At 64.5% G+C, this 54,969-nt stretch carries 58 protein-coding genes and 1 pseudogene (1 of these 59 running past the window's edge); 26 read left to right on the top strand and 33 right to left on the bottom strand.

The features are described 5' to 3' along the window. Positions 1-267, top strand: partial view of a tRNA (N(6)-L-threonylcarbamoyladenosine(37)-C(2))-methylthiotransferase gene (locus FYC77_RS04015; RefSeq protein ID WP_149080221.1) — the 3' end only. It extends 987 nt beyond the left edge of the window; the window shows 267 of its 1,254 coding nt (coding positions 988-1,254); its start codon lies beyond the left edge, outside the window; it ends in the stop codon at positions 265-267. Positions 268-447: 180 nt separating this feature from the next. Here FYC77_RS04015 and FYC77_RS04010 read toward each other — a convergent pair whose 3' ends face one another. Together FYC77_RS04010 and FYC77_RS04005 are read right to left on the bottom strand one after the other, a co-directional pair. After that, on the bottom strand, positions 448-678 hold the full coding sequence (locus tag FYC77_RS04010) for a hypothetical protein (RefSeq protein ID WP_149080220.1): 231 nt from the start codon (positions 676-678) through the stop codon (positions 448-450). Positions 679-780: 102 nt separating this feature from the next. After that, positions 781-1,323 carry an HIT family protein gene (locus FYC77_RS04005; protein WP_149080219.1) on the bottom strand — a complete coding sequence of 181 codons (543 nt, stop codon included), beginning with the start codon at positions 1,321-1,323 and terminating at the stop codon, positions 781-783. A 262-nt stretch (positions 1,324-1,585) separates the two neighbouring features. On the opposite strand from FYC77_RS04005, the gene FYC77_RS04000 reads away from it, so the two are divergent. Further along, entirely contained in the window at positions 1,586-1,786 is a 201-nt protein-coding gene (locus FYC77_RS04000) for a DUF7835 family putative zinc beta-ribbon protein (protein WP_149080218.1), read from the top strand. A 136-nt stretch (positions 1,787-1,922) separates the two neighbouring features. Here the strand turns inward: FYC77_RS04000 and map are convergent, their stop codons facing one another. Next, a complete protein-coding gene (gene map, locus FYC77_RS03995; RefSeq protein WP_149080217.1) occupies positions 1,923-2,819 on the bottom strand; it encodes a type II methionyl aminopeptidase in 897 nt (298 codons plus the stop codon). A gap of 399 nt (positions 2,820-3,218) precedes the next feature. Beyond that, complete coding sequence (locus FYC77_RS03985) at positions 3,219-4,130, bottom strand: isoaspartyl peptidase/L-asparaginase (protein WP_149080352.1); 912 nt, start codon at positions 4,128-4,130, stop codon at positions 3,219-3,221. Positions 4,131-4,256: 126 nt separating this feature from the next. On the opposite strand from FYC77_RS03985, the gene FYC77_RS20335 reads away from it, so the two are divergent. Further along, entirely contained in the window at positions 4,257-4,715 is a 459-nt protein-coding gene (locus FYC77_RS20335) for a hypothetical protein (RefSeq protein ID WP_202911768.1), read from the top strand. A gap of 152 nt (positions 4,716-4,867) precedes the next feature. Then, the gene (locus FYC77_RS03975; RefSeq protein ID WP_149080216.1) at positions 4,868-6,841 is read left to right on the top strand and encodes a DUF460 domain-containing protein; all 1,974 of its coding nucleotides are present in this window, start codon (positions 4,868-4,870) and stop codon (positions 6,839-6,841) included. An 81-nt stretch (positions 6,842-6,922) separates the two neighbouring features. Here FYC77_RS03975 and FYC77_RS03970 read toward each other — a convergent pair whose 3' ends face one another. Both FYC77_RS03970 and FYC77_RS03965 read right to left on the bottom strand, forming a co-directional pair. Further along, the gene (locus tag FYC77_RS03970; protein WP_338016483.1) at positions 6,923-7,114 is read right to left on the bottom strand and encodes a hypothetical protein; all 192 of its coding nucleotides are present in this window, start codon (positions 7,112-7,114) and stop codon (positions 6,923-6,925) included. A gap of 84 nt (positions 7,115-7,198) precedes the next feature. Then, positions 7,199-7,378, bottom strand: coding sequence for a DUF7470 family protein (locus FYC77_RS03965; protein WP_149080215.1), 180 nt, complete (start codon positions 7,376-7,378; stop codon positions 7,199-7,201). Positions 7,379-7,582: 204 nt separating this feature from the next. On the opposite strand from FYC77_RS03965, the pseudogene eif1A reads away from it, so the two are divergent. Beyond that, a pseudogene (gene eif1A, locus FYC77_RS03960) lies at positions 7,583-7,876 on the top strand (translation initiation factor eIF-1A); the annotation flags it as partial. A 109-nt stretch (positions 7,877-7,985) separates the two neighbouring features. On the opposite strand, the gene FYC77_RS03955 reads toward eif1A, so the two are convergent. The 3 genes from FYC77_RS03955 to FYC77_RS03945 are packed head-to-tail and all read right to left on the bottom strand — an operon-like array spanning position 7,986 to position 9,899. Then, positions 7,986-9,248 (bottom strand): DUF6498-containing protein, encoded by a 1,263-nt coding sequence (locus FYC77_RS03955; protein ID WP_149080213.1) that lies wholly within the window; start codon positions 9,246-9,248, stop codon positions 7,986-7,988. A gap of 38 nt (positions 9,249-9,286) precedes the next feature. Then, complete coding sequence (locus FYC77_RS03950; protein ID WP_149080212.1) at positions 9,287-9,685, bottom strand: type II toxin-antitoxin system VapC family toxin; 399 nt, start codon at positions 9,683-9,685, stop codon at positions 9,287-9,289. Further along, positions 9,672-9,899, bottom strand: coding sequence for an antitoxin VapB family protein (locus tag FYC77_RS03945; RefSeq protein WP_149080211.1), 228 nt, complete (start codon positions 9,897-9,899; stop codon positions 9,672-9,674). The genes FYC77_RS03950 and FYC77_RS03945 overlap by 14 nt, the downstream gene beginning before the upstream one ends. 515 nt (positions 9,900-10,414) lie before the next feature. Between FYC77_RS03945 and FYC77_RS03940 the strand changes: the two genes are divergently transcribed. The 4 genes from FYC77_RS03940 to FYC77_RS03925 all read left to right on the top strand — a co-directional run bounded on the left by FYC77_RS03940 (position 10,415) and on the right by FYC77_RS03925 (position 14,571). Continuing rightward, on the top strand, positions 10,415-10,768 hold the full coding sequence (locus FYC77_RS03940; RefSeq protein ID WP_149080210.1) for a hypothetical protein: 354 nt from the start codon (positions 10,415-10,417) through the stop codon (positions 10,766-10,768). Next, on the top strand, positions 10,765-11,967 hold the full coding sequence (locus FYC77_RS03935) for a PQQ-dependent sugar dehydrogenase (protein ID WP_149080209.1): 1,203 nt from the start codon (positions 10,765-10,767) through the stop codon (positions 11,965-11,967). The genes FYC77_RS03940 and FYC77_RS03935 overlap by 4 nt, the downstream gene beginning before the upstream one ends. 123 nt (positions 11,968-12,090) lie before the next feature. Beyond that, positions 12,091-13,497 (top strand): geranylgeranyl reductase family protein, encoded by a 1,407-nt coding sequence (locus tag FYC77_RS03930; protein WP_149080208.1) that lies wholly within the window; start codon positions 12,091-12,093, stop codon positions 13,495-13,497. A 54-nt stretch (positions 13,498-13,551) separates the two neighbouring features. Continuing rightward, positions 13,552-14,571, top strand: coding sequence for a hypothetical protein (locus FYC77_RS03925; RefSeq protein ID WP_162354469.1), 1,020 nt, complete (start codon positions 13,552-13,554; stop codon positions 14,569-14,571). A 70-nt stretch (positions 14,572-14,641) separates the two neighbouring features. Here FYC77_RS03925 and FYC77_RS03920 read toward each other — a convergent pair whose 3' ends face one another. The 5 genes from FYC77_RS03920 to FYC77_RS03900 all read right to left on the bottom strand — a co-directional run bounded on the left by FYC77_RS03920 (position 14,642) and on the right by FYC77_RS03900 (position 19,930). Then, the gene (locus tag FYC77_RS03920; RefSeq protein ID WP_149080206.1) at positions 14,642-15,418 is read right to left on the bottom strand and encodes a hypothetical protein; all 777 of its coding nucleotides are present in this window, start codon (positions 15,416-15,418) and stop codon (positions 14,642-14,644) included. A gap of 9 nt (positions 15,419-15,427) precedes the next feature. Continuing rightward, on the bottom strand, positions 15,428-16,189 hold the full coding sequence (locus FYC77_RS03915) for a LemA family protein (protein WP_149080205.1): 762 nt from the start codon (positions 16,187-16,189) through the stop codon (positions 15,428-15,430). Between the two features lie 119 nt (positions 16,190-16,308). Further along, positions 16,309-18,042 carry a M48 family metallopeptidase gene (locus tag FYC77_RS03910; RefSeq protein ID WP_149080204.1) on the bottom strand — a complete coding sequence of 578 codons (1,734 nt, stop codon included), beginning with the start codon at positions 18,040-18,042 and terminating at the stop codon, positions 16,309-16,311. Between the two features lie 187 nt (positions 18,043-18,229). Next, the gene (locus tag FYC77_RS03905) at positions 18,230-19,504 is read right to left on the bottom strand and encodes an amidohydrolase (RefSeq protein ID WP_149080203.1); all 1,275 of its coding nucleotides are present in this window, start codon (positions 19,502-19,504) and stop codon (positions 18,230-18,232) included. A 90-nt stretch (positions 19,505-19,594) separates the two neighbouring features. Then, positions 19,595-19,930, bottom strand: coding sequence for an uS10/mL48 family ribosomal protein (locus tag FYC77_RS03900; protein ID WP_149080202.1), 336 nt, complete (start codon positions 19,928-19,930; stop codon positions 19,595-19,597). A gap of 140 nt (positions 19,931-20,070) precedes the next feature. Here FYC77_RS03900 and FYC77_RS03895 point away from each other — a divergent pair, with 140 nt between their 5' ends. Continuing rightward, positions 20,071-20,505: a bis(5'-nucleosyl)-tetraphosphatase gene (locus FYC77_RS03895; RefSeq protein WP_149080201.1), complete on the top strand. Its 435-nt coding sequence runs from the start codon at positions 20,071-20,073 to the stop codon at positions 20,503-20,505. A gap of 51 nt (positions 20,506-20,556) precedes the next feature. On the opposite strand, the gene FYC77_RS03890 is transcribed toward FYC77_RS03895, so the two are convergent. The 5 genes from FYC77_RS03890 to FYC77_RS03870 all read right to left on the bottom strand — a co-directional run bounded on the left by FYC77_RS03890 (position 20,557) and on the right by FYC77_RS03870 (position 25,090). Next, positions 20,557-20,985 (bottom strand): RDD family protein, encoded by a 429-nt coding sequence (locus tag FYC77_RS03890; RefSeq protein WP_149080200.1) that lies wholly within the window; start codon positions 20,983-20,985, stop codon positions 20,557-20,559. 295 nt (positions 20,986-21,280) lie between these two features. Beyond that, a complete protein-coding gene (locus FYC77_RS03885) occupies positions 21,281-21,880 on the bottom strand; it encodes an alpha/beta hydrolase (protein WP_149080199.1) in 600 nt (199 codons plus the stop codon). A 203-nt stretch (positions 21,881-22,083) separates the two neighbouring features. Continuing rightward, on the bottom strand, positions 22,084-22,284 hold the full coding sequence (locus tag FYC77_RS03880; RefSeq protein ID WP_149080198.1) for a YgaP family membrane protein: 201 nt from the start codon (positions 22,282-22,284) through the stop codon (positions 22,084-22,086). A gap of 85 nt (positions 22,285-22,369) precedes the next feature. Then, positions 22,370-24,598: a S9 family peptidase gene (locus FYC77_RS03875; protein ID WP_149080197.1), complete on the bottom strand. Its 2,229-nt coding sequence runs from the start codon at positions 24,596-24,598 to the stop codon at positions 22,370-22,372. Between the two features lie 87 nt (positions 24,599-24,685). Continuing rightward, positions 24,686-25,090, bottom strand: coding sequence for a hypothetical protein (locus FYC77_RS03870; RefSeq protein WP_149080196.1), 405 nt, complete (start codon positions 25,088-25,090; stop codon positions 24,686-24,688). A gap of 249 nt (positions 25,091-25,339) precedes the next feature. On the opposite strand from FYC77_RS03870, the gene FYC77_RS03865 reads away from it, so the two are divergent. Continuing rightward, positions 25,340-25,711, top strand: coding sequence for a DUF7857 domain-containing protein (locus FYC77_RS03865; protein WP_149080195.1), 372 nt, complete (start codon positions 25,340-25,342; stop codon positions 25,709-25,711). Further along, the gene (locus tag FYC77_RS03860) at positions 25,708-26,400 is read left to right on the top strand and encodes a MinD/ParA family ATP-binding protein (RefSeq protein ID WP_149080194.1); all 693 of its coding nucleotides are present in this window, start codon (positions 25,708-25,710) and stop codon (positions 26,398-26,400) included. Before FYC77_RS03865 ends, FYC77_RS03860 begins: the two co-directional genes overlap by 4 nt. Positions 26,401-26,433: 33 nt before the next feature. On the opposite strand, the gene FYC77_RS03855 is transcribed toward FYC77_RS03860, so the two are convergent. Further along, positions 26,434-27,723 (bottom strand): MinD/ParA family ATP-binding protein, encoded by a 1,290-nt coding sequence (locus tag FYC77_RS03855; RefSeq protein ID WP_149080193.1) that lies wholly within the window; start codon positions 27,721-27,723, stop codon positions 26,434-26,436. 139 nt (positions 27,724-27,862) lie between these two features. Here FYC77_RS03855 and FYC77_RS03850 point away from each other — a divergent pair, with 139 nt between their 5' ends. Continuing rightward, positions 27,863-28,129: a DUF7553 family protein gene (locus FYC77_RS03850; protein WP_149080192.1), complete on the top strand. Its 267-nt coding sequence runs from the start codon at positions 27,863-27,865 to the stop codon at positions 28,127-28,129. Between the two features lie 9 nt (positions 28,130-28,138). On the opposite strand, the gene FYC77_RS03845 is transcribed toward FYC77_RS03850, so the two are convergent. Both FYC77_RS03845 and FYC77_RS03840 read right to left on the bottom strand, forming a co-directional pair. Beyond that, entirely contained in the window at positions 28,139-29,269 is a 1,131-nt protein-coding gene (locus FYC77_RS03845; RefSeq protein ID WP_149080191.1) for an ORC1-type DNA replication protein, read from the bottom strand. Positions 29,270-29,455: 186 nt separating this feature from the next. Continuing rightward, positions 29,456-31,510, bottom strand: coding sequence for a MutS-related protein (locus FYC77_RS03840; protein WP_149080190.1), 2,055 nt, complete (start codon positions 31,508-31,510; stop codon positions 29,456-29,458). A gap of 78 nt (positions 31,511-31,588) precedes the next feature. Between FYC77_RS03840 and FYC77_RS03835 the strand changes: the two genes are divergently transcribed. The 5 genes from FYC77_RS03835 to FYC77_RS03810 all read left to right on the top strand — a co-directional run bounded on the left by FYC77_RS03835 (position 31,589) and on the right by FYC77_RS03810 (position 35,608). Beyond that, a complete protein-coding gene (locus FYC77_RS03835) occupies positions 31,589-33,208 on the top strand; it encodes a SagB/ThcOx family dehydrogenase (protein ID WP_149080189.1) in 1,620 nt (539 codons plus the stop codon). Positions 33,209-33,284: 76 nt separating this feature from the next. Then, complete coding sequence (locus tag FYC77_RS03830) at positions 33,285-33,734, top strand: hypothetical protein (RefSeq protein WP_149080188.1); 450 nt, start codon at positions 33,285-33,287, stop codon at positions 33,732-33,734. A 226-nt stretch (positions 33,735-33,960) separates the two neighbouring features. Continuing rightward, entirely contained in the window at positions 33,961-34,458 is a 498-nt protein-coding gene (locus tag FYC77_RS03820) for a hypothetical protein (protein ID WP_149080187.1), read from the top strand. A gap of 183 nt (positions 34,459-34,641) precedes the next feature. Next, complete coding sequence (locus FYC77_RS03815; protein WP_149080186.1) at positions 34,642-34,866, top strand: hypothetical protein; 225 nt, start codon at positions 34,642-34,644, stop codon at positions 34,864-34,866. 76 nt (positions 34,867-34,942) lie between these two features. Further along, positions 34,943-35,608, top strand: a complete 666-nt coding sequence (locus FYC77_RS03810; protein ID WP_149080185.1) for a type 1 glutamine amidotransferase — start codon at positions 34,943-34,945, stop codon at positions 35,606-35,608. A 10-nt stretch (positions 35,609-35,618) separates the two neighbouring features. Here the strand turns inward: FYC77_RS03810 and cmk are convergent, their stop codons facing one another. From cmk to FYC77_RS03790, 4 genes are all read right to left on the bottom strand, one after another. Continuing rightward, positions 35,619-36,197, bottom strand: a complete 579-nt coding sequence (gene cmk / locus FYC77_RS03805; protein WP_149080184.1) for a (d)CMP kinase — start codon at positions 36,195-36,197, stop codon at positions 35,619-35,621. A gap of 107 nt (positions 36,198-36,304) precedes the next feature. Next, positions 36,305-37,084 (bottom strand): MOSC domain-containing protein, encoded by a 780-nt coding sequence (locus FYC77_RS03800; protein ID WP_149080183.1) that lies wholly within the window; start codon positions 37,082-37,084, stop codon positions 36,305-36,307. A gap of 137 nt (positions 37,085-37,221) precedes the next feature. Continuing rightward, the gene (locus FYC77_RS03795) at positions 37,222-38,709 is read right to left on the bottom strand and encodes an NAD(P)/FAD-dependent oxidoreductase (protein ID WP_149080182.1); all 1,488 of its coding nucleotides are present in this window, start codon (positions 38,707-38,709) and stop codon (positions 37,222-37,224) included. Between the two features lie 170 nt (positions 38,710-38,879). After that, the gene (locus tag FYC77_RS03790) at positions 38,880-39,869 is read right to left on the bottom strand and encodes an aldo/keto reductase (protein ID WP_149080181.1); all 990 of its coding nucleotides are present in this window, start codon (positions 39,867-39,869) and stop codon (positions 38,880-38,882) included. A gap of 248 nt (positions 39,870-40,117) precedes the next feature. Here FYC77_RS03790 and FYC77_RS03785 point away from each other — a divergent pair, with 248 nt between their 5' ends. Continuing rightward, entirely contained in the window at positions 40,118-40,444 is a 327-nt protein-coding gene (locus tag FYC77_RS03785) for a DUF5789 family protein (protein ID WP_149080180.1), read from the top strand. Positions 40,445-40,597: 153 nt separating this feature from the next. Here FYC77_RS03785 and FYC77_RS03780 read toward each other — a convergent pair whose 3' ends face one another. Both FYC77_RS03780 and FYC77_RS03775 read right to left on the bottom strand, forming a co-directional pair. Further along, entirely contained in the window at positions 40,598-41,419 is an 822-nt protein-coding gene (locus FYC77_RS03780; RefSeq protein WP_149080179.1) for an ABC transporter permease, read from the bottom strand. A 321-nt stretch (positions 41,420-41,740) separates the two neighbouring features. Further along, entirely contained in the window at positions 41,741-42,310 is a 570-nt protein-coding gene (locus FYC77_RS03775; RefSeq protein ID WP_149080178.1) for a DUF6789 family protein, read from the bottom strand. A gap of 195 nt (positions 42,311-42,505) precedes the next feature. On the opposite strand from FYC77_RS03775, the gene FYC77_RS03770 reads away from it, so the two are divergent. Both FYC77_RS03770 and FYC77_RS03765 read left to right on the top strand, forming a co-directional pair. Continuing rightward, positions 42,506-43,474: a Gfo/Idh/MocA family protein gene (locus FYC77_RS03770; protein WP_149080177.1), complete on the top strand. Its 969-nt coding sequence runs from the start codon at positions 42,506-42,508 to the stop codon at positions 43,472-43,474. Between the two features lie 278 nt (positions 43,475-43,752). Beyond that, positions 43,753-44,109, top strand: a complete 357-nt coding sequence (locus FYC77_RS03765; protein WP_149080176.1) for a hypothetical protein — start codon at positions 43,753-43,755, stop codon at positions 44,107-44,109. A gap of 56 nt (positions 44,110-44,165) precedes the next feature. Here FYC77_RS03765 and tatC read toward each other — a convergent pair whose 3' ends face one another. Then, positions 44,166-45,215 (bottom strand): twin-arginine translocase subunit TatC, encoded by a 1,050-nt coding sequence (gene tatC / locus FYC77_RS03760; protein ID WP_149080175.1) that lies wholly within the window; start codon positions 45,213-45,215, stop codon positions 44,166-44,168. Between the two features lie 150 nt (positions 45,216-45,365). Between tatC and FYC77_RS03755 the strand changes: the two genes are divergently transcribed. After that, positions 45,366-47,705, top strand: a complete 2,340-nt coding sequence (locus tag FYC77_RS03755) for a twin-arginine translocase subunit TatC (protein ID WP_149080174.1) — start codon at positions 45,366-45,368, stop codon at positions 47,703-47,705. Positions 47,706-47,778: 73 nt separating this feature from the next. After that, positions 47,779-47,955 (top strand): ribbon-helix-helix protein, CopG family, encoded by a 177-nt coding sequence (locus FYC77_RS03750; protein ID WP_149080173.1) that lies wholly within the window; start codon positions 47,779-47,781, stop codon positions 47,953-47,955. 26 nt (positions 47,956-47,981) lie between these two features. On the opposite strand, the gene FYC77_RS03745 is transcribed toward FYC77_RS03750, so the two are convergent. After that, positions 47,982-48,815: a 23S rRNA (uridine(2552)-2'-O)-methyltransferase gene (locus tag FYC77_RS03745; protein ID WP_149080172.1), complete on the bottom strand. Its 834-nt coding sequence runs from the start codon at positions 48,813-48,815 to the stop codon at positions 47,982-47,984. A gap of 224 nt (positions 48,816-49,039) precedes the next feature. Between FYC77_RS03745 and FYC77_RS03740 the strand changes: the two genes are divergently transcribed. Both FYC77_RS03740 and fer read left to right on the top strand, forming a co-directional pair. After that, on the top strand, positions 49,040-49,915 hold the full coding sequence (locus FYC77_RS03740; protein WP_149080171.1) for a transcription initiation factor IIB: 876 nt from the start codon (positions 49,040-49,042) through the stop codon (positions 49,913-49,915). A 278-nt stretch (positions 49,916-50,193) separates the two neighbouring features. Next, on the top strand, positions 50,194-50,583 hold the full coding sequence (gene fer, locus FYC77_RS03735; RefSeq protein ID WP_149080170.1) for a ferredoxin Fer: 390 nt from the start codon (positions 50,194-50,196) through the stop codon (positions 50,581-50,583). Between the two features lie 117 nt (positions 50,584-50,700). Here the strand turns inward: fer and FYC77_RS03730 are convergent, their stop codons facing one another. After that, positions 50,701-51,945, bottom strand: coding sequence for an inorganic phosphate transporter (locus tag FYC77_RS03730; protein ID WP_149080169.1), 1,245 nt, complete (start codon positions 51,943-51,945; stop codon positions 50,701-50,703). Positions 51,946-52,573: 628 nt separating this feature from the next. On the opposite strand from FYC77_RS03730, the gene FYC77_RS03725 reads away from it, so the two are divergent. Then, on the top strand, positions 52,574-53,269 hold the full coding sequence (locus tag FYC77_RS03725; RefSeq protein WP_149080168.1) for a hypothetical protein: 696 nt from the start codon (positions 52,574-52,576) through the stop codon (positions 53,267-53,269). A 21-nt stretch (positions 53,270-53,290) separates the two neighbouring features. Here the strand turns inward: FYC77_RS03725 and FYC77_RS03720 are convergent, their stop codons facing one another. Then, positions 53,291-53,719 carry a universal stress protein gene (locus FYC77_RS03720; protein ID WP_149080167.1) on the bottom strand — a complete coding sequence of 143 codons (429 nt, stop codon included), beginning with the start codon at positions 53,717-53,719 and terminating at the stop codon, positions 53,291-53,293. A gap of 41 nt (positions 53,720-53,760) precedes the next feature. Beyond that, positions 53,761-54,942 (bottom strand): inorganic phosphate transporter, encoded by a 1,182-nt coding sequence (locus tag FYC77_RS03715; RefSeq protein WP_149080166.1) that lies wholly within the window; start codon positions 54,940-54,942, stop codon positions 53,761-53,763. Between the last annotated feature and the right edge of the window lie 27 nt (positions 54,943-54,969).

Genomic DNA, 54,969 nt, shown 5'->3' with positions numbered 1-54,969 from the left:
GGGACGATCAAGAAGGAGCGTTCGACGGAGATGAGCGCCGCGAAACGCGAGATCGTCGGCGAGGCCTACGAGGCGATGGTCGGCGAGCGTCGCGAGGACTGTCTGGTCGTCGAGGAGGGCACCGCCGACTCGGTGAAGTGTCGCGACTCCGCCTACCGACAGATCATCGTCCAGAACGCGAGCGAACACGGACTCGAGCCAGGTGAGTTCGTCGACCTCGAGGTGACGGCTCACGAGACGATGTACGCCTTCGGCGAGCCGATCTGAGGAATTCGAATCTGGGCCGAGAGCACCCGTATGCTACTCGAGCGGCCATATGTGGACACTATAGTAGCCACTGAACGTCATTGCACACCTGATCGCCAGACATGTCGGCGATCAGTGTGTGAACCGTTTCAGTTGTTACTATAGCTGCCGAGGTGTCCGGCCGTCGCCGATCGGGACCAATTACGAGTTCTCTGCGATTTCCTCGAGAGCGAGGACCATCCGACGGAAGAGCCGGGCGAACTCGACGAGCCACTGGATCAGGAGGTAGCCGAGCAGGATGATCGCCACCGTGAGGGCACCCAGCAACAGGTTCGCCGTGACGATGGCGTAGGCGCTGATCGCGACGACGAGAACCCCGAGAACGATTTGCGCCAGTCCGGCGGGACTCGACCGCGTCGGTTCGAGACTCATACTGACGTGATCCGTCGGTACAGCTATATATTTTCGGTCCCGTCTCGTGGCAGACACGATGGGGCGACGTCGATAGTGTGCACCGATTAGTACCGAGAGAGATCACTCGAGGACGACGGCGGAGTTCTCGCCCGGAACCGTCGCACCCTCCTGGGCGGCGAACGCCTCGTGGAGCCTGTCGTAGGTGTCCTCGAGTGCCTCGACGATCACCGACGTCTCGCCGATGACGGGCATGAAGTTGGTGTCGCCGTGCCAGCGCGGGACGACGTGGGTGTGGAGGTGGTCGCCGATCGACCCGCCGGCCGCGCCCGAACCCAGGTTCAGCCCCGCGTTGAAACCGTCGGGCTCGAGGGCAGCCTCGAGGGCCTCGAACGTTCGCTGTTTGAGGCGGGCGTGATCGAGCAGTTGCTCGCCGCTCAACTCGGCGTAGTCGCCGGTGTGTTCGCGGGGGATGACCATCACGTGACCGGGGTTGTACGGGTAGTTGTTCAGAAGGACGAACGAGTGCTCGCTCCGGGCCACGAGCAGGTTCTCCCGGTCCTCGTCGCGTTCGGGCAATTCACAAAAGACACAGCCCTCGACGTCGGCGTTTTTCTCCTCGCGTCTGATCCACTCGATGCGCCACGGGGCGAACACCTGGTCCATACCCGATACCACTCGAGCGTCGCCAAAAGACGTTCGGCGCACACCGACCCAGAGCCGCCGCCAGTGTGGCTATCAAACATGTCGAGTGGTAACGCATCCGCGCCTCGTTACCAGAATTGAAAATGGGGCGTTAGCGGACAGGATAAACGGTGTCGAACCGCTTTGGGAAGCGATAGCCAACGAAATCAGCCGTCTCGCGTTCCGACTCACGATTCGATATGAAGCGTGGGTTTAAGACAATACTATCGGAACTAACCCGTCAATGGCAACGACAGACGACTCATTCAACGGAATGACCGAACACTGTGACCACTGCGACCTCGAGACGCTCCACGAAGTCTCGGTGCAGATTCGGACCGAGAGTATGAAAGAGGAAAACTCACAGTTCTCCCGCGAACCCTACCGCGTGAGCGAGTGCCAGCAGTGTGGCCACCGGACGAGCCAGCGGATGAACAACGCCTGATCGGAAGACGAGCCCCCAAGACTACGCGAGGTCACAGCGGTCACCCGTTTTCTGCGGCCGACGCTCTCCTTCGGCGTTCGACGGCGATACCGTCGAGTCAGCGGCTGGCGAGCACCCAGCGAAGTCTCGAGTCGAATTAACGAGTGGTCACTTCACAGCCGTTCTCGGTGACGATGAGCGTGTGCTCTTTCTGGCTGACGAGATAGCCGTCGTCCTCCTTGAGAACGGGGTAGCCGTGGACATTGTCGTTTCGCTTCAGCCGCCGAAGCGCCATCTCCGCGCGATCCGTCTCGAGCCACCGGGTCGCAAACGGGAGCGTTCGGAACTCGTCGGTGATCTGTGACAGTGCCTCGCGAGCCTGGCGATTCCGGACGTTGCCCTCCCGCTCGAGCGAGAAGATCTCCTCGCTTGCACCCTCCGAGACTTTGCCGCCGCCGTCGGTCGCGAACGGTTCGATCGCGACGACGTCGCCGACCTCGAGGGTCGTCCCCTGGGAGACTGCCCGGTTGGGAATGTTGGGGCTGGTGTGTTGTTCCCAGTGGCCAAGGCCGTGACCAGTGAGGTTGACGACGGGGTTGAAGCCGTAGCCGTCGATGACGTCCTCTATCTCCGCACCGATCTCGCCGGTCTCGATGCCCGGCTCGATTACGTCGATCGCGGCCTCGAGTGCTTGTTCGGATGCTTCCGCCAGTTCCGGATTCCCGGAGAGGTCGACCGTAATCGCCGTGTCGGCGAGCCAGCCGTCGATGTGAACCCCGATGTCCAGGTTGATCATCTCCTCGCCGAACGTCGACTCGTCGTCGATCGAAGGCGTCGCGTGGGCGGCCTCCTCGTCGATCGAGATATTGACCGGGAATGCGGGTTTCCCGCCGAGTTCGCGGATGCGGTCCTCGGCGTATTCGGCGACCTCGAGGTGGCTTGCACCGACCTCGACGCGCTCGGCTGTCTCTTCGCGCACCTGGGCGAGGATCTCGCCCGCCTCGCGGTGTTTCTCGTATTGCACGGACTCTAAGTCCACCTCGGATTCGGCCATGCACCGGGGTTAGATCGGTCGACAAAAAGAGGTTCCGCTCCCGCATGTCGAACGACTGGCGTGTGAAACCGAACTTACAGGACCGAGGTCATCCGTCACCGAACTCGAGGAGAATCGAACGATCGGTCGATCGTCGTCGGTCTCATACGGTTTACTGTAAGTCATTTCCGGCGCAACCGCGACCCGTCCGGCGGTTGCGCCGGTAAATCGTTACAGTAATCCGTATCAGTCGGCGTCGGTCCACTCGCAGTCGAGACAGGTGTCGACCCCCTGTACGTTCGATACGATCGCCTCACAGCGAGGACACCGCGTGGCGGCGTGATACCGTGGTTTCAGCATACTCGCAACCACGAAGTCGACAATTATAAAGATAGGGTAACGACGATCGTCGAATCTCACTCAGGTCGACCGGGTTGCTCGAGCGGTCTGCATCGCCTGGCTGTTGAACGCCAATCCCGCGTTCCCACGGGCGTCGAGGACGATCACGCCGGCGGTCGAGCCGGTTAGCTCCGCGAACTCCTCGATCGCGAGGTCGGCCGCTGCCTGTGCCTCGAGACCGCCTTCGGCGTGGCTGGCGACGCGACGAGAGAGGGTGACGCGGGCGATGTCCTCGCCGGCGCCGGTCGCGCTGACGGCAGCGGCCGGCGAACAGTAGAAGCCACAGCCGACCTGCGGGACGTCGCCGACGCGTCCGGCGAGTGCAAGCCAGCGCCCGCCGGTCGACGTCGCCGCGGCCAGTCCGTCGCCATCGAGGGCGACTGCGCCGACCGTGTCGTGATCGAGGTCGCCCGCTCGACCGTCGTTTCGACGACCGTCGGGATCGGCGCGTCCGTACCGGTCGCGAATCCACTCGAGTTCGTCTCCGGGTGCGCCGTCGTTCGCCGGACACTCGAGGTCCTCCCACCGATCGCGCGTCCGGTCCGACCAGAGGTCGACGCCGGTCTCGATCCCGTATCGATCGGCGAGCGCGACCGCGTGCTCGCCCGAGACGAACCCGTGGGGCGTCTCTTCCATGACCACCCGCGCGACGGCGAGTGCGTGCTCGACGTTCGGCATCGAACACACCGCACCGACGGCCCGGTCGTCGGTCATGATCCCCGCGTCGGTGCGGATCCCTCCATCGCTCTGGACCGCGCTCCCGACGCCGGCATTGAATCGCGGCGACGACTCGAGGATCGACACGGCCGCCTCGACCGCGTCGACCGGATCCGAGCGCTCGGAACCGGCGTCGGCCGCTCGCTCGAGCACCGCCTGTCTCGGTTCGGGTTCGTTCGGCACGCCGCCGGCACCGCCGTGAACCAGCACCTGCATGAACGCCCCTCCGCTCGAGAGTCCCATAACGATTGTCGTGTCGGAAGCGGTTCGAGAAACGGTCGTCGCGAGACCGACGACGAAACCTGTACACTTACGACGACGGGTTGTGAATCGTTGTCGACGATGGCACCAGTCGCGATGCTCGTCGGCTTCTGTGCCGTGATGGCGATGATCGCAATCGTCCGGCTGGTGATCGACGACGATCGGGACCTCGTCGACGTCGGAACGACGTCGATCGTCGTTGCGATCACGGCGCTCGCGTCCTGGTGGGTCGCCCTCGAGGAAGGGTGGCTAATGCCCATCGAACGAACGGCGTTGCTCGCGGCCGCAATCGCTTTCGGCGGGATCGGTGTCGTGCTCGTCGTCCGATACTGGAACCGGACGGACGTCACGGCGAACACCGACAGAATTCCAGCGCGGGACACGGCGAGTGCGGCTGAAAACGGATCGAACGGGGCGACCGAAACCGACCGGCCGGACTCGCCGTACCAGCCATCCACCGATCGTCCGTCGGCCGATCGCCCCGCCTCGGACCGAAGCGCCACGGACCGTAGCAACGACGACCGCTCGAGCGAACGGTGAGTGAGATCAGCGGACTGGGCGATCGGTCGTGACGATCTTCGTCGTGGGTCGTACGAACTCTCGGTTCCGTCGTCGATCCGAACCCTGTTTCCGTCGTCAGCCACACGAACTCCCGCGTCGGATTTATACCCGACTCGTCCCTACACTCTCCCGTGAGCACGCGAACGAGTGCGCTCGATGCAGTCGTCTTCGGAGTCGACGTCCAGAGCGGCGACGTGCGCGGCGACGCCCCCTCCTACGCGCTGGTCGAGTACGACGGCGAGGAGATCGACCGCGACGTCGTCTCCCACCGGAAACTCCGGCGGCTGATCGACGACGAGGAGCCGGCGATCGTCGCGACGGATAACATGTACGAACTGGCCGCGGACAAAGACCAGCTCGTCCACTTTCTGGGCTCGCTTCCGACGGGAACGAAGCTGGTCCAGGTGACCGGCGACGAACAGCCGGAACCGCTCTCCCGCGTCGCGAAACGCCATGGAATCCCCTACGGCAAGGAGCCGATGAAAGAAGCCGAAGCCGCCGCCAGACTCGCCGCCCACAACGTCGGCTACGAGGTATCGGCGTTCACCGACACCACCGAGGTCAAAGTCTCGAGGGGGCGTTCGACCGGAAGCGGCGGCTGGAGCGAGGACCGCTACACCCGCCGGATCCACGGCTCGGTCAAACGCCGATCCCGCGAGGTCGAGTCCGACCTCTCGGAGGAAAATCTCGAGTACGAAAAGGAGGTTCGGGAGTCCTACGGCGGCTACGCGAACGCGGTGTTTACCGTCGAGGGGAAGCCAAGCGAGATTCCCGTCTCGCGGAACCGATCGGGCGACGTTCGCGTCGAGATCGAACGGAAGCGACGGGACGGCATCGAGTTCCGCCCGCTCGTCAAACGGCGAGATCACGTCATCGTTGGCATCGATCCCGGGACGACGACCGCCGTCGCCATCGTCGGTCTCGAGGGCGAGGTGCTCGACGTCTGGAGTTCGCGAACGACCGACACCGCTGCGGTGATCGAGTGGATCGTCGAGCGCGGCCGACCGATCGTCGTCGCGGCGGACGTGACGCCGATGCCCGAAACCGTCGAGAAGTTCCGCCGGAGCTTCGACGCCGCGGGCTGGACGCCCGAGACGGACCTCCCGATCGACGAGAAACAACACCGGACCCGCGAGCATCCCTACGACGACGACCACCAGCGCGACGCGATGGCCGCCGCGCTGTACGCCTTCGACGATCACGAGGATCAGTTCGAGCGCATCGCCCGAAAGCTCCCGCCAGGGATCGACCGCGACGAAGTCACTGCCCGCGTCGTCGCCGGCGAAGAGAGCGTCGAGGCAGTTCTCACGGATCTCGAGGAAGACGACGAAACCGACGAGGAGTCCACCGAACACGAGCCCCGAGAGCTCACCGAGGAAGAAAAACGGATCAAGGACCTAGAGCGACAGGTCGACCGCCTCCAGTCCCACGTCGGCACGCTCGAGGACCGCCTCGAGGAACGCGACGACCGGATCGAGGACCTCGAGGCCGAACTCACCGTCTCCAAACGCGAGGAGCGAAAGAAGGTCAGAAAGGACCGCGAAGTGAGCCGCCTCGAGCGCAAGGCGAACCGACTCGAGCGCGAACGCGACGAGGCCCGCGAAGAGATCGAAGCGCTCGAGGATAAAGTCGAACGGATGAAAGCGCTCTGGAAGCTCGATCACTCGAACTTCAGCGACGTCTCCGCGGAAAAAGAGGGGCTCGTCCCGGTGAAAGTTGTCGAGAAGTTTACGAAAGGTGCGATTCGCGAGGCCGACGACCAGTACGGCATCGCGGCCGGCGACGTCGTCTACCTGCGCGATGCCAGCGGGGCAGGTCGATCGACCGCCGACCTGCTCGCGGAGTTCGACCCTCGCGTCGTTCTGAAAGAGGGCGGACTCTCGGAGGTCGCCGACGAAATTCTGTTCGAAGCCGAGATTCCGGTCGGGCCGGCGGGCGACGTCGCCATGCAGGAAGTCGACGAACTCGCGGTCGCCCGCGAAGAAGACGTCGAGGCGGTTATCGACGACTGGCACGAGCTGGCTCGAGAGCGCGAACTCGACCGGAAAGCAGCGATGGTCGATCAGCTCATCAGTGAGCATCGAGCGGGCGACAACGAAGTCTAGCGTATCGCGGTCGGCCGCGTTACCCTGCCGACTGTACCGGCGACAGCACCTGCGACACCCCCTCGAGTCTGACTTCCTCGGTCAGGTCCCCGGGTTCGTCGACGGGACCGTTGACGAACAGCGCGTGGCCAGCGAAGGCGAGTGCGACCCCCCAAAGACGACGACCGCGAACTCGAGCGCGATCGTAGTCATGGTTCCGACGACGCCGGCGGTGGCGATGCTCACAGCGATACAGATCAACACGATATCGTAGTAGTGAAGCGTATACGCCATACGAATCGTGGATGACGAGGCGACGAAACGAGTGGGCCTCGGATCGTTGGCTCCGGACCCGATGAGGGGTTAATCTCGTCGCCGTCAGAACATTCCGAAACTCTGGAGCATCCGCGTGATCAACGATTTGACGATCAGACCCATGCCGGCGAGGATCAACGCGAGTCCCGCGGCGATGTAGATGTTGACGTACGCGACGAGTCCGATTCCGGCCAGCAGAATCACGATCCCCACGATTCCGACCGGGCCGAGTTTGTCGAGCATAGCCGGACGACTCGAGGCGAGGGACGTAAAACGCGTGGTTTCTACGTACTGCTGTCCGTCAGTTCCGGGACGACCGCGGGCCGTCCAACGGTCGCCCCGATACATCGTTCCAGCAGTCCGTATCGTCGATTCGAATCGCCAGGGGAGACGATACTCTCGTCGGGAAATCGATAAAGCGTTAAACGGCTCCGACGTAAATCTCGAGCCATGAGCGACGACGGCGAGGGTGGTCGGAAGAACCTCCGGATGCCGGAAGACGACGAGGTCTTCGCGACCGTCACCAACATGCTCGGAGCGAATCGGGTGAAAGTACGGTGTGCCGACGGAGAGGAGCGAACCGCACGCATTCCCGGCAAGATGCAAAAGCGCATCTGGATCCGCGAGGACGACGTCGTCCTCGTCGAGCCCTGGGACTGGCAAGACGAGAAGGCAGACATCACCTGGCGCTACGAGAAAGCCGACGCCGACCAGTTGCGCCGCGAAGGCCACATTCAGTAACGCGAGATTGTACTCCATAGTCCGTTGTGTCGTCCGGGAGCGTCGCTGCCGCCAGCGCGTGCCGGGTATTTCGATCGAAAGCACACCTCGTGGCCCGACTCGAGGTGTATCAGTCGACGTCGGCTCCGTCGGGCTGGCGATCGAACACCTCGAGCACCGGTTCGACTTCGTACAATCCGGAAAGCCGCCGATCGTGTTCTGAGTCGGGAAGCTCGACGATCACGGTCGACGTCTCGAGGAACTCGTCGAGTCGGTCGCGTTCGACGCGGACACCGCTTTCGTCCCACGCCTCGACGCGCCACAGCGGCGTCCGGAACAACCGGTCGTAGGCGACGATGGCGTCGTCGCCGACGCGATACTCGACGCCCGCGTAGCGAAGCCAGTAGTCGACGTGGACCAGCGTGAGCGGGACGACGACGGCGACGATCACGAGTCCGATCGCACCCGACCAGACGCCGCCGAGCGCGAAGACGGCGGGAAACACTCCGACAAACAAGGTGACGGGGGGGCGTTTCGCGTGGGACGTCGTCGCGAGCAGTCGGCCGCCGACGGTCGGGCGCACTCGTCGATAATCGTCCGCCAGGGACGCCTCCACCGCTTCGTGCGCCGGCGGTTCGACCGTCAACTCGAGGTCGACGCAGTAGGATTCGCCATACGCCGTCAGTTGGTCGCGGTAGACGCCCACGAGGTCGAATCCGAACTTCGTGAGAACGATGCCGACCAGGAGGACGCCGCCGGCGATCGTCGGATTGGCGTCGCCGATCGGCTCGTCGCTGGCGAGCGAGGGATCGGCCACTGCGGCGACGAACGAACAGAACAGTCCGACGAAAAACAACACCGCGCCGCGCCAGAACACGCCGTGGATCGCCGTCTGGGCGCTGTGTTCGCGATAGCCCCGCCGGTAGAAGTACTCGAGAGCCGTCCGGCCGCCCTCGCCGAGGAAGATCGCGAAGACGGCGAGAGTGACGGTGTCGATGGCATCCCCCTCGAGCGCCCCGGAACCGACGACGCCGACGGTCAGGGTTCCCACGACGAACCAGACGACCGCGAGCATCGGGGCCAGGACAGCGATCACCGGGAGCGTCGAGAGCTGTATTCCGACTCCAGTGAACGGAATCGGAATCGCGGTGGGTCGATCCGCGAGCGCGCCGACGATCAGCATCTCCGGCACGAACTCCGAGGGGCGGCCGGCGAAGACGGCCCGGACGACGGCCCAGAAACTCATGACGGCGAGTTCGAACCAGTAGATGGCCACGAGCGTCGCCGCGTTCCAGCCGAAGACGAGGACGCCGACCAGCGGAACGAGGTTCACGACGAGGACGGCGGACGCCTCCGCCGTGATTCCGCCGCGCACACGATCGATGACACTCATTTACGGATCGTCGTAATGGTCAGCGTGTGGCGGAGGTGCTACGACTCATCGTCACCGATCAGCGTCACGTCCAGGCCGTCGACGCGCTCGAAGTGGTCGTCGCGTGTGACGACGGTTCCACCGGCATCACGAACGACGCCCGCAATGAGGGTATCGAGCGGCCCGATCGGTTCCCCGGCGCTGTGGAGTTCCCCGTCGATTCTCGCGGCTTCCGCGGCTCCGTCGATCGTCAGCTCTACCGGTTCGACCCAATCGAGGTCGGAGCGGGCTTTCTCGAGGCCGTCGGCGCCACGGGTTCGAACCGCGCCGACGAACGTCTCGTGTAACGCCGGGGTCGGCGCGAAGAGTGGCGTGTGTTCGCTCGACGCGAGAAACTCGCCGACGTACGCCTTGCCCTCCAGGTAATCGATCAGGACGTTCGTGTCAAGACAGTTCATTCGCGCGCTCCTCGAGGTCCCGGGTGTACTCTTTGCGGTACGATTCGACCTCGTCGCGAAGACCGGTGTTTTCCCACGAACCGAACCCTTTCATCACGTTTCGGTTCTCCCCTGTGATTCGGAGAATCGTCTCCGTGAAACTCTCACCCTCTCGTTTGTGCTCTTTGAGGCGATCGTAGGCCTCTTCCGTGACGGTGATCGTCTTCGTCCCCATACACGTACTTGTACACGTAGAAAGTTATAGCTGGCGTCGACCGAGTGGATGGGCGTACACTCGCCGTCTCGAGCGGACGGTCGACCTTCTTCGACTATCACCAGTAATTATATTATCCTACAGGGCGGCTGTCACGATGGAAGCCACGCGCTCCAAAACCGGACGCGGGGGCATGCGTACGAAATGCCCCGGGTGCTAAGGACACCCGAGACGTGTGGCTTCCAAGCGTCCGCTTGGTTGCCATGTTTCCATTACTGGTACCGAGACAAAAAGGTCTCGCACGACGGTCCAGTATCGTCTTCGAACAGCTTGCGGTTCGCGACAGCGTCCACGGTACCGACACACACACACACACACACACACACACACACTCGGCTCGAGAACGCTGTCTGTGGCGATTCCATGGACGACGGCGGAGGTTCCACGGGAGGCGGTTCCACAGTCGATACCGTTGGTTTCGCGGACGACGGCGACGTCCGTGGCCCTCGAGTCGACGCCCCCGGGGGGCGGCGCCGATGAGTTCGAAACGCGACGCGGCCGACGCGGATCGCGTCGACCGCTCCGACGAGAGCGTCTGCGACCGGTGTGACGAACCGGTCCGTGACGATCGGGTGAGTCGTCTCTCCGCGGATCCCTGTCCCGAACTCACCGATCGGTACGAATCCGTGAGGCGGGTGTACTGTCCCGACTGCGTCGCCGCGGTCGGCATGCTCGAGTTTGCGGCTGGAGCGCGGGCGGTATCGTCGACGAAGCCGAGCAAAGTCGCTCGAGTAACGCCCTCGAACTCGAGAGCAATCAGCCCCTCTGAACGTACCCCAACCGTCAAACGGCGCACTCGAGAAGACGCGACACGGGTGAACCACCGGTGACCGGTTCCGACCGCGGTCCGACGCGTCGAACGCTTCTGCGAAGTGGCGTCGCGGTCGGCGCACTCGCGACCGCCGGCTGCGTCGGCTCTCTTCGCGGCCCGTCGGATCCCGACGAGTTCGACATCGAGACCGTTACCGAGGGGCTGAACCAGCCCTGGGGTCTCGAGTTCCTTCCGGACGACTCCCGACTGCTCGTCACCGAACTCGAGGGGCGGCTCTCGCTCGTGGACCGCGAGGACGGCGCGCGCGAGGAAATCGACGGGACGCCAGCGGTCCACGACGCCGGACAGGGCGGTCTGCTCGACGTCGTCCTCCACCCCGAGTTCCCGGACGAACGGTGGCTCTACCTGACCTACGCCGCGACGACCGACGCCAACGGCGACGAGTCGACCACCCACCTCGGCCGGGGACGACTCGAGCCAGAGGCAGCCACGCTCGAGGAGTTCGAGGTGCTGTACGCGGCCGAGCCGTTCGTCGGGTCGAACGCCCACTACGGCTCCCGGGTCGTCTTCGGCCCGGAAGACAGGCTCTACGTCACCGTCGGCGACCGCCAGTTCGACGAGTTCGGCCCGGATCACGTCTCCCAGGACCCGACGAATGACCTCGGAACCACGCTTCGGCTCGAGGCCGACGGCTCGATCCCCGAAGAGAACCCGTTCGTCGACGACGAGGGGGGAGACGCGGTCTTCAGCTACGGCCACCGGAACGCCCAGGGGATGACGGTCCACCCCGAGGCGGGCGAGATCTGGCAGAGCGAACACGGCGAGGAGGACGGCGACGAGATCAACGTCCTCGAGGCGGGCGGCAACTACGGCTGGCCCGTCGCGGGCTACGACTGCGAGTACGGGACGGACGAACCGGTCGGCGACGATCCCCGCGAGCGCGAGGACGTGGTCGACCCGGTCTACTACTGGGAGTGCAACACGGGCGGCTTTCCGCCCGCCGGCGCGACGTTCTACGACGGCGAGGCGTTCCCCGACTGGCAGGGCGACCTCTTCGTGGGCAACCTCGCCGGGGAGTATCTCGGTCGCTTCGCCGTCGACGGCCGGGACGTCGAGGAACTCGAGGCGCTGCTTGCCGACCGCGGGTGGCGGATCCGTGACGTCGCGGTCGCCCCCGATACAGAGTCTCTCTACGTCGCGGTCGACGACAGCGACGCGCCGATCGTTCGGCTCGTTCCACCGGAAACCGACGAGTGATACTCGAGCCCGAGTCGCGACGTCGCTCGAGGGGAAGGCGGCCGCGTAGTCGACGGATCCGCTCGCTCGAGCGACAAGAACGACCATAAAACGTTTTCTTACCGGGGTGTCGACAGTGTGGGTATGAGTACACAGGAGCAGTCGGGCGCAGCCGCCTCGAGTGGAACGCGATCGCCCGACGCGGTCGTCGTCGGTGCCGGAACCGCCGGCTGTTACGCCGCGGCGACCGTCGCACGGGAAGGGTACGACGTCGTCGTCCTCGAGCGGAAATCCGAGGAGGAAGCGGGCCACATCGCCTGCGGGGACGCCCTGAAGGGTGCGGACGCGTTTCCGGAGTCGATTCCGAAGTCGCAGATCGAACCCGCGTTTACGAACACGGACGTCGACCACGGCCGCTTCGAGATCCCACAGGAGGATACGGTCCTCGAGATTCCCGTGCCGGGCGAACTGGCGGTCATCGATCGCTGGGAGTACGGCAAGCGGATCATCGAGGGTGCGGCGGATGTCGGTGCCGAATTCCACTACGACACCGTCGTCACGGCCGTCCGCCAGGCCGAAAGCGGCCGCGTCACCGGCGTCGACGCGATCCGACAGGGCGAACCCGTAACCTACGAAGCCGACGTCGTCGTCGACGCCGCGGGCTCGCTTTCAGTTCTGCAAGACGAGGTCGACTTCGGCGACTCGACGTTCGACACCAACGTCAACTACTCACACTTCTGTTCTGCTTATCGCGAGATCGTCCACGTCGAGGAGCCGGTCGAGTGGTCCGATGCCCTCGTCTTCAAACCGACCGACCGGGCGGCGGGCTATCTCTGGTATTTCCCGCGCACGGAGACGGAGATCAACGCCGGGCTGGGCTTCCAGATGACCGAGGAACCCATGAAACTCGTCGACGACCTCAAACGCGACCTCGAGAATCGCACGGAGTTCAGGAACGCGGACGTCGAGGACAAACTCGGTGCCGCCCTCCCCACCCGCCGGCCGTACGACTCCGCGGTCCACCCCGGCTACGTCGCCGTCGGCGACGCGGCGGGACACGTCAACCCGACGACCGGCGGCGGCATCGCCGGCGCGGCCTACGCCGGCAAGTACGCCGCCGATCGGATCGTCGAAGCCCTCGAGACCGGCGATCCGAGCGAGGAGGTCCTCTGGGCGTACAACGAGCGCGTGATGGACCACTTCGGGGCACGGTACGCCGCGCTCGACGTCTACAACATCCTTTCGACGGCGATCGACGTCGACGATCTGATGGGGCTGCTCGCCGCGATGCCCGGCGAAAAGCTTGCAGAAGCGCTCTACTCGGGGAGTACGGACATCGGAACGAAGCTCAAACTCGAGGCGCTGCTCAAGAGCCGCGGCCACTGGGGAACAGTCTGGAACCTCTACCAGACGAAACGCTGTGCCGACGACCTCCTCGCACACTACGAGAACTATCCCTCGAGTCCGGACGGCCTCGCCGCCTGGCAGGACCGACGCGACGAGTTGATGGACGCCGTCTACGAGACGACCGGTGCGGACCCGAAGTACTGACCTCGTGTCCGCGAGCTAGCGATGCCGATCTTTCCACCCGAACGCCGACCGACCGTGGACATCGTTACTCTCGGCGACGTCTCCGGAACGACGATCTCGACCGCCCGCCAGACGCTCGAGGGGACGTTCGGAATCGTCGCCAGACGCCGCCGTGGTCCGGATCCGGACCGCGTGTGCGACCCCGAGCCGTCGCCGTACACCGACGAGGAACTCTTCGAGAGCGCACCCCTCCTCGATGCGATCGCGGACGCTAACGAGGCCGATCTCGCGATCGGACTGACGGCCGCCGGCATTCGCCACGACGGGCAAGACCGGCTGTTCGGACTGGGGGAGGTCGGCGGCACGAGCGCGGTCGTCTCGACTTACTGCTTCGATGAGGCGGAGGAATCGTTCACCGAGCGCATCGAAAAACAGGTGCACAAACAGATGGGGCGGCTACTCGGCCTCGATACCACCCACGGAGGCTGCGTGCTCGAGCGTGCGTCGTTTCTGGGCGCGCTCGACGAGACGGACTCGGGGTTCTGTACGGAGTGTCGGGCGCGCCTGACCGACCCGGAGACCGCACCCGCCCCGCCGCTGTGGGTCGTCAGCGACTCGCCGGTGCTCGCGGAGAATTTCGACGCGGATGTCGAAGAATCGAACGACGCGAGCGCCGCAGGCTCGCGAACCGACGACTCGGGCCTCGAGCTTTCGCTTCGGACGCTCCCGCTCGTTCCGATCGGATTCGTCGCCATGGCGCTGTCACCGTTCGCACGCGGCGTGTCCCGATTCGCGGCGTGGGAGTCGACGCTCCCGCCGGAGACGCGACGGGTACTCCACGGCGGCTACCGGATCGGCCGGTTCTGGACGTTCGCCGCCCTGTTCGTCGCACTCGCAGTTCTGACCCTGTACGCGGAACTCAGCCTCTACGCGCGAGTGCTGGGGACCAGCCCGGGGGCGGCGATCGTCTGGGGGATGATCGTCGTCGCCATCGGGCTGGGATTCTACGGCCAGTTGCTCGTTCGCTCGATGGTTGCCGGGGCGTACGAGGGACTCCTTCGCGGCTCGCAGTCGCCCGAAACGCGGAGACGCTGACCAGTCTGATGTGATACGCGGATTAATTGCGATGTGAGACGTTGATTAGTTTCGACTCGAGTCACCGCCACTACAACAAAAATAGCGGCGCGATCCCGGAGAGCCAGAGGAAGACGACGAGTGAGACGGTCGCGACTACGAGACCCTTACAGACCGACCACACGAGTCCGAATCGCCGTTCTCGCAGGAGTTCCTCGGGCGGTTTATCGGAGAAAAACGGCGTGACGTCGCCGTCGCGGAGGATCGTTCCCTTCGAACCGGCCGTCCCGCCGTCCGTCTCGAGACCGGTGTTTGCGTCGACGCGGCCGAACGCGTAGAGTTCGTCTCCCGGTTCGATCCACGCGAGGTCGAACGTTCGGTCGTACTGCATCCCTCGTTCCGGGAGGTTCCGCGTTCGCTCGAACGAGACGACCTGCTCCGGCGGGTTCTCGTAGCTCTCGACGGTTCGCTCCGCTCGTCGTTCCTCGGAGAGGTCGAACTCGGCGGCCTCGACCGCCTCCGGCGAGACCTCGATCCGTCCCGATTCCGTCTCGAGGGAAAACGACGCGACTCGCCGCTCGGAAAGCGGCCGGCGGCTCGAGCCGTAGCCCGAGTCTCGAACGGACAGGTCGTAGGCGACGCAATCGCCGCCGATGACCGGCACCGCAAGCGGCGAGCCGGTCGAAACCGTTCCGGAGACGGCCGCCGGCCCGACGGCGACGGCGTCGGGCGAAGACAGCGGCGTGTCGGTGATCGTCACCGCCTGGCGGTAGCGGGCGAACCCCTTCGCGACGGTCACCACGCCGACCACGGTCCCGGAAGCAGACGCGATGAGGAGGGCCGCGTAGAGAAAGACGGCGAGGATCACGCGTCGACCTCACTCCGGGGCGGCCCCGAAGCCAGCGGTTCCGTTTCGTTCGTCGCCTCCATCATCGCTCGAGCCCGTTCCCGGCGGATCGTCGTCCCCGTCATCACCCGGCGGATCGTCGGCTCCGTCCTCGCTCGAGTCGCCGACATTCGAACTCCCGTCGGAGCCGCTGGCATCCGAACTCTCGCCAGCCCCGCCGAACCGATCGCTGACGTCGATTCCCTCGTGGGCGGTTGCCGAGGCGCGAAACGGCTCGCGGCGCTCGAGTCCGTGTCTGGCCGCGACGAGTCGTTCGGGAAACCGTCGAATACGGACGTTGTAGGCCGCGACGGCCTCGTTGTAGTACTCGCGACGGGTCTCGAGGCGTTGTTCGATATTCGTGAGGCTGTCCCGGACGTCGTCGAAGCGGTCGGCCGACTGGAGCGCCGGTACCTCGTCGGCGACCGCGTAGAGGTCGTCGATCGCCTCCCGGATCTCGACGCTCGCAGCCGCGGCTTCGGCCGGCTGCTGGACCTCGATCGCGCGTTCGCGGGCGTCGAGTAGCTCCTGGAGGACGTCCCGTTCGTGTTCGACGTGCTCGACCGCGAGGTCGATCAGCGCCCCGACCTCGTCGTGGCGTCGCTCGAGCAGAACATCGACGTTCGCCCAGGCGCGGTCACAGCGCTCGCTGGCCTCGAGAACCGTCGTCTCCACCCGGCCAACGTACCTGAGGCCGCTGTAGCCGGCGATCGCGGCAGCGAATCCGAGGACGATCGTCACGAACCAGGCCATTTCGATAGTAATTCGATAGCTAGTACTTGAATTTTCTCGAAGTGTTCGGGAGGGTATCGGTCGGCGTCGTCGACGGCTCGGTGTTCGCTCTGAAAGAGGCACATCGAGCGAACGGGTCGTCAGAGTCGAGCCCGAAGTCGGTCGATCCGTTTCTCCGTCGACGGGTGGGTGCCGAAGATCGTTCGCGTGACGAACCGTCGCGTCCGGTCGAAAAAGCGGTGTTCGTCCCACGGCGGCGGGACGATGGCGAAGGCGACGGCCGTATCCCGCTCGCGGAGATCCTCATGCGGCCGGCGCTCGAGATCACGATCGAGCGCCTCGAGCGCGCTCGCGAGGCCTGCTGGATCGCCGGTGATCGCGACCGCGCCGTCGTCGGCGGCGTACTCGCGTCCGCGAGAGACGAAGGCGACGTACCAGCAACTCGCGATCCGAACGACCGCCGCGAGCGGTTCGACGACGGGATTGTAGCCGTACCGGCTGCGAGAGAGCCGCGCGACGGCACCGGGGGCCGACAGCGCGGTGAGCACCGCGGCGTCCCGGTTTTTGAGGTGGGCGAGTTCGTGGGCGACGACGGCCTCGAGTTCGCGTTCCTCGAGCGTCTCGATCAATCCGCGCGAGAGGACCAGCGTCGACGCGGCCGGCCGGTAGCCAACCGTCAGCGCGATCGGCGTGTCGCGCTCGGGCACCCGAATTTCGGGAGTCGGAAGGTCGGCCTGCCCGGCGAGTCGGGTCACGAGCGACTCCAGTTGCGTTCGAGACCGTTGGCCGTCCACCGCTGCGCTCGAACCCGATTCCGTCCCACCGGCGACCTGACCCGCCGGCTCGCCCGCGGCGAGCGTCTCGAGGTCGAATCGATCCTCGAGATCCCGGAGGACGGCGGTGTCACCGGCGAACTCCGCGCGGATCGCGCCGCCTGCGTAGACCCCGACGAGTACGAGTGCGCTCGCGGCCGCCAGCGAGACGGCGAGGGTCTCCGTCGGGATGCGGGTCGCCGCCCAGTAGCTCCCGCCCGCCGCGGCGAGCGCACCGATCGCCGCGAGGGCCGCGGCCCGCGGGCCCGCAGTTCGCTCCAGGCGGACGCGAATCCGTTCGACTTCGTCCGTAAAACCGTAGACGTTGGCGGGATCGACGGGCTCCTCCTCGGCACTCTCGGCGGCGCGGCGCTCCACGGCGTCTCGAACCCGGTCGACGTGGTCGGGTGCGAGAATCGAACCGAAGACGAGCCAGCCGAGGGCGGCGACGACGAGCAGGGCGAATCCTGGCCAGACGGCTGCGCTGAGGTAGCCGACGGCGAAGACGACGAGGACGAGCCAGTTGCCGCCGGTCGTGCGCTCGTCGTCCACACCGTCCCTCGAGCGAAGCCACTCGTGGGCGGCCCAGACGTAGCTGACCGTCACCAGGTAGAAAAAGCCGAGCAGAATCAGAAGCGCGAACGCGGGATCGGGGAGTGTCGAACGCAGGAACGGCAGGGCAGCCAGGGCGATCAGCAGCGACGAGAGCAACAGCACGTACGAGGCGAGTTCGACAGTTCCCTGTGCGAGCGCGCCCGCCGGCGACCCGCGCTCGCGGGCGGTGCGGACGGTTCGCAGCGACAGTTCGACGGCGACGAGACAGGTGATCGCGACCGCGATCACGAGCGCCGCGGCCACCGGTTCGACGAGGAGACTGGAGTCAGTACCGGGAACGAACGTCGGTGATGAAAACGCTTCGACGCCGTAGCGAACCCCCGCGTAGACGGGGACGGCGACGAGCAGGAGGGCCGCGCCGACGACGGCACTCGAGAGCGCGAGACAGCAGCCGGCGGCGACGACCGTACGGACGAGGAGGCTCGCTCGGGTGCGGATCGCCGTCACGGCGAGTTCACCTCAAGTCGCGGCGGCTCGGACCGGGCGGAGGGTGACTGCGGGGATGGCATATCGTTCGAATGATCCGTCTCGAGGGACAAATATCGTGGTCGTTCTCGACGGGTCCCGGAGTGCAGCCGAGAGCCGTATGTTCCTCACGGGGTGGTAGTCACGGGTTCTCGGGTTTTGGCGGCCCTCAGCGGTTCTCGAGCCCGACCCGCTCTATCGAGCCGGCCAGGACGTCGACTCCGTAGCCGATGCTCGGCTCGTCCACGTCGAACGTCGACGTGTGGTGGCCGCCGGGGTGGTCGGTTCCGACGCCGACGTAGCATGCCGTGCCGCCGTTTTCCTGGACCGCCTCCATCAGGAACGTGGCGTCCTCGCTCCCGCCGAGGTCGTCGCGCTCGAGGACGCTATCTACGCCGTCCGTCCTCGCAGCCACGTCGGCGACGATCGAGACGAGTTCGTCGTCGCTCGTCGCGCTCGGGGCCTCCGCGCCCGGTTCGATCTCGACGTCGCAGCCGTGCATCTCCGCGGCGCTCCGGAGGACCTGGCGGGCGTTCGATCGCACGTACTCCATCAGCTCGGTCGTCTCGCCACGGACTTCGGCGACGATCCGGGCCTCCTCTGGGACGATGTTCGCCGCGCTCCCACCCTCGACGACGCCGGCGTTGATCCGGGTCGCACCGTCGCTGTGTCTGGGGATGCCGTACAGGTTCTGGACGGCCGTCGCCATCGCCTGGACGGCGTTTCGCCCCCGCTCGGGGTGGCCGCCGGCGTGTGCCGGTTCGCCGGTGAACGTCGCTTCGAGGTGTGAGACGGCGAGAAAGCCGTCGACACCCGCGACGACCTCGCCGGTTGGATGGTCGAGTCCGATGTGGACCGCGAGCAGGGCGTCGACGTCCTCGACGTGCTCACTTTTGGCCATCGATTTGCCGCCGCCGATGACTTCCTCAGCGGGCTGGAAGAACACCTTCAGCGTGCCCGAAAACTCACTTTCGGCGATCCGCTCTATCACGCCGATACCGATCGTCGCGTGAGCGTCGTGGCCACAGGCGTGCATCGCACCGTCGTTCTCCGAGCGGAACCCCTCGGCGGCCGGCAGGTGGTCGGCGTCGTCGGACTCCTCGCGCGGGAGGCCGTCGATGTCGACGCGCAGTCCGACGGTCGGCCCATCCCCCTTCTCGAGGACGGCGACGGCACCTGTATAGCCGCCCTCGAGGCGCTCGAGGATTGCCTCGTCCGTGCCGGCCCCCCGGGCCCGTTCGTACCATGCGGCGAGTTCGGCGTCGTCCGGAACGGCGAGTCGGTGATCGCCCGCGATGGCGTCTGGACCGACGTGGAGTTCGTCGAGGTCGACTCTGGACTCGAGTTCCTCGACGATCCGCGCCGTCGTGTAGAACTCCCGCCAGGCGGGTTCGGGCTTCCGGTGGAGGTCTCGCCGAAGCGAGACGAGGTCGTCTGCGGTCATAGCGGACCCAACGAATGCTCGGGGCATAAATGCCGTCGTCTCGAGAAACCATGGCGGCGGCCCTCGAAGTGTCGCGTCTGCGAGCGTCGCTCAGTTTCCGCGACCCGCGCCGTGGATCTGTTCGACTTCGGCCTCGATGTGAACCGAATCCGGAAAGTTCTGTGAGGCGATGTTCCGCGCGAGGTTGTCGTGGCCGTGGATCTCGAGTTCGCGGGTGAAGATCGTATACTCCCAGGCGGAAAAGCGCCGGTCGTCGTCGGCGTGAAGACGGCTGTGCTGGGGAACCGACCGCGTCTCGGGGGGGTGTGAGTGGGGTCCTTTCAGCGCTGCACCCTTCCGTTCCGCGGTCGATTTGATGTCGTTGACGATGCCGTCGAGTGCCGCGCGATCGCCGCTTTGAAGCGTGAGACGGGTGACGAAGGTCATGGTTCCGGTGTCGAATCGTCCACGGCCGGCGCGTAAAAATCTGCTGTGATCGGGTCCGTCGTGTCAATCTTCGACCACTGGTGTGTCCGAACGACGAACGGTCCGATATTCTCTTAACGTCGTATCTATTAGTCTTGTCAATGGCAGTCGAAGCTACGAGCGCAGGCGCGATCCTCTTCCGCGACACGCGGGGCCGGCGCGAGTATCTTCTACTCAAGAGCCGCCCGGGCGACTGGGAGTTTCCGAAGGGCGGTGTCGAAGGAGGCGAAGAGCTACAACAGACGGCTATCCGCGAGGTAAAGGAAGAGGCAGGCATCGAGGAGTTCCGGCTCCTCGACGGCTTTCGCGAGGACTACGACTACGTGTTCGAGGCGAACGGCACGACGATTCACAAGACCGTTCACCTCTTCATCGCGAAGTCGTTCGAGGCGAGTGCGGAGCTCTCGAACGAACACCGCGACCTGCAGTGGCGCGATTACGAACAGGCAGTGAACACCGTTACCCAGGACGGCCCCCGCGAGATCTTAGAACAGGCAGACGAGTTCCTCGACGAACACGAGGCTGACGAAGAGTAAGAACCGACTCGAAGCGCGGTCGACGCGCGTCGGAAGACGCGTCTCCGGACGTTACCGCTGTTTGACGACGACCGTATCCGCAACCAGGTCGCCGACGCGCTGGTTCTCGTCAGTGACGAAGATCAGCACGATGCCGGCGATGTACATAAACGGCAGGTTGTCGACGATCAGCGCCAGGTTTCGCAGGACTGACGCACCGATCGTACAGTCTGAGCCGTCCGATTTGACGACGACGAGCCCCATCAGATACTTTCCGGGTGTATACCCGTACAACCCCTCGAGCAACAACCCGTAGACGATCACGGCGATCACCGCGACGAGCGCCAGCACCAGTCCGACCACGTCGTGGATCGCGAATCCGATGACCGGGAGAGCTACCGCCAGGAGCGTCATGATGATGCTATCGATGATGAACGCGAGCATTCTGGGCCCGATTACGTCTCCGTTGGTTCCCATCCGCGGTGTTGGATGTTTTTCCATGCCTCAGCTATTTTATTCAAATAGTATATAATTTTATATCCCGTAGTGTTTGTTGTGTCCTCAGAGGACGGACGGATTGCCACGACAGGTTACTGGAGGAGATCACGATGCGAGAGCAGTCACGCCGGTATGGCCTCCACAGAACCTCTCATACGGTTTACTGTACGTCATTTCCGGCGCAGCCGCGACCCGGGCGGCGGTTGCAACGGTGGACTCGCTACACTCCTCCACCGAGACTCGTCTCACACGGTTCGACTCACCGCCGGTAGATCGGTACAGGAATCCGTACCAGACATCACTCGAGCAGTGTGCGCTCGAAGAACGCGCGTACGTCGGCGGCGATCGGTTGGCGCTGACCGACGAAGAAGTGATCGGCCGGGATCGCCGTCACCTCGTCGGTCCGGTCCGTCGCCCGCTCGACGACGGGTTCCCACTCCACCGTCGTATCCCGCTCGCCGTAGAGGATCTGGACCGGGATCGAAAGCGACTCGAGTGCGGGAACCGCCTCGAGGTCGTCCGCGAGCCGGGCAGCCGGTGCGAGCGCCGAAACCGCGTCCACGGCGTCGACGTCGGCGGACGCGAGCAGGGCTTGCGTCGCGCCGAAGCTGTAGCCGAAGACGCCGACCTGGTCGTACCGGTCGGCGACCCACCGGACGGCGTTTCGGACGTCCTCGCGCTCGCCGTAGCCGTCGTCCCAGGCCCCGTAGTCGAATCGGAGACAGGCGATCCCCGACTCACGAAGGGCGTCGCCGACTGCGACGAGTCGGCCGTCGCTTCGCGACCCGCCGTGTTCGGGATGTGGTGGACAAGCGACGACGATCGCCTCGGTGTCGGTCGCCGGTTCCTCGAGCGTGGCGCGGACGTCTCGGCCGCCAGGGATCAGTACGTCCGTCATCGTCCGGCGTTGGACGTGGGCGATAATCAAAGCCCGCAAATCGGAACCGGTCGGAAGATCGTCAGAAGCGGAGCCAGTCGAGACATCACCTGCCACCGGTGCTCGAGGGACGACCGTACGGTCTGTGTCCCGATTTCCCGGTGCAACCGCGAGCAGTCGAGCAGTCCTGTGATTGAACCGCCACTGACGGACAGTCGTCCGTATCAGTCAGTTCCGCAGGTGTCGATTCCGAACACCGCGTTGACCGGGCACCGCTGGATGACCGCCGTCGCGAAGAGATCACTCCCGCAGAGAAACGCGATGGTTCCGATCGTCCGGTCCCGGTTTCGGTATCCGAACGTGAGCAACGTTGCACCGATGACGAACCGAAGCAGCCGAGCGGGTCCGCCAACGTTCTTGTCCATGATCTCAGTTCGGCTTCGAGAGCCGTAGTGGTTGTCCCGTCGTTCACGAACTGCAACTGGTCAACGTGACAGCCTCGAGCGCGTTTCAGGACAGATCGCCGCTCGACGACCGCCCATCAGAGAGGTTCGAGAGACCGTCGTCTCGGTCGCACTCGAGTGCGGGCGGCGCGTCGTGGTGCTCGGAGTAGCCGTCGAACCAGCGGACGATCCGCTCGATCCGGTCGACGACGTGGGTCGGTTCGCCCGACCGGGAGAGTTCGTGGCCCTCCCGCGGATAGCGGACGAGTCGGGTATCGACGCCGTGTTTCTGCAAGCCGAGGTAGAACAGTTCCGCGGTGTTCGCGGGCGTCCGGTAGTCCCGATCCGAGTGCAACACGAGCGTCGGCGTCTCCACGTCGGGGATGTTCGACACCGGCGATTGCTCCCAGAGGAATTCGGGTTCCTCCCAGGGGGTCGTGTCGAAATCACCCTCGAGGAGGTGGAACGCGTCCGTCGAGCCGTAAAAGCCCGTGAGATCGTAGACGCCACGCTGGGCGGCCGCGGCTCGGAAGCGGTCGGTGTGGCTGACCGCCCACGCGGTCATGAACCCGCCGAAGCTACCGCCGGTGACGAACACCTCGGAGTCGTCGACGTACTCCCACTCGCAGACGGTCTCGACGCCGGCGAGGACGTCCGCCAGGGTGACCCGACCCCAGTCGCGGTCGATCGCGGTCGCGTGGGCCTCGCCGTAGCCGGTCGACCCTCGCGGGTTACACCAGAAGACGACGTACCCGCGTGCGGCGAGCGTCTGGAACTCGTGCCACATCGTCCCCGCCGTCGTCCACTGCGCGTGAGGCCCGCCGTGGATCTCGACGATCAACGGGTACGTCTCACCGGGCGAGGCGTCGGCGTCGAATTCCGGCGGCGTGAGGATCCACCCCTGAACCCGATTGTCGTCCTCCTCGCGTCGGGTCCCGTCGCCGTCTCGTTCGCTACTCTCGAGAGCAGTCGACTCCTCGCCGCCCCCGTCGTCGACGGCGAACCACACCTCCTCGGGTCGACGAACCGCCCGGCCGTCGAGATACTCACCGTTCACTCGAGTCAGTCGGTGGGTCTCAGCGCCGCGGCGGGTCGTGACGAAGACGTCGCCGGGGTGGTCCCACTCGCTCTGGACGACCGCGACGGCGTCGCGGCCGACCGAAAAGTCCTCGACGGGGACGTCCTCGCCGTAGATCCGGGTCGGTTTCTCGGTCGCGTCACCCGGCACCGACCACAACACCCGCGAACCCGTATCGGGCGTCGTGAAGTAGAGGGTTTCCCCGTCGGGAGCCCACTCGAACCGACAGCGGTGGCCGACCGTCCGGTCCAGCGGTTCGGTCGGCGTGGTCTCCGTCCCACTCTCGCGGTCGTGAACGCGGATCTCCGTCTGGCGCATCGACGCCCGCTCTTCGGGGGTGTACTCGAAGGCAACCGGGCCGTCGGTCGTCGTCTCGAGCCCCGAGAGCCAGCCGGTCGTCCGGGTAAACGCCTCCGTCTCGTCGCGCTCGACGTCGTGTTCGACGAGTTCGTACGTCAGCGAGTCGTCCGGCCGTTCGCCGACCTTGCTCGCGTAGTAGACCGTCCGGTCGTCCCCCCAGGTAGGGAGGACGTAATCGGCGTCGCCGTCGGTCAGACGGGTGATCGCGCCGTCACCGTTACTGTCGTCCCCGTCGCTATCGGCGTCCTCGCCGGTTCCGTCTCCGTCGTCACGGACCGTTCCCACGCCGGTCGAACTGCGCTCGGCCTCGAGCGCCCGCTCGACGTCGAGGACGTAGACGTGGCGGCGTCGGCCGTCGGCGTACTCGGTGTCGGCGCGGTAGATCATTCGGTCGATCACGCGGGGGTCTGGCGGCTCGAACTCGTAGTCGGGAGAAACGGCGTGGTCCCTGCCGGTCTCACGGTCGTCCGCCGTCACGCGCTGGGAGAACAGCAGACGAGAGCCGTCCGGACTCCACTCGAGGTCGTCCACGCCGCCGACGACCGACGTCACTCGTCGCGCTTCGCCGCCGTCGGTCGGGAGAAGCCAGATCTGCTGGCGGTCGTTCTCGCCGCGTGTACTGACAAACGCTAGCCGGTCGCCGTCTGGACTCCACCGCGGCTGACTGTCAACCCCGTCCGTGGCGGTAAACTGGGTCGCCTCGTCGCCGCCGACCGGGACGACGTGGACCGTCGCGGTCGTCGTCGAATCGTCCTCGGCCGTTCGCTCGACGAACGCGACCCGTTCGCCGTTCGGGGAGAGCTGGGGGTCACTGGGGTGTACGATCTTGAGGGCGTCGACCGCCCGAATTCCGTTCATACCGACACACACCGAGGGTCGTCCGAAAGCGTTTTGGACAGCCGAGGATAGTGCTATCGTTCGCCGAAGACGGTGGCCCCGTGGCTATCACTGCCGGTTGACGATACCGACGTTGAGCGCCGCGTTCGAACACGAGAAGTGCCGGAGGGTCCCGGTATACCACAGCGTCCGCGACTCCCCACCCGGAACGTAGACGTCTGCACTCGAGGGTAGTCCGATCGTACTCGAGACGTACCGCTGGTCGGAGACCTGTCCGCTGACGTCGACGGTCACGCGCCCGCCCGATCCCGGACACGCCCGCACCGTCACCGCGCCGGTCGACCAGTCCTCGAGGGTCAGTTCCTCGTCGCGACAGCCCCGCGTCTGGACAGCTCCGTCGTCCTGTGCCGAGGCCGTTCCCGCGAGTCCGACTGCACCCGCGAGCGCGCCGAGCAACGCGCGACGGGGCGTGTTCGGTCCACCAGCCGCTCGGAAGCGATCTAGCGCGTTCATTGCTAGCACCGCTCGACTCTCCGTCACCGAGGACCAAGTATTCCGGTTCCGATTTCTCGAACCGGTCTCACGACGAACGAATGTCGGTCGGGACCGGACCTCGAGGAGGGTTTTTACGCGACCGTCTGAGGAGGGGATACGAACGCACGAGTCGAGACCGAGCTGTGGTCGCTCGCGTTCGGTCGAAGAACCCCTCTCGAGCGTGCCGTGAGCCGCGGGTTTAAGTCGGATCGAGCGGCCAGGCCGGCTATGGTCGAACTGGAGACGGAGACGGATCGCCGCGACGGCGTCACGCTCGTCAGGGGCCTCGTCACGAACACGCGAACGACGAGACAGCTGATTCGGCTCTCGAGCCGCCTCGACGGACCGACGTGGCCGCCACGGCGAGACGGAGCCAGGCCGGCGGAGTGGACCGACGGATGCTGGGAAGGCGTCGTCGAGCCGGGCCGGCGTCGCGGGTTCGGGTTCGCGACGCCGACCGAGCCGACTGCGGAACCGGTCAAACTCGTCACTGCGAGACGACCGGACGACGGTGAGCGCCAAGTTCCGGAAGCGGTGCTTGCCGGACTCGAGGATCACGCGCCGTCTCGGCGGACCGTCGGCACCCCTACCGACGGATGATCGTCGCGGTCGCCGGCGGCAAAGGCGGCGTCGGCAAGTCGACGGTCGCACTCAATCTCGCCCGCGAACTCGAGGGGGTCGCCGTCGACGCCGACCTCTCGACGGCCGACCTCCCGCAGGGCGACGGACCGGGACTCCACGAGGTGCTCGCCGGGCGGGTCGATCCGATCGACGCGGTCGAACCGGTCGGGTCGACACGAGTTCTCTCGTGCGGACGAACGCTCGCCGGCGCGCGGGCCGCCGACGTCTCCGAACTGATACCGGCGGTCCGTCGACTCGAACGTGAGTCCGACCACGTCGTCGTCGACTGTCCGGCCGGCCTCGCACGGGACGTCGGCACCGTCCTCCACTGTGCCGACCTCACAGTCCTCGTGACGACTCCGGACCGATCGGCGCTGACCGACGCGTTCCGGACCCGAGAGCTCGCACTCGACCTCGAGACGCCGGTCGCCGCCGTCGTCCTCAATCGCTCGAGCGCCGAGAGCGAACGGATCACGGACCGCGTCGAGGCGACGTTCCAAGCGCCCGTTACGGTGCTGGCGGAGCGGTCGTCGATCGAAGACGCTCGGCGAGTCGGAAAACCCGTTCGGGACGTTCGCCCGAAGGCGACGGTACTCGAGGCGTTCGAGCGCGTCGCACGAACGATCGAGCGGTGTGACCGATCGGGGATCGGGGTCGGTCGGCGCTGACGTCGTTAGCGCATTCGATCGCATCTGTCGTCGCTACCGGATCTCGCCCGGCTCGATCCGAACGTCCGTCGCGGACCGCCCGAGATCGAGGTCGACCGTCTCGGTAAAGCGCCGTTCTCGCAGTTTCGGAAGCGAGAGCGCGTGTTCGACGCCGCCAGTGGTGGCACCGGTGAACGTTCGAAGCGTCGCGACCGCGTCGACCAGCTGCATCGTCGTCGACCGATGGTCGGGCACGGGATCGTCCGACAGACAGTGGAGCACGGCGAGGCCGCCGGAGTCAGCGATTTCGTCGACGAGCGTGTTCAGAAACCCGAGGTAGGCCTCGTGGTCGGTCCGTTCGAGCGGATCCATCGAGTCGACGACGAGGTTCGCACCGTCGGGGAGCGTCGCGATCAGCTCCGTGGCGTCCTCGAGTCGGTTCGATCCGGTGACGCGCCGAATCGTCGGCGTGGCACCGTCGGCCGCCGACGCGAACCCGCGCTCGACGTTCCGTTTCGACCGGTTCGTCGTCAGATAGAGCGTTCCTCGCGTCTTCGCGACGTCCGCGAGGAGGTGTTCGGACTGGCTCGCCGGATCGGCGGTCAGCGCGACGACCGAACCGGCAGAGACGCCGCCGCCGAGTGCCGTATCGACCGGCCGGATTCCGGTCGGAAGCCGATCACCGTCGGATTCGACGTCGTGGCGGGAAACTTTCGTGGGTTCGTCCCCGCGCAGTGTGCCGGCGACGGCGTCGAACGCCTCACGAACTCCATCGGCCGCGAGGGGATCGTCGCGCTCGGGGACCGTTCCGAGGACGGGAACGCCGAGGCTGGATTCGACCGCACCAGTCACGCCGTCGCTTCTCGTCACGACGGCGCCAGCGACGGGGACCTCGAGTCGACGAGCCATCTCGATCGTTCGCCGCGATGCCCGTCGGCTGCGCTCGGTGTTCGTCGTTACGACGACGACCCGGTCGGCCGCACAGAGCGGATCGGTGACGTCCGGTCCCGCGCCGGATGGACAGTCGAGGAGGACGCGTGCGTCCACGCGAGCGAGGCGACCGAACGCTGCCTCGAGGTCGACCCGATCCGACGACTTCGGGGCGGTGAGGACGCTGGCGTCGACTCCGCCGGGAAGGGGCTGGATCGACGAATCGATGCCTTCGTCGACGGTGTCCGCGAGCGTCGGCGTTCGGTCGACGTCGGCGACGACGTGGAGGTTCGGGAGCTGGCGATCCGCGTCGACGGCGATCGTCTGTTCCCCCGCGCGGGCGAACGCCTCGGCGAGGCCGGCCGTCACCGTCGTCTTTCCACATCCACCTTTCGCACCGGCGATGGCGATCATGCCGCCACTGGCCGCCCCTTCCCATTTGAATGTGCGGGCGTGGCTCGGTGCCGGTTCGGCTGTGCTCGTCGCCCGCCACGATGCCGACGTGGCTCCTGTCCGCCCAACCGTTATCAACGAGGTCGTGGTCGGTCGGGGTATGTCCCAGGAACTCAGGCAGGCCCGGACCGAACTCGAGAACGCGGTCGAACGGGCGGACGACGACGTGCGCGAGGATCTGCGCGAGACGGCCGCCGCGTTCGCCGAGTACGCGTCCGACGACGCCGATCCGGATCACGCCGTGTTCGACGAACACCTCAACACGCTTCGACAAGCCCGCAGACGAGCCACCGGTGACGTAGAAACCCAACTAGACCGGGCGCTCGAGCGAGCCGAGGAGTACCGAACGGGACTCGAGCAGGCCTGACCTGACACGCTACTCGAGGCGATCCAGAACGGCGTCGCGTTCGTAAGACAGCGACAGCGATCGCGAGCGGCCGCGCCCGTCGACCTCCGTGTACTCGGCGTCGATCAGCCCGAGCTGGTCGAGTTTGTTGACGATTTCGGAGTAGCGCGTGTAGCCGAGGTCGGTCCGCTCGTGGAACGTCTCGTAGACGTCGCCGGCCTGGTCGCCGTCACGGTGGGCGATCACCTCGAGCAGCGTGCGTTCGGTGTCGGCGAGTCCCGACAGCGACCGCGAGAGGTTGATGTACTTCGACTTCTCGTAGGCGTCCTCGACGTCCTGGCGTTCGACGGTGCGACTCGCGCGCATCTCGGCGTTCAGCCCGGCTCGTCGGAGCAGGTCGATCCCGACTCGGAGGTCGCCGCTGTCGGCGGTGAGGTCGGCGACGTACTCGAGGGTCTCTCGTGAGATGACGCCGTCGTTGAACCCGCGTCGGACCCGCTCGTCGAGGATGTCGACGATCTCGGGGCTGTCGTAGACGGGAAAGTAGACGTCCTCGGGGCGGAAGACGCTCTGGACCCGCGAGTCGAGTTCGTCGATCACGTCGAGTGAGGGATCGGAGGAGACGACGATGACGCCGATCTTCGCGCCGGGGTACTCCTCGTGGGCGCGCAACAGCGAGTACAGCGTGTCGGAGGCCTCGTTCTCGTAAAAGAGGTAGTTGACGTCGTCGAGTGCGACGACTAACACCCTGTCCTCCTCGACCAGTTTTTCGGCGATCTGGCCGAACAGCTTCTTGAACGAGATCCCCGACGAGGGCGGTTCGTAGTCGAAGGTACCCTCGAACAGCCGCGAGAACACCGAGTACCGTGTGGCGTTGACCTGACAGTTAACGCGAATGGTTCGGATCTCGCTGGTCTGGGCACCGATTTCGTCGAACAGTTTCTGAATCGAGGTGGTCTTTCCGGTCCCCGGCGGCCCCCGAACCATCACGTTCAACGGCCGCGAGCCCCGAACGGCCGGACGAAGCGCGTACGTCAGGCTCTCAGTCTGGCTCTCGCGGTGTTTGAACGTCTCGGGAACGTAGTCGATCTCGAAGACGTGTTCGTTTCTGAACACGGACTCGTCCCACGACAACATCCCCCCTTCGGGGTCGTCTGCCATCACTTTCACCACGCTGTCGAAGCTACTTAGTTGTTCGCAGGGTACACGTCTTCGGCGAGTTCGACCCGGCGGTTCCGCGCTCGAGTCGGCCGGGTCGAACCGTCCGACGTGAACCGCCGTCGTAAACGGTCCGGTACGTGCACGGCGAACTATCTCACAACCACTTCCGTTCGAGTCGACGGCAACTCACTCGAACTTCTCGAGCAACCGATCGTAAAACTGCGGCGGGCCGTCGCCCGGAACCGTGCCGCCGTTGGCCGCCACCCCCTCGCCGGCTTCGGTCGCCAGCTTCTCGACGATCAACTCCGGGGTCGAGCGAGCGAGGTGATCTTTGACCGGCGAGCGGTTTACCTCGAGGTCGCCGTCGACCAGCCCGACCGCTTCGATACCGTCGACGGCCACGTCGAAGCCGGCTGTCTCCCTGATCTCGCCCGCGAGGTGGGAGACGAACACCGCCGTCGCGCCGTTCTCGTCGAGTGCCTCGAGGATGCCGGCGATGATCTTCGCCGACGCGCCGGGTTCGGTGATGCTCTCGAGTTCGTCGACGAGGACGAGCGAGCCCGCACCGCGTTCGGCGAGCGTGGCGAACTCCCGGACGGTCGACTCGAACGCGCCGGCATCGAGCGTCCCCTGGGTCTTCGCGTGGTAGTGCAACGCGTCGAACCGGCGCAACCGCACCCGGTCGGCCGGAACGGGGAGGCCCATGTGTGCGAGGACGACGACGCTCGCGACCAGATCGAGCGTTGAGGTCTTCCCGCCGCTGTTGACCCCCGAGAGCAGGGTGACGCCCGAGACGTCGTAATCGACGGGATCGATCGCCGACCGCGGCTCGTCGAGCAACGGGGATCGACCGCCCTCGATCTCGAATCCAGCGTGGGGAGGGGCCGTATCCGATTCGTCGTCTCGGTCCCAGCCGAACGCCGGCATCGTACAGCCGAAGTCGTCGGCGAAGCGCGCGACCGCGAGTTCGACGTCGAGTTCGAGTGCGTCCCGGACGAGCTGGCGGACGGCCCCGCGCTGGTCGGCGAGGTCGGCCGCGAGGTCGCGTTTGAGTCGGCCCGCCCGGCGTTCTTTCGCGGCGGTCAGCTCCTCGCGCAGCCGGGAGAGCGGCTCGTCCTCGCGCTCGACCGGAAACGTCGGCTCATCGCCGAAGATCCGGCGGGCGACCTCGGCTTCGCCCTGATCGAGCGAGAGCGCCTCGATCAGGTGCTCGCGAGCCGCCTCGACGGCCGCCGCGTACTCGTCGGCCAGCTCCCGCGAGAGCAGCGAGTCGATGCCCGCGCCACGTTCGACCAGCGAGAGCAGGTCCGACCCTTCGATCGTGACGTCTTCCTCGCGGATCGCCTCACGCAGGTGGTCGTTCGCGACGCTCTCGGCCGTGCCGACCGCCGCGTCGAGGTCGTCGACCGCAATCGCAAGCCGATCGAGTTCGTCGTCCCCCGCAACCGTACCGTCCGCCTCGAGCCGAGAGAGGGCGTCCTCGAGTGCGTCGAGGTCACAGTCAGTTTCCATCCCGGCCGTCCGGTGGACGGCGACGGCTGCAGCGATCGGATCGCGGTTTCGCGCGAAAAAGGCCAGCGGACGCTCTGGGACGATCTCGGCGGGCTCCTCGAGTGCATCGGCTCTCACCCGGACGTCGCCCTCGACGGTGACGCCGGCGAACGACTCGTCGATGGCGATCACCGTCGAGTACCCCCGGGCGAGTTCGGCCAGTCCCTGGGCGTCCTCGACGACCTCCACAGAGAGCTCCGGTATCGCCTCACGAGCCTCGCTGTACCGTTCGGCGTCGGTCGTCGCCAGACACCGCTCGCGGACGCGGACGTCGCCCGGGCTCTCGAGCGGTTCGACGCCACGGAGCGCCTCGAGGATCTCGTCGTCGGGGTTGCGCTCGAGCGCCTCGCGGGCGAACTCGCGGACCTCCTCGATTCGCGACCGGCGCGGACTCGGGTAGAACGTCTCGAGGCGCTGGGCGGCGTAGTCGGTGACCGTGCGATCGGCGAACAACCCGAGCAGATCACGGTAGATCTCGCGGGCGCGGTCGGTCGCGAGAAACCCGCCTGGATCGTCGTGTTCCCGACGAATCGCGCCGCGGGCGATCCTGGCCGCTCGTCCCTGGGGGATTCCCGGCGCGCTCGCGATCGTCGCCACGTCGCCGGTCCGCAGCGCCCGCTCGGGGTCGTCGAGTTCGGCCAGCGCACGGGCCGTCTTCTCGCCGACGCCCGGAATCGACTCGAGGTCCATCTTCTCAGGCAGCGTATCAAACCGAGACGAGAAAAAGCTCCCGCCCCGCTTTTGCCGCTCGAGGTAGTACCGCCGAACGTGTCAACCGACGCACTCGAGTACCACGAACGGACGAAACACTCGCCGAAGAGCGTCCGGTCGGGTGGTCACGGACTGAACTTCGAGAACAAGCCCACGCCCTACAAGGAGTACGTCGATCGGCCGTCGGTCGCGATGGCCGACCGAATTCGTCCGCCCCAACAGCCGGCACTCTCGGCGATCGCGGAGCCGATCTCCGACGGCCGCCTCGAGAGTGCCGGGGCGAGCCGAGGCGGAACCGAACCCACGAAACCCGACTTCGAGGCACTCACGACCCTCTGTTACTACGCGGCGGGTATCACGAAGACGATCGAGCGCGGCGGCCGCCCGATCCCGTTTCGGGCCGCGGCGACGACGGGAGCGCTCTACCACGTCGACCTCTATGCGGTCTGTACCGACCTCGAGGGGCTCGCGGCCGGCGTCTACCACTTCGATCCTCGGACGCTGTCACTCGACGTGGTACGCGAGGGCGAGTACCGGGACGTCCTCGCGAGGGCGACGAATTACGAGGCCGTCGCGGACGCCCCGCTGTCGATCGTCACAACCTCGACCTGGTGGCGAAACGCCTGGAAGTACGGGGATCGAACCTTTCGCCACGCGTTCTGGGACTCGGGAACGACGCTCGCAAATCTGCTTTCGGTCGCCCACGGCCTCGAGTACCGCGCCGAGATCGTCACCGGCTTCGCCGACGAGCCGGTCGCCGACCTGATCGGCGTCGATCCGGCCCGCGAAGCGCCCCTCGAGATCGTTCCGATCGGTGCCGGCGAGGACATCCCCTCGAGCGACGGCGCTTACGGCGTCGATCCGATCGACCCTGAGACCGCCCCGCTCTCGCCGAACGAACGGGAGTTCCCACTGATCTACGACGCCTGGACGGCCGGTACGCTCGCGGACGGTGACGACGCCGAATCGTGGCGATCCGGACGATTCGCAGGCGAAACCGCACCCGTCGGCACGCGAGAACCCGGTGACGGGGAACGGATTCCGCTCGAGCCGGTCGACCACGAGACGGCCTCGAGTCGCCCGCTCCACCGGACGATCCGACGTCGCGGTTCGTGCCGGGAGTACGACCGCGAGCCGATCAGCTTCCGGAAACTGTCGACCGTGCTCGATCGCGCCGTCCGCGGCGTTCCGATGGACGTTCCGCGCGGTGGGCCACTCGAGGACAGCGCCGACGGCACCGGTACGGACGGCGGCAACCCGCCGCTCTCGTTCGTAGACCCCTATCTGATCGTCAACGGCGTCTCCGGGCTCGAGCCAGGTACCTACCACTACCATCCCACCGCGGGCGAACTCGAGCGACTTCGAGAGGGCGAGTTCCGCCGCGAGGCGAGCCACCTCGCGCTGGATCAACGCCTCGGCGGCGACGCGGCCGCCTGTCTCTACTTCCTCGCGGATCTCGAGGCGATCGTCGACGCCTACGGCGACCGAGGGTACCGGATCGCACAGCTCGAGGCGGCAGTCACGGCGGGTCGGCTCTACCTCGGAACGTACGCCCACCGCGATCTCGGCGGCACCGGCTTGACGTTCTACGACGACGTCGTCTCCGATTTCTTCGCGCCACGAAGCGACGGACAGACGCCGATGTTCCTCTATACGATCGGGCGGCCAGCCCCATAGTCCAGTTACTGAACTGTACTTATGTTACTGAACGGTACTTATATTCGATCAGGCGATAGCGGGTTGTATACGACTAATGGCGAGTAAAACCAATAGCAGTTCCTCGTTGGTCAGGGAATTCGTGCTCGTGGCTATCGAGATTCTAAGCGTCCTTCCAATCGTGCTTTCTGCTGGAGTTGTCGTATTTCTGTCGCTGGATGGGGGGATGGCTGTATTAGACAGGGTGTTTTTCGTATACGTCAGTCTCGTTTGGACAGCAATCGGTGCGATCACTATTCTCGTCGTGGCTGGTGTGTCGACGATTCGGTACGTCCTCGACGGCGTTACCGTGAATCGGCTCGTCGTCGGGTTCCTGCTCGTATTTATTGGAGGGTTCCTGCTCATCGCACTCGCTGTACAGGGGTACTTCGACCAGAGTACGGTACGGGGTCTGATTTACGCTGGGGGGGTTCTGGTTATCGGTTCGTCGGTGGGCGTCACTATCCACGTGCTGGTCCAGGCTGTGAGGATGCTAGCAGAGTTGTGATCGTCGCACCGTCGTTCGACGGAGCACCTGCTCATACGGTTTACTGTAAGTCATTTCCGGCGCAACCGCGACCCGGGCGGTGGTTGCGCCGGTAAATCGTTACAGTAATCCGTATCAGATACCCGTTCGGAGACCGACTCCGATGATTCACCTGTCCCACAGTGCGTAGGGATCCCTGTCTCTGACGATCGTTTCGTGTATCGTATCTCTTATCGATACTACTATTATGTCTGATGAAAAGACCTCGATACGAATTTTCGTGGCTGTAAGTACCAGCTTCCGTTCGGTGGTGTCGGAACCGTTGCTCCGGGCCGTTGAAACTGTGAGCGTGCTCCCGATCGTGGTTCTCGCTGGCGTTGCCGTATTCCAAGTTGTCTACAGTGATCCGGATCCACAAGCCGGTCTGGTATTTGCAGCCGTCATTATCGTCTGGCCGTTTCTCAGTTCGGTCATCGTTTTGCTACTGGGTTGTGTTTCGCTGATCCGGTACGTCCACGATTTCACCGTGAGTAAACTCCTCGTGGCCTTACTGTGCTTCCACACGATTCTGGCGCTGTACGTAATTTTCATGTTCTCCGCTGGTTTTGCCATCGGAGAGAGCGAGTCCGGTGTACTCGTTCCGCTCGGACTCGTCATCGGCTCGTCGATCGCTTTCACTGTGTGCGTGTTGCTCCAGGCTGCCAGAACGATCGTCAGTGGATGTGCCTCGTTCATCCGCTCGTGAACGGGTATCCATGGTACGGTTGCTCGAGGACTCCAAGCGTACCCAGTCCAGCCGTGTTCACCGTGTACACGGTAGCAATCGAAACGGAGTACACACCGATCGGAGTCTCAGCCGAGACGATCGTCCGCGAGTCCTTGCGGGATACGGCGGTGGCGTTATCCCGTCGGCGAGGCAAGGACAGGTATGGTACTCAAACGACTACTCGGCTCGAAAGCGACGCGATCACTCACCGTCGTCTCGGTGCTCACGGAGGCGAAACGGGCGTTCGCCCGCGGACGTCGAACACGCGGGCTCCTGTTGCTCGGCGTCGCCGCAATGGCCTGGAAGTGGACGGTCATCGGCCTGCTCGCACAGGGGCTCGTCGGCGTGCTTCGACGCGGCGGCTCGAGCGCCTCGAGTTCCGTATAGCGCCGACGTCACGCTCGCCGTGAGATCGGCGACCGGCCCGGTAGCGTTTTTCCGCCGGAGACCGTACGGTGAAGCGATGACAGCGCCGGCGCTGACCGTCGTCCGCAACGAGGTCGATTCCGACTGTGCGTACCACTGCGACGCCCTCGCGAGCAACGTCTCGGGCCCTCTCGAGGTCGATTACCCCGCGGGCGAGCGGCCGGATCTCGAGGCCGCCGACGGTATCGTCCTCACCGGCAGCACGGCCGGCGTCTACGAGCGCGACGACCGCCCCTGGATCGACGAACAGGAGGAACTCGTCCGAGAACTCGTCGAACGAGAGATTCCGACGCTGGGCGTCTGTTTCGGCCACCAGATCGTCAATACGGCACTCGGCGGGACCGTCGAACACGTCGGGACGACCTGCCGGCCCGTCGCGGTCGAGTTCGCCGACGACCCGCTGTTCGAGGGCGTCGACCCGGTCGTTCCCGTCGCCCACGGCGACGTCGTGACCGAGCCCGCCGAGGAGATGGACGTGATCGCCGCCGCCGACTACTACCCGGCGTTTGCCACACGTCACCACGAGGCACCGCTGTGGACCGTCCAGTTCCACCCCGAGTTCACGGCCGACCACCGCGAGCGCCTCGCGTCCGAGTACGATTGGACCGAAGACGAGTACGGGTTCGAGGCGATGAATGCGACGCGCGTCTTCGAGAATTTCGAGCGGATCGTCGCCGAGCGGTCGGCGACCGCGGAGCTGTAGCGATCGTCGGCTACAGCTCCCGGTACGTGTGCTCGACGCCGCGGACGTCGTCGATCGCCGTTTTCACCGCCTGGAACGTCGCCCCCTCCGACAGCGTCCCCGTATCGATCACGAGGTCGTAGATCGAGAGATCGGTAATGTCGATTCCGTAGTACTCTCGATACCGCTCGGCGTCGCTTCGCTCGCGTTCGCGAAGTTCCGCCGGCGTCTCCTCCCGGTCGTCGAGCCTGTCCGCACGAACCTCGAGCGGTGCGTCGAGCCATACCGACAGCGTCGCGCGGCCGTCGGCGTGCCAGCCCGCGAGCCGGGATTCGACGACCAGTCCCTCACCGGCCGGCTCCCGCGTTCCGTCGAGGTGGGCGTCGATGGCGTCCTCGAGTCGGCGATCCAGTTCGCGGTCGATCGAGGGGTCCGACTCGGCGACGGCGGTGAACTCCGCGGCGGACGTATCGCGCTCGGCGGCGAGTTCTCTGAAGATATCGCCGCCGTTCAAAATTTCGTAGCCGTACGCCATCGAGAGCAGTTCGGAACACGTCGTCGTCCCGGCGGCGGGCGGCCCGGACAGCGTGATCAGTGGCGAGCGACCCATGCGATCAGTACGCGATCGATCAGGGTATTGTTTTGGTCCTCTCCACGCGATTCCACCGGTGAGATGCGACGTCGAGTCGGAACTGACGTGACCAGTCCAACCTGCGTTCACTCGTCTACGACCGTTACGGGATCGCCGACGCGGAGCCGCTTCCCACGGTCGTCCGCCGGAATCCGCGCGATGATCATCAACGTGTAGTAGTGGTCGAACGCGTCGCCGTCGGCCCACGCCGGAAACGTCTCCCGGCGCTGCTCGACGAACCGTTCTTGAAACTCCTCTATCGGGTCGCCCGTCTCCGGATCGCGGGCGGGAACGACGCAGCGACCGCAGGGCGTCACACCCTCGAGTCGGATCCCATCGATATCGAGCGCCGGTGCGTCGTCGCCGACGATCCGATCCTCCCAGAACGCCGGCACGTCCGAAATCTCGACGTTCGCGCGGAGCCGTCGCCGCGCGCCGTCGACGGACATCCCGTCGAACCACGAGGCGACCTCGCGGAGGGAGGCGGTGCTGATTACGGACGGCCCCATCTCCCGGCGGTCGACGAAGCCCAGCGAGCGGTCGCGCTCGAGGGTTAGCTCCTCGTCGACGTAGTCGCCGAACCAGAGTTCAGCCCGCTCGCGGTCGGCGTCCGACTCGAGGTCGAACCGCCGAGTGTCGGCGCCGGGTGCCTCGACGACGAGTTCGCGAGTGTCGGGGTCGAAATCGGTCGAGAGCTCGTGGACCCGTGGCGTTCGCTTGCCGTTGATCACTTCGCCGTCGGCGTCGAACAGGGCGAACTCGCGGTCGTACGCGAGCGTCCCGCCCTCGAGGACGGTCGCCGCCTCGAGGTCGATACCGTCGAGTCCCTTGACCGGATAGACGGTGAGCCGGTCGATTCGTGCCATCGGCTCTGTCTTTCCCATCAACTCACGTATAGCTACTCGTTCGGATGCAGTTCGTCTCGTACGGACTACGATGCGTCGGTCTCGACCGACCGCGCACCGACGGGCGATCGACCGGTAATCAGTCGCCCCAGACCGTATCAGTACTTGTGTTCGCTAGGAGCGAGCTCGAGGGCGTCGTAGAACTCCCGGTCGATTCGGTCGCGATCCGACCGCCACGCGTCGAACGCGGCGCGGTCCGCCGGGTAGGCGTCGTACTGTCGTTCGTACTCGGAGACGTAGCGGCGGGTCGTTCTGACCCCGCGGACGGCGTCGTACAGCTCTCCCGTACTTACGCCGAGTCGGTCGAACGTTCCCCTGCGATACTCCGAGACGAAGTTCTTCAGCACGCCGGTGGCGACGAGCGCCTTGCTCGAGAGGCTATCGACCTCCCTGGCGGTGCCGACGATCTCCCGAAGCTCCGCCTCGGGGAGCAACGCGGTGACGGCCCGGAGGACGCTCACGTCGATCGAACTCGCGGCGACGTTGTAGGCGTCCCACGAGGCGAGTTTCGCCGCCTCTCCGTGCTCGCGGTACAGCCAGCGGTTGTGCTCCCAGAGACCGTCCTCGGAGACGTCGCCGTCCTCGATAGCCTGGACGGCGGCCCGCCCGGCGGAGTAGCCGGAGTAGGCCGCGCCGCGGATGCCTTTGCCCGTGATCGGATGGGTCGTTCCGGCCGCGCCGCCCGCGGCCAGGTAGCCGGGCGCGACCATCGAATCCAGCGGTCGACGGAGCGCGATCGACGATCCGAGTTTGTTCTTCCCGTCGAACTTCTCGGCGACGTCCGCGCCCCGAAACTCGGCTCGATCTGCGACGTCGCGTCGCAGGCGGTCGACGAGCGGAATCGGCTCCTTGTTCATCTGAAACCCCAGGCCGACGTTGATCTGCGTCGGCGTACGCGGGAAGTACCAGATATACCCCAGCTCTTCGAGCGGTTTCCCGACGATGGCGTCGTGATACGATACGGGCTCCTCGGTCTCGATGATCTCGCGGTAGGCCGACCCGAAGTGAGTGTAGTGGGGCATCTCGAACGTCGAGTCACCCGGCGTATCGAGCCTCTCGAAGTCGACCATATCCTGCAGGATCGACTGTGCGCCCGCGGCGTCGACCACCACGTCACACTCGTAGGTAACCGGCTCGCCCTGTCGAATCGCCTTGACGCCGGTGACCCGACCGTTCTGGAGCACCTCGTTGACAACCGTGTCGTAGTGTTGCTCGACGCCACAATCAGCGGCCTGCTCGAGCAGTCGCTGGCCGAACTCGTAGCGGTCGACGACGTTACTGCTCGTCTCGTAGGGTAACACCTTTCGGACGTCGAGTTGTTCGTCCCAGAACTCGATCCGGTCGATGTTGTTGTCGACGAGCACCGACTCGTCGTCGGCGATTGCGTCCATGTCGATCGGCCCCGGATAGTCACTCGGGTTTCTGGGGCTTTTGATCGCGTCGCCGCAGGCGATGAATCCGCCTCGTTCACGTGATTTTCGCTCCAGTTGGACGACGCCGAGTCCTGCGGCCGCTGCGGTCGCCGCCGCGAAACAGCCCGCTATTCCGCCCCCGACGACGACCACGTCGTGTTGGTTGTCCCCCATTGGGTTCCGTCTATGGGTTCGAAAATGGGGAACCTAACTCTTGCTCTTGCGGTGAAGCCGTCGAAGCGATTGCCCGATCGCGCCTGGTCGAGTGGAACAGATCGCGAGAGTGCGTCGGACGGTCGTCGTCCCCACTCGACGCGAGAGGAGAATCGGAGTCCCGCCGTATCTCACCAGCGGTGGTGGACGTGCTCGGAGACGAACTCCTCGTAGACGTCCCTGACAGCGCCGTGGACGCGGTTGGAGAGCGCGTCGAGATCCGACGCCGCCGCGTTGGCCCGGACGTGTTCCGGCGACGTCGTGCCGGGGATCACCGTCGAGACGGCCTCGTGGTCGAGTATCCACCGGAGCGTTAGCTCGGCCATCGTCAATCCCTTGGGCACGTGGGGCTCGAGCGCCTCGACGGCGTCGTGGCCCGTCTCGTAGGGGACGCCGGCGAACGTCTCGCCGACGTCGAACGCCTCGCCCTCGCGGTTGAAGTTGCGGTGGTCGTCCTCGGGGAACGTCTGGCCGCGCTCGAGCGCACCCGTGAGCAGCCCCGAGGCGTAGGGAACGCGGACGATGACGCCGACGTCTTCCCTGCGAGCACGCTCGAAGAACAGCTCCTTCGGACGCTGGCGGAACGGGTTGAAGATGATCTGGACGGTGTCGATCACGTCGTACTCGATCGCCTTGAGCGCCTCCTCGACGCGCTCGACGCTCACGCCGGCGTTCGCGATCCGATCCTCCGCGACGAAGCGCTCGAGCGCCTCGAACGTCGAGGGCTGGTAGTAGGCGTCGGTAGGGGGACAGTGCAACTGGAGGAGGTCGAGCGTCTCCTGGCTGAGGTACTCGCGGCTTCGGTCGACGAACGGCGAGAGATCGTCGTAGGCGTACCGGTCGGCCTCGTGGGGGTCGAGGCGGCGACCTGCCTTCGTGGCGACGAAGACGTCGCCGGAGACGTCACGCTCCTCGAGAACGTGGGCGATGTGGCGTTCGCTGCGGCCATCGCCGTAGACGTCCGCGGTATCGAGGAAGTCGATGCCGGCGTCGAGAGCAGATCTGACGACCGCTCGCCCGGTCTCGTCGGAGACCTCGCCCCAGGAGCCGCCGATGTTCCACGTGCCGAGGCCGACCTCCGAAACCGTCCGTCCCGTCGAACCGAGTCGTCGATGGTTCATGGTGGTTCGTTTCAGCGAGACGACCGTATGCCTTGCCCTGGAGGCAACGCGTGGGCCGCACTCACCCTGAATCCAACCCGTCGCCGCCGTTCGTGTGAATCGGAGACCCGTAGTCGCGACGGCGATACTGGAGTGATCGGATGGAACTAGCGAATTAGCGAGCAAAACGGGCTAAAAAGCGGTTTCTGGGAACCGGTCGTCACCTGCAGGCTACACTACTTTGCCACCGTTCCCGGTAAGGACGGTCGATGAGTCACACAGACGATACCGACGAGATTACATCGGTCGAGGTCGGTGCGGTAAACCAGCTGTTTCAGGACGTGACGTTCCCACTGACGACCGAGGAGCTACTGGTGGAGTTTCCGGACGTCGAGATCACCTATCCCCACGAGTCGGATACGTTGCGAACGATTCTCGAGACCTCGGGCCACGAGACCTACGAGAGCCGGAACGAACTCGAGCTGGCCGTTCTCAACGGTGTCAGGCGAGACGCCGTGGGACGACCGCACTACAGTGATCGCGGGGACAGTCCCCACGACACCGACGAGGTCATGCGGACCCAACAATCGTTCTGAACGCATCCTCGCCGACTCTCGCAGATCAACGAGACCACGCCACGAAACCCGTTGACGGCCCAAGAGGTACCCCTCTACTGCCGCGAGCGGATCGACCGGGCGTTCGACGCCCTCGGTGCGGAACCCGATATGCGACCCGATCCGGAATCGGGGTCAGACGATTCCCGTGATGAAGGCGATTCCCATTCCGACGAGGACCACTGCGGTGATCGCCGGTAGATACGGGGTAAGCCGTTCGATCCGATCGCGGTGGCGTTCATACCCCCCGATCAACAGCAGCGTCGGGACGACGATTGCGACGATGACGGCAATCGAGTAGACGAGCATCAACTCGAGACAGGCCGCCGTTCCGACACAGATCGCCAGAATCTGTACCGGTTCCTCGTGAGCGAACCCGAGCAGGAGCGCCGTCGTTCCGAGCGCCATCAGGCCGCGCTCTGCGTGTTCTTCGCTCAAGTGCTGGTGGCCGCTGGCCGGTAACGCGTGACGAATGCGCGCGAACAGTCCTGGATCGGTGTGAGCACCGTGGGGTTCGCCGCCGTCGGTGTGGTGAGGGTTGTGGGCACGAGCGTGTTCGCTCCCCGTGTGCTCGTCGTGGTGGTGGACATCGTGTTCGTGATGGCTGTGTTCGTCGCCGTGATCGTGGCTACCATCGCGACCGTGTTCGTGGGCGTGGCCGTGTCCGCCGTTCCGATACTCGTGAATCCCGAGAAGAATCAGGAGCGTACCGGCGACGTACCGAAGCCACGGACCCTCCGCGAAGGCGGCGAATGCGCTGAACCAGAAATACGCGAGCACGAGCGCGACGCTGCTGACGAGGTGACCGATCCCGAGGATCAACGCGGCGATCAGCCCGTACAGGAAGCGCCGATCACGGTTGAGCGCGTACGTCGCCGCGATCGGCCAGCCGTGGTCGGGAAGGACGCCGTGGACGAACCCGATGAGAACGACGCCAGCCACGAGCCCCAAGTCCATACCGAACTATCCGGTTTGGAGCCTCTTACGGGTTGTTATGGGCGGAATATCCCATTCGTAATACGGCTACTAAGAGTTGGTAACTCGAGTGGAGACAGTAACAAGCGTTGGTTCGAAACGGGAAGACGTTGTGAACTCATCGGGAGTATTGGAGACGCTCATACGCTTTCCTGTCAGTCAGTGCCGGCACACCCGCGACCCGGGCGGTGGGTTCGCCGGGAGATCCGGACAGGAATGCGTATCAGAGAGACGGAACACGGGAGCGAACGACGTGAACGAGTCGAGGACTACGAAACACTCGGTTGGCGACGATACAGCTTATCAGTTCCCGTCGCCGTACTCGTACTCCTTCCCGGGATCTCGGACCCCCTCGGTTCGCGAACCGACCCACGCCCCGAGGGCAAGCCCGTAGACGAGGTGACCGGCGTGAAACAACGCGAGTTCGTCGCCCTCGAGTCGGATATCGAGGAGCTCTTTCAACATAACCTGGGAACCGAACACGGAGAGCGCCATTCCGTAAACCGACCCCCAGACCAATCCGCGTTGTTCGGCTTCGATCGAGCGTTCGGCGTCCAGAAGCGCGAAGAGTCCGCCGAAGAGGGCACCCGCCTGCACACCGTAAAGGACGTGTAAGACGAGTCCGGCGATCGGGTGCTCCTCAGGATCGCCACCGGAAACGTACTGCGCCCAGAAGTTCGCCGACGGCGGCAGGGACCGCATGATCGGCAGCCGGAACGCGGTCATGATGAGTGTCGCGACGAACCCCGCTTGCAGCCCGCGGACGGTCGCTCGAGCGGCGTGTTCGGCGCGCGACTCGGCCTCGATACTCGGAGGAGGGTCGTCGGCTCCGCGGGACGACCGCAGTCGTTGGAATCGATCGGATACGGACATCGTGGTCTCGAAGGACGAACTACTACGGAGTCGGACTTAACCGTCGGGGATGACGATTACGGCACGACCGGGTCAATCCGTCGGACGGCCAAGGTGATTCGACGGACGGACGCCTGCGGCCGTCGGAACGGGCTACGACCGTGGCAACCTGAGGGGAGTCGGGGAGTATTTACTACGAGTCGTGTAACAGCCACTATGAATTTCGGACTGCTCAGTACGGCAGGGATCGCCCGGAAATCCTTTCTGCCGGCGATCGAGGCGACCGACCGCGAGGTGACGGCGGTTGCCTCCCGCGACGGCAATCGGGCACGATCGTTCGCCGAGGAGCACTCGATCGACGCACACTACGACGAATACGAGGGGGTGTTCGACGCCGACATCGACGCGGTCTACGTCCCGCTTCCGAACGCACACCACGCTCGATGGACGAAGCGGGCGGCCGACGCCGGCGTCGACGTCCTCTGTGAGAAACCGCTGACCGCCGCCGCCGCCGAAGCCCGCGAGGTCGTCGACTACTGTGCCGAGCGCGACGTAACGCTGATGGAGGGATTCATGTACCGCTACCATCCTCGAACCGAGCGCGCGATCGAACTCGCCGACGAGGAACTCGAGGACGTCTGTTCGGCGACGGCGGCGTTCAAGTTCCCGCTGTTCGGGGCCCCCGACGACATTCGCCTCTCGTCCGAACTGGCCGGCGGCAGTTTGATGGACGTCGGCTGTTATGCCGTCTCGGCGGTCCGACAGTTCCTCGGCGAACCGGACCGGGCGTACGCGTTTACGGCCGACTCGAAAGACGCGGGCGTCGACACCGAACTCGCGGGAATCCTCGAGTACGAAAGCGATGCGTCCGCACGCATCGCCTGCGGATTCGACACACAGACGGTCCAGCGCTACCGCGTCGAGGGGGCGAACGGCTGGATCGAGGCCAGAGACGCGTTCAACCCCTCGAGTCAGCCGGTCGAACTCGAGTACCGAATCGACGGTCGCCACGGCGTCGAGACGTTCGATCCCGTCGATCAGTACCGACTCGAGATCGAGGAGTTCGTCGCGAGCGTCGAGGCGGGCCGCCAGCCCCGAACCGGCGGGGCGGAGGCGATCGCAAACATGGCGGTTATCGATGCGCTGTCCGAGAGCGCCGAGAGCGATCGACCGGTCGAGGTCTAACCGACGGGCCCGGCTGTCCGGTCGGCAGCAAGCGGCTACTGTCGGATAACGCATCTGTTGGCATCCGTTCCGGCGGCTACCCACGACGGGGCCACCCTCTCCGAACTCGAGTGATATCTCTTCGATCGGTCGGAACGACGAAGTTCGCTCGTACGCCCGTCCAGAATATAATCCTATTGGAGACGAAAAACCTTCCACTGATGAGATTCGTGAGCTATCAGTCGGGAATATTGCACAATACGATACGAACGTGACTATTGGAAAGGTATACCCCATCGATGGACGCCGACGTGCCGCCCGAGTGGGACACCGAAGCGTGTCGGGCGTACACCCCCGCCGACACGGATCGAGAACTTCAGTATCGAACGTATCGTCACGTCTCGGGTGATCTCCGTCTGAAAGTCGCTCCAGCTTCTCTCGATGGTGACGACCACCCGGGATACACGCTGACGGCGACGTGTTACCCCGGCCTCGAGTTCGCCGAGACGATTCGCGTTCGAACCGTCCTCACGTTCGATCGGTGTGAATCCATCTCACGCACGTTCATGGACCTCTTCGCAGCACGCTACGACGGCCCAGGATCGCTCGAGGACGCCGTCGACTACGCCTACGAGCGGACACGAGATCACCGGTGACGTGGTTGGAGATCGCGTGTGACAGAAGTCCGTATCGGACGTATTCAATCCGAGGCCTACTCCCGACCGACCCACTTCAGAATCAGCAACGTCCCCTCGAACAGACAGATCATCGTGATCGCGACGAGAATCGGGGCCATCCCGGTCGGATCGAACGCGAACATAAACGAGAGACCGAGAAAGCCCGCCCAGAAGTACAGTCGCTTGTCGGCGAGCCACCGTCGAGTCGTGACGCCCATCATGATCGCGAGCATGATGAACAACGGGATCTGGAAGACGACCGCAAGCAAGCCGGTGAGCGTGATGATCATGTCGAACGTCTCGCCGAGTGCGTACGCGATACCCGCACTCCCCTCAGCGTAGAACGTAAAGTACTGGAAGAGAATCGGCAAGACGAGTACGTACGAAAACAGCATGCCGACGCCGGCGAGAACGACACTCGTCGGTACCGCCGCGAGGTAGTACTTGCGCTCGTTGGGGTACAGTCCGGGACGCATGAACAGATAGCACTGATAGACGAACACCGGGAGCCCGATCAGGATACCCAGTAGCGCCGAGAGCTTGATCCGGGTCAGCCACAGCTCGAGCGGGTGGTAGACGTGTGGTGGCGGCACCTGGTCGATCTCGTACGGGAAGACGTTGAGCCAGATGTGCTCGATCGCCTGCGAGGCAAACAGCAGACCGATCGCCGTCCCAGCGGAGGCAAACAGCAAGACGACGGCGAACCGAAGCACCATCTCCTCGATGTGATCCGCCAACGGCATCTCCTGGTCGTCCGGCGGCGTCGAGATCCCGCCAACGTCGTCGTCCGGGTCTGGAAACTCCGGATCGCCCGGTTCCGGTTCGTGACCGCCGCCGACGACCCCTTCACCGTCGGTCTCGAGCGGAGGGTCCTCGCCCGCCGCGTCGTCCGTGGTCGTCGGTTCGGCATCCGCCGGCTCGTCCGCCGCGTCGTCCGTGGTCGTCGGTTCGGCATCCGCCGGCTCGTCCGCCTCGATCGGCTCGTCCGCATTTGCATCGGTTTCCGAACGCGGCGGCTCGTCGGGGGTTTCGCGTGACTCCGCGGGAGTCTCCAACTCCCCCTCCTCCGACGGCTCCTCCGACATCTATCGAGATATAGATAGGCCGCCAGTTATAGGCCTTTTTCTTACGAGCACTGAGAGAGAGTGACAAGGGAAGGGGCGGTTCGTTCGCCCGAACAGTCGTATCCTACTCGAAAGGTTGATAACCGGATGTCAGTTACCCAGAGACAGGAAATGAGTTCTGCCGTCGGTGAGGATACCATCCAGACCGTCGCGGCGGGTCGGGAAACCCTCGGTGCGCTGCTATCGAGCGTGCAGACACATCTGCAGAAGGTGTTCATCGTCTTCGTGATCGGCTTCATGGGCTCGTTCTACGCTCTGCGAATCTGGATCTGGGACTTCCTCGAGGCGACGGCAAAAGCCGAGATGCAGCCGTACGTCGCCGATTCGACGGACCTCATCACCCGAACGCCGTTCGAGGTGATCCTGTTACAGGCCAAGATCGGTATCTTCGTCGGGATTCTCGTCGCGATTCCCGCCCTGCTGTATCTCTCCAGAAACGCGTTGCGACGACGCGGGTACGACAGCGTCGTGCCGATCTCGAAGCTGTATCTTGCGGGGTTCGCGACGAGTGCGATCGTCCTGTTCTGTGGCGGGGTCGTCTACGCCTACGGGGTCTTCTTCCCGTACGCCTTCGACTTCCTGGCGTCGAACGCCGTCAGCGCGGGCGTCAAACCCAGCTTCGGCATCACGGAGTTCACCGAGTTCATCGCGCTGTTGACCCTCTCGTTCGGGCTCGCTGCCCAGCTTCCGTTGCTCATGGGCGTGCTTTCGTACACCGAAATCGTCCCCTACGAGACGTTCCGCGACAAGTGGCGCCACGCCGTCGTCGGCGTCGTCGTCTTCGGCGCGCTGTTTTCCCCGCCGGATCCGTTCACCCTCATCATGTGGGCGATGCCGATGGTCGCCCTGTACGTCTTCAGCCTCGGTCTCGCCAAAGTCGTCACGAACGTGCGTCGACGCGGTGCCGCCGAAACCGACGGCACCGGTGCCGACCACATCAAGTGGCTCCTCTTACGGTTTGCTGCCGTCCTGACTGTCGTCGCCGTCGCCACCGCATCGGTCGTCAACCAGGGCGGCTTCCAGTACATGGCGGAGTCGGTCTACCCCCACTTCCCTGCAATCGTTCGCCCCGACGACGGCGGCACCCTCGAGGCGGTCGCCATCGAGTACGGCCTGCTCGGCGACGTCGCGGTCGGGGTCGCCATCGCCGCTGGCGTCGGCCTCCTCATCTTGCTCGGCTACACGGTTCGCGTGTTGCAGGCACCGGTCTACCCCCGTGAAGACGACATTCGGTCCGCTGACGATCCCAACGACGTCGACTTCGAGACGCTCGCAGCCGACGACGTCGAGGAGGTGCCCGCACCGGTCTTCCTCGCGATGGAAGAAGAGGAGGCCCTCGAGTACTCCCGGGAAGCGATGTACGACGACAACCGGGACAAAGCGAAGGCGATCTTGAACCGGTTCGACACGCTCCAGGCGGAAGCCGCCGAGGCGGAGGCGGCCGGAGACGGCGAGTCGGACGCCGGTGGCACAGGAGCCGATGGACCGGCCTCGAGCGCCCAGGCCGACGACGAGGACGACAGCGTCTTCGCGAGCACCGCCGCCGGGATGCTCGATCCGTTCACCGACGAGGAGACGTCCGAAGACGACATCGGCGGCTACGCCTACGACATCGCGTTCGTCTTCAACAGCCTCACCTCGAAGATGTTCCGCATCGTCGGCCTGTTCATGATCGTCATGGGCGGGACGTTCTTCTGGCTCTACAGCGGCGGACTCGGGCGGGTCCTCGAGACGTTCCTGGCCCGCGTTCCGGACGAAGTCCTTCGAGAGGTCGCACTCCGTAACGGCGTCGACCCCGTCGGGCTGACGTTCCAGGAACTCATCATGCAGATGGACATCGTCATCGCGCTCCACCCGGTCGAGGTCCTCATCTTCGAGGTGAAGGTGAGCGTGCTGGCGGCGATCGTCGCCGTCTTGCCGTTGGTGCTCTATTACGCCTGGCCGGCACTGAAAGAGCGCGGGCTGGTCTACGGCGACCGGCGCATCTTCGTCGTCTGGGGCGGCTCGTTGCTCGGCGGCTTCGCGTTCGGAACCTATCTCGGGTTCTTCTGGATCGCGCCCGCGGTCATCTCGTATCTCGTCTCCGACGCGATCACCAACGGGATGGTCGTCTCCTACCGCATCAGTAGCTTCTTCTGGCTCGTCATCTTCACGACCGTCGGCATCGGCTTCCTCTTTAACATCATCGTCACGATGGCGCTCTTTCACGTCGGCGGTATCGTCAACTACCGCTCGATGCTCGCCCACTGGCGGCCCGTCGTCGTCGGCATCTTCGCCGTCGCCGCCGTCGCCAGTCCGAAAGGGATCCTCACGATGTTGTTGTTCGCCATCCCCATCGCGCTGACGTACGTGCTCGGACTCGCCGTCCTCTACGTGCTCACCGCCGGCGGGCGACTGTTCGGCGGTAGCGGCGGCGGACCGACACTCGACGAAGGACTGCTCGGCCGATAACTCACGGCGCGTCGCACGACACCGCCGTCCTCGAGACGGGGCGAATTAAGCCCTTCGCGTTCGAACCCCCGCTATGCCAAAGATCAGCGTTGAGGTTCCACAGGAATTACTCGACGACCTCGACGACCACGTCGGCGACGACGGCAAGTACGTCAACAGAAGCGACGCGATCCGTGCCTCGATCCGCAAGAACCTCGATATCTTAGACGAGATCGACGCGCGTCACAACCGCCTCGAGACGGAGGAGTAGCCGACGACCGAAAACCGCCGGATCCGCTACTCCCGGTCGACTCGCTGGGCGAATCCGAAGTTCGGCTTGATGTCCTCGACGCGGACCGTGACGGTTTCGCCCGCCTCGGTCGCCGGAACGAACAGCCGATACCCCTCGACGGAGGCGATACCGTCGCCCTCGTTTCCGACGTCGACGATCTCGACCTCGAGTTCGTCTCCTTTCGCGAGAGGGGCGGTGATCCGCCCCTTTCCGATGAGGTAGATCTCGGAGGACTCCTTTCGCGAGGCGTCCGGACTGGTCGCGCGCACGTATTTGAACTCCTCCTCGAGGTCCGCTCGGAACGCGTCGACGTCCGGCCCGTCGAAGACCTTCACGACGAAGTCGCCCCCGGAGTCGAGCAACTCGAGTGCCGTCTCGAACGCCTGGCGCGCGAGGTGCAGCGACCGGGCCTGGTCGAGGGAGTACTCGCCGGAGACGTTGGGTGCCATGTCCGAGACGACGGCGTCGACCGGACCGCCGTCTCGAGCGGCCGACTCCTCGTCGGTATCCGAACCGGCCGTCCCGCCTGCGGCCTCGACGACGCGCTCTCTGGTCCGTTCCTGGGTCATGTCGCCGCGGATCGTCTCGACGCGGGCGGCGAGGTCCTCGTCCTCGAGGTCTTTGATCCGCTGGAGGTCGACGCCGATGACGCTCCCTTGGGGGCCGACCTTCTCGGCCGCCACCTGGAGCCACCCGCCCGGCGCGGCCCCGAGGTCGACGACGGTGTCGCCGCCGGAGATCACGTTCTCGAGGTCGTCTAACTGTTTGAGCTTGTAGGCCGCCCGACTGCGGTAGCCCTGCTGTTTCGCCTTGTTGTAGAACTCATCACGGCCCGTCATACGTCCCTCACCAAACTCCGTGATCTGTTTCGCGCGGAAACTACCGGTGAATCTACGGTCATACGGGGACGGACGCCGTCGAAGCGGAAATGGACATCGGATGGCGTCGCTAAGCCAACGGTTAGCATACCAGGTAGGTTAATTCTGTAGGCCAACTGTTTAAATACAATAGTAGAATCAGTAACAGTCGAAGGTAATTACCAATCGTGCAGACCGATTCGTTTATGACCTGTCCGGAATGCGATGGTCGATTGCGGAAACGAGGCACCGAAACCGTCTGTGAGAAGTGCGGTCTCGTCTCCGAAGAGGATGCAATCGATCGGGGTCCCGAGTGGCGATCGTTCGACGACGACGACACTGACCGACGACGGACCGGCGCACCGCTGACCAGATCGAGACACGATCGAGGACTGTCGACGGAGATCGGATACGCCTCGGGGTCGGATTCCTACAGTTCCCGACTGACCGGGCGAAAACGACGACAGATAGCCCGCCTCCGGCGTGAACACAATCGCGCACGGGTCTCCTCGAAAGTCGAACGAAACCAGATCTACGGGTTTGCCGAGATCAGACGTGTTCACGCACTGCTCTCACTTCCGGATACCGTTCGCGAGGAGTCGTGTTCCCTGTTCAAGTCAGCCCAATCCGAGGGACTACTCCAGGGACGATCACTCGAGGGGTTTTCCGCAGCCTCGATTTATGCGACCTGTCGAATGTGTTCGATCCCCCGAACCATCGACGAAATCGTCGACGTTGCCCGTGCAGACGAGAACGAACTCAAGGCGGCATACAACGCATTGAATCGGGAGTTAGGACTCCCGACAGGGCCGATCGATCCCAGCCAGTATCTACCGAGATACGCCTCGAAACTCGATCTCGAGACGAGTGTCGAACGGCGGGCCCGTGAACACGTTCGGACGCTGCTCGAGGAGGGGTCGATCGGTGGACGCAATCCGAGCGGCGTTGCAGCGGCCTGTCTCTACAAAGCTGCAGGGGGTGAAAACGACCCGTCATCGATCACTCAGGCTGACGTCGCCGACGTCGCTGGCGTTGCTCCAGTGACGATTCGGTCGACCGCTGCGGAGCTCGAGGAGCGCTAACCGCGCTTCGAGCGGATATCCCGTACGAATCGACCGTCTCCCCGCGGAAACGTCGGCGATCGATCGAACGGCTGCACAGTGACTGAGACGCTAGCGGATAATTTTGAAATACTACTGCTCTCGTACGAATACCCCCACTAGTTCACCAATATATCCCGGTAGCACTGGTCGACCAGTACCGATACGCCAAATAACTACTACTGATGAGAAAGTATACTCAAAAACGATTGAAGACTGAACAGCAAGCTATACCAGTACGGGACGTGAATCCTCGGGTGATGCCCACGGTAGAATACCTCAACTACGAAGTAGTGGACGACAACGGCTGGGATATTTACGACGACAACATCTTCGAGGAGGCCGCTGAACAGGGTCTCGACGACGAGGACTACGGAACGCTCGAGGTTAACGAAGGCGAGTACATCCTCGAGGCCGCCGAGGCGCAGGGCTACGACTGGCCCTTCTCGTGCCGTGCCGGTGCCTGTGCGAACTGTGCGGCCATCATCGTCGATGGGGAGATCAACATGGACATGCAGCAGATCCTCTCCGACGAGGAAGTCGACGAGAAAAACGTCGTCCTGACCTGTATCGGGTCGGCCGAGACCGACGAGGTCAAGATCGTTTACAACGCGAAACACCTCGACTACCTGCAGAACCGCGTCATTTAAGCGTACTGTGGCCACCAGGCCACTGCAACCATTTCTGTCGACGTCATCCGTGAGTGATAACTCGACGACCGCAGTGAGACGTCGGTCTCGAGTCAGGGAGAGGAGATCGCGTCCGAATTAGAATCCGAAGATCGGAACGAACCGGAACGTAAGAAACGCCCCGACGGTCGAGATGATCGGGACGACGTTTTGCATGAGGATGACACGGGCGGTCGTCGACGGATCGAACAGGTCCGAGGCGCTCGGGATATCCTCGGGGTCTTCCTCGCCGATCTCGGGGGGGATTTCGCCCTCTTCCTCGGCGGTCAGTGCACCGACCGAAACGGGAGTTTCTTCGCCTCGAGCGGCGTCGGAGATCGTCGTCGTCCGCGTCGCCCGGCCCCAGCCGAGTCCGATGATGCTCATCGTGGCAATGACGACGAAGCTGGCGGGAATGCCGATGGTCGAGAGGCTGATGACGATGCCCGAACTGACGACAGCGACGACAATCGCCGCCGTCAGCGGCAGATTGGTGATGTCGTTGCCGAGGGTATCGAGGGTCCGCCGGGCGATCGTGAAACAGCCGATCGCGACGGCGGCCGAGCCGATCACGACGAGGAGGATCATATCGATGGAGACGCCGGCGACGGCGTCGACCGAAATGACGTTGCCCAGTCCTAGGAGGCCGACCATGTCGACGTCGGCACCGTAGATCGGTGCGATCGCGTTCGCGATATTGCTCGTCCCCGAGGAAAAGCCCATCAGACAGCCGATGGCGACGACGATGAACGCGCCGGTGATCTCGCGTCGATCGGCTCCGTCGCCGAATTGCAGTCTGGGTACGACGCCCGAGCGATCCACGGTAATCATCTCGTGGCCGTCACGACTGGCTTCGATCGCGATCCACTCGTTGATCTGTGGATAGAAGTACCGGCCGACGACGCCAGCGACCCAGAAGCCGATGATCGGCGCGACGACCCACCAGATCACGATCTGTCCGAGCACTCCGAAGTCGAGTTCGCCGGTCGCAAGCCCCAGTGCGGCGATCGCGCCGACTGCTGTCATCGACGTCGAGGCGGGGACGCCAGCGTAGTTGCCGAGAAACAACGCGCCGCCGATGAAAAAGAGGACGGCGACGTTCGATCGCAGGGTAAAGATCGCGGTATCGTTGACGAGGTCTCGGCCGAGCGTGTCGACGACAGCCGGTCCGATCGTGATCGCACCGACGAAAAAAAAGACGGACATCAACGCCGCCGCCATCAGTTTCGTGATGACGTTTGCGCCGACGGCAGGTCCGAACGCTGGCCCTGTGGTCGCACCACCGATATTGTAACCGACGAAGACCGCAACGAGCAATCCCACGATAAGCAGTACTTCTGTCACAGCCGATAACCACGCGATCCAACGGTAAAAACGCGCCTATCCGTGCGTGATTTGGACTACTGTACCGGTCGGGCCGCGACCCAGACACCGGTCCCGCCGGAACTGATACGGATTGCTGTAACTGTGTATCGCCGCACCCGGAGAACGGGCCCAGGGTGCGGCGGTACTGACGGACAGCAGACCGTATGAACGGACCGCCGGAGAGTGCCGGTGTGCGTCCGGGCCAGTCGTGACGTCTACAGACGAGCAAAGACGAGTTCCTCGGGAGTCGTCCGGAAATCGGAGATTTCCGTGACTGAGCGGAGCGAAGCCCCGCGATGTCCGCGAGATCACCGGTCTCGCTTGATGACGAGAGACGAAGTCTCTCGACTCATTTGACCCCGAGGCAATTCACCAGACCGGTAGCTGAATTGCGCGTGGGCCCGTTGCTTTCCTCCCGCTATGTCTCGAGTGTCATACCAAACGATTTCAACTGGACTCCCGTACGGACCAGTAGCATGTACTCCAATCGGGAACGCAGGTTACGAACGGATGGAGAACGGATCGAACCGGTCCATCGCCAGGTTCGAAATGGTCGTATCGGTCGGCGTCGAGGATACATCTCGAGCCGAATAAGTAACGAACAACGATGTTAAATCCGGTTCGCGTCGACGCGGCCGTCGACCTCGCTTATGGAGCATTGATCGTCCTCTCGATCGCCCTGATCGTGACGCTCGATACGAACGTCGGTGTCGCGTTCGGTGTCGGTGTGTTCGCGTCGTACGTCGTCCACGTCGTCTGGAAGATGGCACGGTTCGATCCGGACTGGATGACACAGACAGTCGAGGAGACGGTCGGTGAGACCGTCGAAAAGCGAGTCAGCGACGTTCAGTCGCAAGTCGAGGAGACGGTCGGTGAAACGGTCGAGAAGCAAGTCAGCGACGTTCAGTCACAGGTCGAGGAGACGGTCAGCGAGACAGTCGAGAAACAGGTCAGCGACGTTCAGTCGCAGGTCGAGGAGACGGTCGGTGAAACGGTCGAGGAGACGGTCAGTGAAACGGTCGAGGAGACGGTCGGTGAAACGGTCGAAGAGACGGTCGGTGAAACGGTCGAGGAGACGGTCAGTGAAACGGTCGAAGAGACAGTCGGTGAAACGGTCGAGGAGACGGTCAGTGAAACGGTCGAGGAGACAGTCAGTGAAACGGTCGAGGAGACGGTCGGTGAAACGGTCAAAAAGCAGGTCGACGAAGTCCAAGCGAAGGTCGATGCCGTCGACGAGCGCGTCGACCGCCGTCCTCGAGAGGACGAAGTCGAGGAAATGGTCGAGGGGGAGTCAGAAACGTAACGCCCGGTCGGGAACGACGCGTTAGCGGACGATCGTCACCGGAATCGGGGCCCGTTTCGATACCGTCTCGGCGACGTTTCCGACGAGAAATCGACGCGTCGATCGACCCCGGTCAGACCCGTGAGCACCGATTACAACCGTGTCGTAGTCGTCCGCACGGTCGACGACGTTCCGAGCGGGATGACCGATACCGACGATCGTTTCGATCTCGCGGTCCCGGTCGTCGGCGATCTCGAGTGCACGTTCGAAGACGGGTTCGGCGCGTTCGGCAGCGGCCTCGCTAATGTCCTCTTCGAGCGTGAGCCCTACGGCAACGCCCATCATCATCGATGGGACGCCGACGACGTGGAGGACGGTGACGTCGGCATCGGGGTGGTTCTCGAGTGCGTACTCGAGGGCGTGACCGGCAGGCTCGGAGTCGTCCATCGGGACGAGAACTTTCGAAAGCATGGGTCGTGATAGGATAGCCGGAAACGTAAGTACCCCTACCGTCAGGCGACGCCCGGAACGAGTGTGAAGAACCCGTAGGCGAGAGTGGTGGACATCGACGGGCCGATAATCCACATCGAAACGTACTTGATCACCGCTCGGGGGTTGAATAGATCGCTCCCGTGAAGCACTTCGTCGGCTTCTTCTTCACCGATCGGGGGTGCCGGTTCGTCCTCCTCCTCCTCGGCGACGATCGCGCCCAGTTCGATCTCGCGATCCTCCATCTCTGGGTCACGGGTGACGGCCTCACGGAACGTGATCGGGCGGGTCGCCCGCCCCCAGCCGATGCCGACGATCGTCATCACGGTCGCCATCACGAGGCTGATCGGGATGCCGATCCAGGAGAGGATCGTCGTGATCGTGGAGGCGGTTACCATGACGAAAAGCGCCGCGAGCAGCGGGATGTCGCTCAGTTCGCCGCCGACCGAATCCATCGTCCGGCGGGCGATGGTGAACCCGCCCAGACCGATCGCGACCGTGGCGATGATGACTGCGGTGTTCACGTCCAGTCCGGCTTCACCGACAAGTGGCGCAGCGGCGTTCGGAACGTTACTCGCTCCAGCGCTGAACGCCATGTAACAGCCGATAGCGAGGACGACTACCGTAATCTCGATCTCCGTCCAGGTCGTATTTGGCCCAAGCGCCGGCTTCGGAACCGCTCCCTGTCGATCGAGGGTCAGCAACGGCCCGTCGGTTTTCTCGATCGTTACTCGCCGGTTGACTTCCGGATAGATGTATCGGCCGATGATGCCGCCGATCCAGAACCCGATGATCGGCGTGACGACCCACCAGGAGATGATCTCCGCGATCGTCGCGTAGTTGAGCGTACCGGTTGCCAGCCCCAGTCCGGCGATTGCTCCGACGGTCGTCATCGATGTCGGGACGGGAACGCCGAAAATGTTGGCGACGAGGATTCCCAGGCCGATGAAAAAGAGGACGGCGACACCTGCAGAGAGCGTGAGGTCGGTCGTAATAATGCCCTCACTGAGGGTCTCCATCACGTTTTGACCGACGGTAATGCCGCCGAGAAAGACGAAGACCGTCATGATCGCCGCCGCAGTCGTCTTCTTTACGATGCCGGCACCGACCGATGGCCCCCACGTAATCCCCGTCGACGATCCGCCGATGTTGAATCCGACGAAGACCGAGGCGACGATACCAACCAGTAGAAGCGTTTCGACCATCGACAACTAGTACGACTGTTCGGATAA

Source organism: Natrialba swarupiae, assembly GCF_008245225.1.
GTDB lineage: Archaea > Halobacteriota > Halobacteria > Halobacteriales > Natrialbaceae > Natrarchaeobius > Natrarchaeobius swarupiae.
This window is presented reverse-complemented; position numbering and strand designations above follow the sequence as displayed.

What these genes read in the sequence shown, in the direction of transcription:
- FYC77_RS04010 (WP_149080220.1), bottom strand. Translation starts at nt 678, where the DNA reads ATGAGTCTCGAACCGACGCGGTCGAGTCCCGCCGGACTGGCGCAAATC.
- FYC77_RS04005 (WP_149080219.1), bottom strand. Translation starts at nt 1,323, where the DNA reads ATGGACCAGGTGTTCGCCCCGTGGCGCATCGAGTGGATCAGACGCGAG.
- FYC77_RS04000 (WP_149080218.1), top strand. Translation starts at nt 1,586, where the DNA reads ATGGCAACGACAGACGACTCATTCAACGGAATGACCGAACACTGTGAC.
- map (WP_149080217.1), bottom strand. Translation starts at nt 2,819, where the DNA reads ATGGCCGAATCCGAGGTGGACTTAGAGTCCGTGCAATACGAGAAACAC.
- FYC77_RS03985 (WP_149080352.1), bottom strand. Translation starts at nt 4,130, where the DNA reads ATGCAGGTGCTGGTTCACGGCGGTGCCGGCGGCGTGCCGAACGAACCC.
- FYC77_RS20335 (WP_202911768.1), top strand. Translation starts at nt 4,257, where the DNA reads ATGGCACCAGTCGCGATGCTCGTCGGCTTCTGTGCCGTGATGGCGATG.
- FYC77_RS03970 (WP_338016483.1), bottom strand. Translation starts at nt 7,114, where the DNA reads ATGGCGTATACGCTTCACTACTACGATATCGTGTTGATCTGTATCGCT.
- FYC77_RS03965 (WP_149080215.1), bottom strand. Translation starts at nt 7,378, where the DNA reads ATGCTCGACAAACTCGGCCCGGTCGGAATCGTGGGGATCGTGATTCTG.
- FYC77_RS03955 (WP_149080213.1), bottom strand. Translation starts at nt 9,248, where the DNA reads ATGAGTGTCATCGATCGTGTGCGCGGCGGAATCACGGCGGAGGCGTCC.
- FYC77_RS03950 (WP_149080212.1), bottom strand. Translation starts at nt 9,685, where the DNA reads ATGAACTGTCTTGACACGAACGTCCTGATCGATTACCTGGAGGGCAAG.
- FYC77_RS03945 (WP_149080211.1), bottom strand. Translation starts at nt 9,899, where the DNA reads ATGGGGACGAAGACGATCACCGTCACGGAAGAGGCCTACGATCGCCTC.
- FYC77_RS03940 (WP_149080210.1), top strand. Translation starts at nt 10,415, where the DNA reads ATGAGTTCGAAACGCGACGCGGCCGACGCGGATCGCGTCGACCGCTCC.
- FYC77_RS03930 (WP_149080208.1), top strand. Translation starts at nt 12,091, where the DNA reads ATGAGTACACAGGAGCAGTCGGGCGCAGCCGCCTCGAGTGGAACGCGA.
- FYC77_RS03915 (WP_149080205.1), bottom strand. Translation starts at nt 16,189, where the DNA reads ATGGCCTGGTTCGTGACGATCGTCCTCGGATTCGCTGCCGCGATCGCC.
- FYC77_RS03905 (WP_149080203.1), bottom strand. Translation starts at nt 19,504, where the DNA reads ATGACCGCAGACGACCTCGTCTCGCTTCGGCGAGACCTCCACCGGAAG.
- FYC77_RS03900 (WP_149080202.1), bottom strand. Translation starts at nt 19,930, where the DNA reads ATGACCTTCGTCACCCGTCTCACGCTTCAAAGCGGCGATCGCGCGGCA.
- FYC77_RS03895 (WP_149080201.1), top strand. Translation starts at nt 20,071, where the DNA reads ATGGCAGTCGAAGCTACGAGCGCAGGCGCGATCCTCTTCCGCGACACG.
- FYC77_RS03890 (WP_149080200.1), bottom strand. Translation starts at nt 20,985, where the DNA reads ATGGAAAAACATCCAACACCGCGGATGGGAACCAACGGAGACGTAATC.
- FYC77_RS03885 (WP_149080199.1), bottom strand. Translation starts at nt 21,880, where the DNA reads ATGACGGACGTACTGATCCCTGGCGGCCGAGACGTCCGCGCCACGCTC.
- FYC77_RS03880 (WP_149080198.1), bottom strand. Translation starts at nt 22,284, where the DNA reads ATGGACAAGAACGTTGGCGGACCCGCTCGGCTGCTTCGGTTCGTCATC.
- FYC77_RS03875 (WP_149080197.1), bottom strand. Translation starts at nt 24,598, where the DNA reads ATGAACGGAATTCGGGCGGTCGACGCCCTCAAGATCGTACACCCCAGT.
- FYC77_RS03870 (WP_149080196.1), bottom strand. Translation starts at nt 25,090, where the DNA reads ATGAACGCGCTAGATCGCTTCCGAGCGGCTGGTGGACCGAACACGCCC.
- FYC77_RS03865 (WP_149080195.1), top strand. Translation starts at nt 25,340, where the DNA reads ATGGTCGAACTGGAGACGGAGACGGATCGCCGCGACGGCGTCACGCTC.
- FYC77_RS03860 (WP_149080194.1), top strand. Translation starts at nt 25,708, where the DNA reads ATGATCGTCGCGGTCGCCGGCGGCAAAGGCGGCGTCGGCAAGTCGACG.
- FYC77_RS03855 (WP_149080193.1), bottom strand. Translation starts at nt 27,723, where the DNA reads ATGATCGCCATCGCCGGTGCGAAAGGTGGATGTGGAAAGACGACGGTG.
- FYC77_RS03850 (WP_149080192.1), top strand. Translation starts at nt 27,863, where the DNA reads ATGTCCCAGGAACTCAGGCAGGCCCGGACCGAACTCGAGAACGCGGTC.
- FYC77_RS03845 (WP_149080191.1), bottom strand. Translation starts at nt 29,269, where the DNA reads ATGGCAGACGACCCCGAAGGGGGGATGTTGTCGTGGGACGAGTCCGTG.
- FYC77_RS03840 (WP_149080190.1), bottom strand. Translation starts at nt 31,510, where the DNA reads ATGGACCTCGAGTCGATTCCGGGCGTCGGCGAGAAGACGGCCCGTGCG.
- FYC77_RS03830 (WP_149080188.1), top strand. Translation starts at nt 33,285, where the DNA reads ATGGCGAGTAAAACCAATAGCAGTTCCTCGTTGGTCAGGGAATTCGTG.
- FYC77_RS03820 (WP_149080187.1), top strand. Translation starts at nt 33,961, where the DNA reads ATGTCTGATGAAAAGACCTCGATACGAATTTTCGTGGCTGTAAGTACC.
- FYC77_RS03815 (WP_149080186.1), top strand. Translation starts at nt 34,642, where the DNA reads ATGGTACTCAAACGACTACTCGGCTCGAAAGCGACGCGATCACTCACC.
- FYC77_RS03810 (WP_149080185.1), top strand. Translation starts at nt 34,943, where the DNA reads ATGACAGCGCCGGCGCTGACCGTCGTCCGCAACGAGGTCGATTCCGAC.
- cmk (WP_149080184.1), bottom strand. Translation starts at nt 36,197, where the DNA reads ATGGGTCGCTCGCCACTGATCACGCTGTCCGGGCCGCCCGCCGCCGGG.
- FYC77_RS03800 (WP_149080183.1), bottom strand. Translation starts at nt 37,084, where the DNA reads ATGGCACGAATCGACCGGCTCACCGTCTATCCGGTCAAGGGACTCGAC.
- FYC77_RS03795 (WP_149080182.1), bottom strand. Translation starts at nt 38,709, where the DNA reads ATGGGGGACAACCAACACGACGTGGTCGTCGTCGGGGGCGGAATAGCG.
- FYC77_RS03790 (WP_149080181.1), bottom strand. Translation starts at nt 39,869, where the DNA reads ATGAACCATCGACGACTCGGTTCGACGGGACGGACGGTTTCGGAGGTC.
- FYC77_RS03785 (WP_149080180.1), top strand. Translation starts at nt 40,118, where the DNA reads ATGAGTCACACAGACGATACCGACGAGATTACATCGGTCGAGGTCGGT.
- FYC77_RS03780 (WP_149080179.1), bottom strand. Translation starts at nt 41,419, where the DNA reads ATGGACTTGGGGCTCGTGGCTGGCGTCGTTCTCATCGGGTTCGTCCAC.
- FYC77_RS03775 (WP_149080178.1), bottom strand. Translation starts at nt 42,310, where the DNA reads ATGTCCGTATCCGATCGATTCCAACGACTGCGGTCGTCCCGCGGAGCC.
- FYC77_RS03770 (WP_149080177.1), top strand. Translation starts at nt 42,506, where the DNA reads ATGAATTTCGGACTGCTCAGTACGGCAGGGATCGCCCGGAAATCCTTT.
- FYC77_RS03765 (WP_149080176.1), top strand. Translation starts at nt 43,753, where the DNA reads ATGGACGCCGACGTGCCGCCCGAGTGGGACACCGAAGCGTGTCGGGCG.
- tatC (WP_149080175.1), bottom strand. Translation starts at nt 45,215, where the DNA reads ATGTCGGAGGAGCCGTCGGAGGAGGGGGAGTTGGAGACTCCCGCGGAG.
- FYC77_RS03755 (WP_149080174.1), top strand. Translation starts at nt 45,366, where the DNA reads ATGAGTTCTGCCGTCGGTGAGGATACCATCCAGACCGTCGCGGCGGGT.
- FYC77_RS03750 (WP_149080173.1), top strand. Translation starts at nt 47,779, where the DNA reads ATGCCAAAGATCAGCGTTGAGGTTCCACAGGAATTACTCGACGACCTC.
- FYC77_RS03745 (WP_149080172.1), bottom strand. Translation starts at nt 48,815, where the DNA reads ATGACGGGCCGTGATGAGTTCTACAACAAGGCGAAACAGCAGGGCTAC.
- FYC77_RS03740 (WP_149080171.1), top strand. Translation starts at nt 49,040, where the DNA reads ATGACCTGTCCGGAATGCGATGGTCGATTGCGGAAACGAGGCACCGAA.
- fer (WP_149080170.1), top strand. Translation starts at nt 50,194, where the DNA reads ATGCCCACGGTAGAATACCTCAACTACGAAGTAGTGGACGACAACGGC.
- FYC77_RS03725 (WP_149080168.1), top strand. Translation starts at nt 52,574, where the DNA reads ATGTTAAATCCGGTTCGCGTCGACGCGGCCGTCGACCTCGCTTATGGA.
- FYC77_RS03720 (WP_149080167.1), bottom strand. Translation starts at nt 53,719, where the DNA reads ATGCTTTCGAAAGTTCTCGTCCCGATGGACGACTCCGAGCCTGCCGGT.
- FYC77_RS03715 (WP_149080166.1), bottom strand. Translation starts at nt 54,942, where the DNA reads ATGGTCGAAACGCTTCTACTGGTTGGTATCGTCGCCTCGGTCTTCGTC.